The following is a 56,227-nucleotide window of genomic DNA, read 5'->3' on the forward strand; positions in this document are numbered from 1 at the left end:
TTTGCCGAAATGGGCCCCTACCAGGGTGGCCAGGCTGAAATGCTGCGCGTACCCTTCGCCGACTTCAATTGCCTGGTGCTGCCCGAAGATGCCGCCGAGAAGGAAGACGACTACGTAATGCTCTCGGATATCTTCCCCACCGGTTGGCATGCCACCGAGTTGGCCGGCCTGGTTCCCGGAGAGAGCATCGCCATATACGGCGCAGGGCCTGTCGGGCTGATGGCGGCCCACTCGGCGATCATTCGTGGCGCCGCGCAAGTTTTCGTGGTCGATAACCACCCCGACCGCTTGGCGCTCGCCCGGCGCATGGGCGCTACCGCCATCAGCTCGGTCGAGGGGGATGCGGTCGACCAGATTCTCAACCACACCGATGGCCGGGGCACCGACCGCGGCTGTGAATGCGTGGGTTATCAATGCTGTGACCGCCATGGCCACGAGCATAACCACCTGACCATGAACAACCTGGTGGCGTCGACCAAGGCCACGGGTGGCATTGGGGTGGTCGGGGTGTTCGTGCCGCAAGACCCAGGTGCACAGTCGGAGCTGGCTAAAGAAGGGAAGATGGCCTTCGACTTCGGTGCCTTCTGGTTCAAGGGGCAGACCATCCGCACCGGCCAGGCCAACGTCAAGGCCTATAACCGCCAGTTGGCCCAGTTGATTCACCATGGTCGGGCGAACCCGTCGCAGATCGTTTCCCATCGGTTGGCCCTGGCCAAGGGGCCGGAGGCCTACCAGCACTTCGATGCACGAGACGAGGGCTGGACGAAGGTGCTGCTCAAGCCCGCGGCGTGAACACGCGCTGCGCGTTGAACGCCGCGAGCCGCCAGCGAGCCAGCAGGTTCCACTGGCGGCTCGCCGCTTGAAGCGGCTTATCGATTGACCGTCTTGGCCGGCAGCCCCAGCACCAACAAGCAACTGAGCAACAGGCAGCCGGCGAAGATCCACAGCGCGATTTGCGGGCTGTGGAAGTGGTCCATGACCACCCCCATCAATGAATTGCTCACCAGCCCCGCAATGTTTGCCACCGAACACGCCAAGGCGAAGCCGGTCGCGGCCGCCGTGCCTTTGAGGAAGGTCGCCGGCAGGCTGAAAAACACCGGCACCGCGCCAATGATGGCCAGCGAGGCCAGGGAAAACAACAGCACGGTCATGGCCACGTTGTGGGTCACGAAGGTGCTTAAAAACATGGCCGCCGCCCCCACCAGGAACGGCACCACGATGTGCCAACGGCGTTCGCGGTGTTTGTCGGAGCTGGCACCGATGGCGAGCATGCCTACCAGCCCGGCGAGGCTCGGCAACGCCACCAGCAACCCAATTTGCTGCGGGTCGTTCACGCCCGCGTTGCGGATAAACGTGGGTAGCCAAAAGCCCATGGCATAAGCGCTGAGCAAGATCGAGAAATCGATACCGCCGAGCATCCACACCCGGATGTCGAAAAAACCGTCGCGAAACGAATGGCCGCCGGGGTTTTGCTGTTCGTCATCGGCCAGAATGCCTTGCAGGCGCTGTTTTTCATCCGCGCTCAGCCAGGGCGCCTTGCCGATGTTGTCTGGCAGCACCGCAATGCACACAAAGCCCAAAACCACCGTAGGCACCGCTTCGAGTAAAAACAGCCACTGCCAACCGGCCAAGCCTGACGCCCCGTTGAAGTGCCCCATGATCCAGCCGGAAATCGGGCTGCCGACCAGGCTCGACAACGGCAGGCCGATCATGAACAGGGCGATGATGCGGCTGCGCCGCCAGGAAGGGAACCACTGGGACAGGTAGTAGAGCACGCCGGGCAGGAAGCCCGCTTCGGCGGCCCCGAGCAAGAACCGCAGGGTGTGGAACTGCCATTGCTGGGTCACGAACATCGTTAGCCCTGACAGTAGCCCCCAACTGATCATGATCCGCGCGATCCACAGGCGCGCGCCGACTTTTTCCAGCACCAGGTTGCTCGGCACTTCAAACAGAATGTACCCCACGAAGAACAGCCCGGCCCCCAGGCCGTAAGCGGTTTCGGACAGGTGCAAGTGGTCGAGCATTTGCAATTTGGCAAAGCCTACGTTGATGCGATCGAGGTAAGAGGCCAGGTAGCAAAAGCATAAAAAAGGAATCAGCCGCCAGATCACCTTGCGGTAGGCGGCGTCGATCGAATCGGCAGCCGGTAGCACGGCGGCCTGCACGTTAGACAGGGGCATGTTGATTCTCCACGAACGGCCGAGCACGTGGCGCGGCGCAAGGCGTTAAAAAGGCAGGGGGAACGGTGCTTTTTTTTGTGTGCGGGCCACCTAGGGCGGCCCGGTGTTCAACGGCTGGCGAACCACGCCAGGGCCTCCTGCTTGCTCACCACGTCACCGTATTTACTGTCGATGTCGAACAGGTTCGCCTCGTGAGGTTCGGGGTGGCGGTCACCGACGCATTCGCGTACTACCATGCAGCGAAAACCATGCTGCACCGCGTCCACGGCGGTGGCGCGTACGCAACCGCTGGTGGAGCAACCAGCCAGCACCAGCGTATCCACGCCAAGGCCCACCAGCATCGGCGCCAGGCTGGTGCCGAAGAACGCGCTGGCATATTGCTTGCTGATCACCACCTCACCCGATTCTGGCAATACGGCCTCGCAGAACGCCGCCAGCGGGTTACCTTCGACCATGTCCTTCATCACCGGGGCTTTCTTTACCCACATGCCGCCGTCGGCAAAGTGCCCAGGGGTATAACGAATATTGGTGTGGATCACCGGCACACCGGCGGCGCGGGCCGCCGCCAGCAACGCCGGGCTTTCTGCGACGGCGCTGACCACCCCGGGGGCGTACAGCGGTGCGCCGGGCTGGGTGTAACCTTGCATGAAGTCGATCATCAACAGGGCGCCGCGCTGGCCGAAGCCGATACGGTTGCCCCATACACCTTGGTAGTTGCTGTGTGCGCTGCTCATGGCAGGGCCCTCGTTCAGTACGCTCCGGAGAGCAGGGCGCCGGCACCCGGCACGATAGGCTCCAGGCCCAGTGCCTTGAGCATGGCGTAGGTCGTCGCGATGGCGGCGGTGAGCACCGGCTTGCCGGTTTGTGCCTCGACCTTGGCGACCGCGCCCAGTGACGGCATTTGCACGCAGGCTGAGAGCACGATGGCATCCACGCCTTCCAGGTCTAGCTCGGCGACGATGCCCGGCAGGTTCGCTGGGTCGTGGCGTGCCACGGCGAGGTTGTCGGGGATCTCCAGTGCGTGCCACACCTTCACCTCGATACCCTCGTGCTCGATGTAGTCCACTACCAGTTCCGTCAGCGGCTTCATGTACGGTGCCACCAGGGCAATGCGCCGCGCCCCGAGCACCTTGAGCCCATCGACCAAGGCGCCGGCACTGGTGATCACCGGGGCGGGGCCATCGTTGTCGCGGGTAACCTGGGCCAGCCGCGCCTGGGATTCGCGGTGGTAACCCCGGCCCATGGCCATGATCGCCACCAAGCAGGCATAGCCCAACACATCGACGCGGGCGTCGGACAGTTCCGCGGCACAGCGGTCGGACTCGGCGTCCATCGCCGCCAGTTCTTCTTTTTTCACGTGTTTCATGCGCATGCGCGCCGAGTGGAAGGTGAAGCGCTCTGGGCGAATCAACTGCCGCGCGGTGAGCATGGCCGGGATTTCGGTTTCCATGGTGGTGTTGGAACTGGGCACGATCTGGCCGATGCGATAGAGGGTGTTCATGCATAGCTCCCTTCAAGGGGTGTCGAGAAAATCGCCCAGGGCGGTGAAGAAACCATCGAAGTCGTCCCAGGGGATCATGTGCCCGGCCGCGGCCACCCGGCGGATGTCGATGCCCGGCTTGAGCGCGGCGAGCTCAGCTTCGTCTTCGGCGCCGATCACGCCGCCTTTGCCCGCTACCATCAGCAGCGCCGGTTGCGGCAAGCGGGGGAAATCCTGGTGAATGTCCACCTCGTGGAAGTCGTCATAGGCTTTACGGATCGCCGGGGCGTAGCAGGTGGGCAGCCACTCGGCCCGCAATTGGCGTTGCTCGAGGGTCCAGGTGGCGCAGTATTGGCGCATGGCTTCGGCATCCATGCCGTTGAGCGATTCGGCGATCGAATCCATGTACCATGGCAGTTTGCCGGGGTATTCACGCCGCCCCGGGCCAGATACCGGCGGGTCGACCAGCACCAGTTTGCCGATCGGTGCCTCAGGGTGGCGGGTGGCCGCGCGCACGGCGAAGCGGGCGCCCATCGAATGGCCGAGCAGGTGGTACGGGCTAAGCCCCAGGGCGGCGGCGAAGGCAGGGATGTCGTCGGCGCAGGCGTCGGTGCCGTAATCCAGCTGCGGCCCAGTGCTGGACAACCCCCGGCCGCGGGCGTCGAGCACGTAAACGTCATAGCGTTCGCCGAGGCGTTCGGCGACGAAGCCCCAGGTGATGGCCGGGCTGGTAATGCCGGGGATCAGCAGCAGCACCGGGCCTCGGCCGCCGTAGCGCAGGTAATGTTGGCGAATGCCGTTGGCATTCACTTGGCCACCATACAAGTAGGTGCTCATGCTGCGCTCTCCGTTTTCAAGTCCTGGCCATAAAGGTCGTAACCGAACACCCACGCCGGGTCTTCCTGGGTGCGCAGCCAGGTGTTGGCATTGGACACCGCCTGCACTTGCGAAGCGCGCTCGCGGCGGTTGGCTTCATACAGGCCGAAGGCGGTGGGGTAATCGCCCAACCCGGTTGCTTCGAGGCAGCGTGCCAGCATGGCGCCGTCTTCGATCGCCATGGCCGCGCCTTGGGCCATGTGCGGTTTCATCGGGTGGCAGGCATCGCCCAGCAATACCATGCGCCCACGGCTCCACAGCGGCAGCGGCTGGCGGTTGAGCAGTGGCCACTTGGTGATCGTTTCGGCACTGGCCACCAGTGCCTGTACGGTGGGGTGGTAGCCTTTGAAGGCCTCGTACATTTCGGCTTGGCTGCTGTCGATAAAACTGGCGGCGCCGCCTTCCCATTCGGCTTGTGGCACGCCGCTGACGAAGTAATACTCATCGCGCTTGCCGGTGGTGTAGTAGACCATCAGGTGGCGGTCGGCCGACCACCATTTCACGCAGGCCTCGAAGTCCAGGTCGAAGGCCTTGAGCTTGTGCCCGGGGATCAGTGCGCGGTGCCCGACCCAGCCGCTGTAGGTGGGGGCTTCGAAGCCGAGCAGGTGCTCGCGTACCTGGGAGTTGATGCCGTCGGCGCCAACGATGATATCGGCGCTGGCCACGCTGCCATCGGTGAAGGTCATGCGCACTTCATCGCCGGTGTCTTCAAGGCTGGCCAGTTGCTTGCTGAACTGCACCGAGCCAGGGGCGATGGCCTGCATCTGCAGTGCGTGTAAATCGCCGCGATGCACGGTGATGTAGGCGGCGCCGTACTCCTGGCGGGCGTGTGCGCCCAGCGCAATGCGCGAAAGGTACTCACCGTCTTGGTCGCGGCTGAACCAGTAATCCGGGTGTGAGCCCATCGCTTCGAGCGGCTGCTCGATGCCGATCTGGCGGAAGATTTTCATGGCATTGGGGCCCATATGGATGCCCGCGCCCAGCCGCGAGAACCCGGGCGCCTGCTCATACACGTCGACGGTGAAGCCACTTTTTTGCAGTAGGGCAGCGGCGGCCGCGCCGCCAAGGCCGGCGCCGATCACGGCGATTCGGGGTTGCTTGCTCATCTATTTGTTCTCCCATAGGTGGGCGGGGTGCCTTTATAAATAGCGTATGCACTATTTATTCCCGTTTGCGATGTTGATCTTAGAAAAGCCCGAATCGCGAGTGGTTTTTCGGAAACCAAGCGGCGTAAAGCAGCGGGACCATGGCGTTTCTAAATGAAACATATACAGTGTATACGCTACTAAAGTGCACCATTTAGGCGCTTTGGGCGGTTGGTTTGTGCCAACGCGGTGCGCCATTACAACTGCTCACGCGGCACACCGTTGGCCACCCGCACGATGTCGGCCAGCACCGCGAGGGCGATGTGCGCCGGGGTTTTGCTGCCCAGCTTTAGGCCGATGGGGGCATGCACCCGCGCCAGCGCCGCGGCATCCAAGCCGCCGCTGCGGCGCAGGCGCTCGAAACGTCTTTCACTGGTGCGCGTAGAGCCCATGGCACCGATATAAAAGGCTGGCGAGCGTACCGCTTCCATTAGGGTGAGGTCATCGAGCCGAGGGTCGTGAGTGAGCGCGACGATGGCGGTGTGTGCATGGCAATGGCCGGCGGCGATATAGCGGGCCGGCAATTGCGCCAGGCAGGTGACGCCGGCAGGGGCGAAGCGTTCGAACGCGCCTTCGCGCGGGTCACACACCACCACGTCAAAATCCAGCGCCTGGGCGAATTCGGCGCAGTACTGCGCCACCGGCGAAAGCCCGGCGACCAGCAAACGTTGCACCGGGCCCAGGCGAATCAGTATCTCCTGGCCGCGTCGCTCGACCGTAGGCCCTGGCTGGTCGCAGGGCTCCAGCGCCGCCCCATGGGGCAGTATGCTGCGCAGTACGCGCTCACGCCCGCCCAGGGCCGCGGCGATCTGCCGCAGTTGCGACAGGTGGGCAGGCCCCAGGCTTTCCACCAACACATCCAGGCTGCCGCCACACGGCAATTCGACCCCAGTGGCGATGCCCCCGGCGCCATAGCGCAGCGTACTCACCTCAGGCAGCGGATGGTTCGCCAAGCGTTGCAGCAGGTCTTCTTCCACACAGCCGCCAGACAACGAGCCCGTGCAGGGCAGGCCGGGGCTGAAGGCAAGCATCGAGCCTGGGCCGCGCGGCGCCGAGCCGTAGGTGCTGAGCACGGTGCACAGCCATGTGGCGCGGCCCTCGCCGAGCCATTGCAGGGCGCTGTTGATTACCCGTTGGTCCAGCGGCTGCATGGCGCCTCCTGGGAGTATTAATAGGGTATACGTGGAAAAAAACACGCAATGAGCGTGCCTTGTTGTCGATGGCCCGATGGTTGCAAGGTATTTCGCAGTGTTAGCGCAGTAACAAAGAGCGTATACGTGATTTATATGCACCATTCGCACGCACATTGCCCTCTGGCCGTGCGTTGCCTCAAAGGAGCCTTGCGATGCCTGTCAGTGATAGCGAATTAACCCAAATGTTCGAGCACGTCTTGGGTTTGTCGAAGGTCGATGGCACCCAGAGCGTGGCCATTCTCAAAAGCCACTACTCCAACCCGCGCACGGTAAAAGCGGCCATGGACGCGGCGCAGCGGCTAAAGGCCAAGGTGTACGCGGTGGAGCTGCCCTCGTTCAATGCGCCCATGGCCATGGGTAATGACCTGACCGCCTACTGTGGTGACACCGCCCTGACCGGTAACCTTGCCGCGCAGCGGGCGCTGGAAGCGGCGGACTTGGTGGTCGACACCATGATGTTGCTGCACTCGCCTGAGCAGGAGCAGATCCTCAAGACCGGCACGCGGATACTCCTGGCGGTAGAGCCGCCGGAGGTGCTGGCGCGCATGCTGCCTACCGAGGCCGACAAACAGCGCGTGCAGGCGGCTGAGGCACGCCTGAAGCAGGCGCGCTCGATGCAGGTGCGTTCCACTGCCGGCAGCGACTTCCGGGCGTTGCTGGGCGAATACCCGGTGGTGACCGAGTACGGTTACGCCGATGAGCCGGGGCGTTGGGACCACTGGCCCAGCGGTTTCTTGTTTTCCTGGCCGAACGAGCAAAGCGCCGAGGGTGTGTTGGTGGTGGATGTGGGCGACATCTTGCTGCCGTTCAAGAACTACTGCCGCGAGCGTATCACCCTGGAAATCGAGAAGGGCTATATCACCGGCATCCACGGCGGTTTCGAGGCTGAATACCTGCGCGACTACATGAAGTACTTCAACGACCCGGAAGTCTATGGCATCTCGCACATCGGCTGGGGCCTGCAACCGCGCGCGCAATGGACGGCCATGGGCCTGTACGACCGCAATGACGGCATGTGCATGGACGCCCGCGCGTTCGAAGGTAGCTTCTTGTTCTCCACCGGCCCCAACACCGAAGTGGGCGGCACCCGCAAAACGGCGTGCCACATGGACATCCCCCTGCGCAATTGCAGCGTGTACCTGGACGAGGAGCCGGTGGTGCTGGAAGGTAAAGTGGTGGCGCCGACAGGCTCGGTGGCCTCGTGATACCATCGGCGCACTCCGTGGTAAAGGGACCCCATAGGCATGAGTTCGACGCCGTACGATTTCACTGAACAGGTCGGCCACCTGTTGCGCAAGGCTTACCAGCGGCACCTGGCGATTTTCCAGCAGCAGGTGGGCGATGCGCAGCTCACCGCGGTGCAGTTCATCACCCTGTGTGCCGTGCGCGACCGTGGCCCCAGTTCGTTGACCGAACTGGTGACCGCCACCGCAGTGGACCAAGCAACCATTCGCGGCATCATCGAGCGGTTGAAAGCGCGCGAGCTGATCACTCTTGGCCACGATAAGCAAGACAAGCGCAAGGTGATCGTACACCTGAGCGATACCGGCCGCGAAGTGGTCGAGCGCACCGTGCCGCTGGCCCTGGACATCAGCGAGGCGACCCTGGCCAACCTCAACCCGGCCGAGCGGGTGGCGATGTCTTACCTGTTGCGCAAGATGATTGGCTAGCGGGCTGAGCCACCATCGCCAATAGGGCGCCCGGCATGTATCCCCCCATACACCAGCATCACCCCACCATAGGCCCATAAACCCAAGCCAAAACGCTCGATGAACAGCAGCGGCGGGACCACAATGAACGTGAAGTGCACACCGAACGCCAATGCCGCCCTCGCAGCCCCGGAAGCGAACCGGGTACGGTCGAGGCTGCCGCGTTCGGTGCTGGCTGTGGTAGCTGGGTGTGCGGCGGCAGCGCCCACGGCACATAGCCGGCGACACCCAGCGCCAACGCGGCGTACGGCCAAAAGCTCGCCTGCCAATGCCCTGAGGCCTGCAGTACCACGCCCAGTAAGGGCGACACTGAAATGAACACGCCACCCAGCGTGGTGAGCCAAATCCGCAGTGCCGCGCGCCGGGTAATGCGCCTGCACCAGCGCACGCAACAGGCTAAAAACGGCGCAGCCTATGGCCTGCGATAACTGCCAGGCGTTGAACGCACCATAGCTGGCCGCCCACGCCGCGCCGAGGCTGGTGCAGCCACTGGCGGCGACCCTCAACACCAGCACCCGGCGCAGGCCGTAGCGGTCGGCAACGCTACCCACCGGCCATTGGGCCACTGCGTACACCATGGGGAATAGCGCGATGTTCGCCGTGATCGCTTCGGGGGTGACGGCGAAGTGGGCGGCCAGGGCCGGGACCGAAGGCAGCACCACGTCTAACGGAAACACACCGGGGAAAGAGACCGGGGTGAGCAAGGCGAAAAGTCGGTCCGTTTTGTTAAAGGCGGCCATGAGGGTTCGTAGGGTTGAACCACGGCGAGTGGTGCGCAAGAGTTGCTCTGATATCACGGCTTGCAAGGGTATTAAAAGGGAAAATACTGTAGGAAAACACTGCAATGCCCCGCCGCTATAGCACCAGGCCGTCCCGCGCGATGATGACACGGTCCGGCAACGGCCGCGGCTCCTGCATCAACCACGCATCCAGGGTATGCCCGACATGGGTCAGCACGGCTTGGCGCGGGGATAACGCTTCGACGATCTGCAATGCCAGGTTCAGGTCGTTGTGGTTGCGTGGCGGCTGCGCTTGCGGCGGCATTGAGCAGTCCAGAATCAACAGCTCCAGCGGCTGGCGCTGCAGGTACACGGCCGTATCGGTTGGCAGGCCGACCGTGTCGGTCAGGTAGGCGGCGCGGCGCCCACCGCCTTCCAGCAGGTACCCCAGGGTCGGCTTCGAATGCAGCAGTGGCAACGCCGTGACGCTCAAGGCGCCCAGCGCTCGTGTTTCGAATGGTGCAAACGGTTGGCTGAAGTCGAGGATGCCAGGGTGCTTGTACAGGTCGGCCAGGCCTTCGGCGTCGGCCGGGCCGTGCACAGGGATCACCAGCCCCTGCCCCCAGCGCAGGTGCAACAGGCCCTGCGCGTGGTCGGCGTGGTAATGCGTCTGGAGGATACCGCTGAGGCTGCGCGGCGGAAAACGCTCGGTGAGGTCAGGCAGACCGCTGTCGATCAACCAGCGCTGGTCGCCTACTTCTACCACCGCGCAACACGGCCGTCGGCGCCGGCGAGGGTCTAGCCGCGCCGCTTGGCAGGCCCGGCACTCACAGCCATACACTGGCACCTGGCGGGCGTCACCGGTGCCGAGCAGGGTCAGGCGCATGCGCGCGCGCGGTCGATACATTGCAGCAGGCGCGCCAGGGTCTGCTGCAGCGCGCCAGAGTTGTCCAGCAGGAACAGTGCGGGGTCCGCCGCCTGAAACGCCGTGGCGAACTGTGCGTTGCGCCGCAGCCGCTGCTCGATCTCCTCGGCAGGTTCCCGCCCCCTCGCCAACAGGCGTTGGCGCAGCACCGCCTGGTCGACCGTCAGCACCACCGCCAGCATCGTCGGATAACGCGCCCGCGCCTGCGGCTGGTGGCCACGAGAGCCGTTGACCAGCACGTCGTAGCCGCTGGCCAGCCACGCGTCGATCTCCTTGGGGATGCCGTAATGCAAGCCATTGGCGTGCCAGCTCAGAGCAAAGGCGCCCTGGGCCTGCATCGCCAGAAACCGCTCGGCGCTGACCGCTTGCGCGGCCTCGCCCTTGGCCTCTGCCGAGCGGGTGATGACCCTCCGCGCGATCCGACAACCGCGCGCGGCCATGGGTTCGCGCGCGGCATCCAGCAGCGTGTCTTTGCCCGAACCGGACGGGCCGATGAGGTAGATCAACCTGCCTGCCATCAGAACACCCGCTTGGCTTGGCGCCAGACCTGTTGGATCACTGGCAGCGTGCCGAAGGTCCGGGCCTGGACCAGGTCGGCGCGCAGGCCGACACGGATGGCCCCGCGATCATCCAAGCCCGCCGCACGGGCCGGCGTGTCGCTGACCATCGCCACCGCTTTGGCCAACCCCGCGCCCGAAGGCTGCTCGCGTTCGTCCAACTGCGTGGCCAGCGTGAACGCCGCCTGCAGCAGGCTGGCGGGGTAATAGTCGCTGGACAGGATATCCAGTAGCCCTTCTGTGGCCAAACGGGCGGCCGCGACGTTACCGGAGTGCGAACCCCCGCGAACGATGTTCGGCGCGCCCATCAACACGCTCATGCCCATGCGCCGGCAGCCCGTGGCCGCTTCCAGTGTGGTGGGGAACTCGGCGATGGTCATGCCATAGGCCGCCGATTCCTCCACATGGGCCAATGTCGCGTCGTCATGGCTGGCGACGCTAAGGCCGCGCGCCAGGCAGATGCCGACGATGGCCTGGCGGTGGCGGTCGCTGTAGGTTTTGGCGTTGGCGACCTGCTCGACGACAAAGGCATCCATCTGCGCCGGGCTCAGGTGGTACTTGCCCATGTAGTACTCGCGGTACTTGGCCTCCAGCGCGAACTGGCGCTGGCCCGGCGAATGGTCCATCACCGACACCAGCTGCACCAGCGGTTGCTCCACCAGGTCGCGGAACACGCTCAGGGTGGCCGGGTGGCTGACCTCGCAGCGCAGGTGCAGGCGGTGCTCGGCGCGAGTCATGTCGCGGGCGTTGGCGTGGGCGATGGCCTCGACCATCCCTGGCAACTGCTGCATGCGTTTGCCTTTGGGGTTGACATCGCCGATGGACAACGCGTCGAACACCGTAGTGATGCCCGCGGCGATGATCTGTGCATCGTGGCTCATCACCGCCGGCGCGGATGGCCAATCCACGCCGGGGCGCGGGCCCAGGTGCTTTTCCAGGTTATCGGTGTGCAGTTCCACCAGGCCCGGCAGCAAGTAATCGCCGTTCAGGTTCTGCGCTTGCGGCAGGTGGCTGTTACCGGTTTCCACCTCGCTGATCACCCCTTCGCGCAGTACCACGGTACCGAGCAACACGCGGTCGGCGGTGACAATGCGGGCGTTGGTCAGAATCTGTTCGTTCAACATTGCAATGATTCCTTGGCCGTCGAGGGCGTGGGGGTCATATCCAAATGGCGATCGGCAACGGCCTCGCGGGCCAGCCGGTCATGAAAAATGCCGATCACGGCGGCGCCGGCAGCCTTGGTTTCGTTGATCAGCTCCAGCACCACCTGGCGGTTGGCGTCATCCAGGGACGCGGTGGGCTCATCCAGCAGCATCACCGGCCACGGCACCATGAAGCCACGGGCGATATTGACCCGCTGTTGCTCCCCGCCAGAAAACGTGCCGGGCGCCAGTTGCCATAGAGGCTTTGCAATATTCAGGCGGGCCAGCAGCGCTTCTGCCCGGGCCTTGGCCCGGGGCTGCTCCCAGCCTCGGGACAGTGCGGGCTCCATGACGATGTCCAGCGTGGCTACGCGGGGGATAACCCGCAGGAACTGGCTGACGTAGCCCAATGTGTGTTGGCGCACGGCCATGATCTGGCGCGGCTCGGCGCCCCTCAGTTCCAGCCATTGCCCCCGGTGTAGAACGCGGATGCTGCCCGCCGTGGGTAAGTAGTTGCCATACAGCGTGCGCAGCAGCGTGCTTTTCCCCGCGCCCGACTGGCCATGCAGCACCAGGCATTCTCCACTGAGCACCGAGAAATCCAGGCCCCGCAGCACGTTCAGCGCCACGCTGTTTTGCGGGTGCAAGGTGAAGGTTTTCGAGAGGTCGCGGACCTCGATCAACGTGTTCATCAACGGTACCTCAAGGGTCGGCTCACGGCTGCAACACCGACGACACCAGCAGTTGCGAGTAGGGATGTTGCGGGTCGTCGAGGATCTGGTCGGTCAGGCCGGCCTCTACCACCTGTGAACGGCGCATGACCATCAAGCGGTCGGCCAGCAGGCGCGCCACCGCCAGGTCATGGGTGACCAGCACCACGGCCAGGTCGAGCTCACGTACCAGGCCGCGCATCAGGTCCAACAGCCGCGCCTGCACGGAAACGTCCAGGCCTCCGGTGGGCTCGTCCATGAACACCAGCCGTGGGCCAGACACCAGATTGCGAGCGATCTGCAGGCGCTGTTGCATACCGCCGGAAAACGTTCGTGGCAGGTCATCGATGCGCTGGGGGTCTATTTCCACCTGTGCCAGCCAGTCGAGGCCGGCGGCGCGCAGTGCCTGGTAATTGCGCACCCCTTGGGCCATCAGGCGCTCGCCGATGTTGGCGCCCGCCGACACCGACATGCGCAGGCCGTCACGCGGGTTCTGCTCGACGAAAGCCCATTCGGTGCGCAGCAAGGTGCGGCGTTCTGCTTCGCTGGCGCTGTACACATCCAGCCAACGGCCGTCGCGACGGCGGTAGTCAATCACGCCAGCGTCCGGCGGGCAGCGGCCGCTGAGCAACGACAGCAAGGTCGATTTACCCGAGCCCGACTCGCCGACGATACCCAGTACTTCGCCCGGATACAGCGTGAAGTCGACGCCCTGGCAGCCCTTCTGCGGGCCATACAGCTTGCCCAGCCCGCGCACCTGAAGCAGCGGCTGCGCGCGATCGGCCTGGCGGGCCGCCTGGGTGGCGTCGTTCATTGCGTGGGCGCTGTTCATTGACCGTCCCTCCCTTGCGCGACGCGTTGCGCGCAGTAGTCGGTGTCTGAGCACACAAAGCTCTGGGTGCCCTGGTCGTCGACGATCAACTCGTCAAGGAACGTGTCCTCGCTGCCACAGATGGCGCAGTGCTGCTCCCACCGCTGTGGGGCAAAGGGATGGTCCTCGAAGTCCAGGCTGCTGACCTGGGTATAGGGCGGCACGGCGTACAGGCGTTTCTCGCGGCCGGCACCGAATAGCATTAGCGCAGGGCTCATGTGCAGTTTCGGGTTATCGAATTTGGGGATCGGCGAGGGGTCCATGACGTAGCGCCCGGCGACCGTCACCGGATAGGCATACGCTGTGGCGATGTGACCGAAGGTGGCGATGTCTTCGTACAGCTTGACGTGCATGACCCCGTAATCTTTGAGCGCGTGCAGGGTCCGGGTTTCGCTTTCCAAGGGTTCGATAAAGCGCAGCGGGTCGGGGTTGGGCACCTGGAAGACCATGATCTGGTCGGCGGTGAGGGGCGTTTCCGGAATCCGATGGCGGGTTTGGATGATGCTCGCCTGCGCTGTCTGCTCGGTAGTGGCCACGCCCGCCGTACGGGCGAAGAACCGCCGAATAGACACCGCGTTGGTGGTGTCGTCGGCACTCTGGTCGATCACCTTGAGCACGTCATCGGCACCGAGGATGGCGGCCGTCAGTTGCATGCCCCCGGTGCCCCAGCCATAAGGCAACGGCATTTCGCGGCCACCGAACGGCACTTGATAGCCGGGGATCGCCACCGCCTTGAGCAAGCCGCGGCGGATCATGCGTTTGGTCTGTTCATCCAGGTAGGCGAAGTTGTACGCGTCGTCCCGTCGCGGGCGGGGTTGCGTGGCGGCATTCATTGGGCCTGCTCCGTAGAGGGTTTACGCAGCTTGCGGATCAGTTCCAATTCCGACTGGAAATCCACGTAGTGCGGTAGTTTCAGGTGCGAGACAAAACCGGCGGCTTCGACGTTGTCGCAATGGGCCAACACGAACTCTTGCTGCTGCGCCGGGGACTGGATTTCTTCGCCGTACTCCTCGGCACGCAGCGAGCGGTCCACCAAAGCCATGGCCATGGCCTTGCGCTCGGCATGGCCGAAGGCCAAGCCATAACCGCGGGTGAACTGCGCGGGCTCGGCAGTGGAACCGACGAACTGGTTGACCATCTCGCATTCGGTGATTTCGATGGCGCCGATGGCGATGGGAAAGCCCAGCTCTTCCGGCTCGAGCCAGACGTCCACTTCACCAATGCGGATTTCCCCGGCGAACGGGTGGTTGCGGCCATACCCGCGCTGGCTCGAGTAGCCCAGCGCCAGGAGGAAACCTTCGTCGCCACGGGCCAGCGCCTGCAGGCGTTGGGCACGACTGGCCGGGTATTCCAACGGCGTGCGGGTGATGTCATCGGCGGCCTCGCCCAGGTCGGTTTCTTCCTTGATCAGGCCTTCCTTGGCCAACAGGCCGAGCACGTGCGGGCAAGGCTCGAGCTGGGCGTGGCCGTGGACGTCAGGGCCGGGGTAGTCACCTTCGGCGAGCAGGCTGAAGTCCAGCAAACGGTGGGTGTAATCGAAGGTGGGGCCCAGCAATTGGCCGCCAGGCACGTCCTTGAAGGTGGCCGACAGGCGCCGGCTCAGCAGCATGCGCGAGGTGTCGATCGGTAGGCTTGCACAGAAGCGTGGCAAGGTGGTGCGGTAAGCGCGCAGCAGGAAGATCGCTTCTACCAGGTCGCCAGCTGCTTGCTTGATCGCCAGCGCGGCCAGTTGCTCGTCGTACAGCGAGCCTTCGCTCATCACCCGGGCGACGGCCAACGGCAGTTGTTGGCGGATTTGCTCGACCCCCAGCTCTGCCACCGCAGTGTCGCCACGGCGCTTCTTCGCCAGCAGCCGGTGGGCGTTATCGATGGCCCGTTCGCCACCTTTGACCGCAACGTACATCAGGCACCTCCGTGGAACGCGACTTGGGTGCTGCGCGGCAGCCCAATCAAGTGGTGGCCGGCGAGAAAGAACACGTCCAGGCCACGGGGAAAGTCATTGCGTGATTCGCGTTCCTGCCAGAAATGCTCGGCCAGCGGCACTGCAACCAGGTGTTCACGCTGGATCCCGGGGCCACGCCAGGCCAGCCGCCGACCGCCCTCCAGGCTCGGCAGCTGAACCAGCAGCGTGCAGGACTGGTCCGGGTAACGGTCGTTGCCCAGGTCGAAACCGCTGAGGTCATGCAGTTGGCTACTATCGAGCAGCGCGAAACGGGCGTTTTGCCGGGCGCTGACGATCGGGCAACCGCAGTGGAACGCCAGGTTGGCGCGGATCGCCTGGGTGTCGAATGCCGGCGCCAGCCACAGCGGCGTGTCGATGTCCAGCAACGCCAGGCATAAGGCGTGGCTGGCCTCGGCCAGCCCGGCCAGCGGCGATGGCGCATGTGCCGGCCGCAAGCCTTGTACCACACCGGGTTCTGCCAGTGCCTTGAGTGCGGCGCGAAAGCTGCGCTGGGCGTCTAGCACGGGGTCGGGAAAGGCGGGTTGTAAAAGCGTGTGTAACAGGGGGGCAGCCATCAGTGTTCTCCTCTGACCAGCGTGAAGAACTCCACTTTGGTCGCTGCGGTTTCGGCTTCTTGCCGGGCCCGGCGGTCGGCCTGCGCCTGCGCCAGGGGTTCGATCAGCTCACTCATCCAGCGCGCCTGTTGTGCGCCTTGCAGGTGTGCGTCGGCCAGTGCGGCCAGTTCAGCACGGGCCTTGTCGCGCCCGGCCAGGTAGCTGTACCCAGTACGGCCATCGGCCAGGCGCACCACGCAGCGGGTCACGCTCATTTCGCCAACGTTGAACGGCGCGCCATTGCCGCCCATGCGCCCACGCACCAGGGCCATGCCGATTTCCGGGGCGCGGATCAGTTGGTAGTCGGTGTCGCGCAGGGCCGCCTCATGGCAGTCGAAATCGTCGCGGTGGGCGCGGGCCAACACGCCGATCCAATGCTGGCGCGCCCTGTCGTATTCAGGGTTGCGGACCGGCCCGGCCGCAGGGGGAACAGGGGTGGCAGTCATCGTAGGCATCTCCATCATGTGACGACTTGGTACGGGAACGCGTGGCGAGGCAACGGCATGGTTAAACAGGGCCAATGCCCTCTACGGTGGGGTGAAGCGCTAGATGAACTGCTTGCGCAGGCGTTGCGAGAGGATGTCGATGACGCTCACCACCACGATGATCACCAATAACACCGCGCAGGTTTGGGTGAACTGAAAGGCACGGATGTTTTCCCACAGGATCACGCCGATGCCGCCCGCACCGACCATGCCCACCACCGTCGCCGAGCGCACGTTGGATTCGAAGCGGTACAACGCGTAGGAAATCCACAGCGGCAGCACCTGCGGAATCACGCCGTAGATCACTTCTTGCAAGGCACTGGCGCCGGTCGCCCGCACCCCTTCGACCGGCCCTGGGTCGATGGCCTCCACGGCTTCGGCGAACAGCTTGGCGAGCACGCCGGTGGTGCTGATCCACAACGCCAGGACGCCGGCGAAGGGCCCCAGGCCGACGGCGACTACGAATAGCATCGCGAAGACCATCTCGTTGATGGAGCGGAACGCATCCATGACCCGGCGCAGCGGCTGGTAAATCCACCACGGCGCGATGTTGTCGGCACAGAGCACGCCGAGCGGCACCGAACAGACAATCGCCAGCAAGGTGCCCCACAGGGCGATGTGCACGGTGACGACCATTTCCTTGAGGTACGCGCGCCATTCGTGGAAGTCCGGCGGAAAAAAATCGGCCGCGAAGCTCCCCATGTTGCCGGCATCGCGGTACAGCGTCAGCGGGTTCATCTCGGCGCCATGCCAGGCCCAGGCCATCATCGCCAGGAACACGCCCCAGCCCAGGTATCGGCCCCAGGGGCGTTTGCCGGCGACGTCGGCGTATACAGCGTGAGTGGTCATAAACCGTCCCGTTTACAGGGTTAAGAACGACAGGCGAGGCAGCACCCGGCGCGGGGCCGGTGTACCGCGTCGCGGCCATCAGCCGGCCTTGGCGTTGCCTTGTTTTTCCAGCTCCGAAAGGCGTTCTTGAAGCTTGGCCAGGCCGGCGTCGATCTCGTTGAGGCGGCTGGTTTTTTCGCTGGCGTCGAGGGTGGTACTGGCGGTGATTTCGGTTTTTTGCTTGAACAGTTCCAACTGGCGGATGGTCAGCAACTGGTCATTGGAGGACTTGAGGAACTTGCCCATCTGCATGTTTTTGAGCACGGCCTTCTCCGCGTCGGTGTCGCCGTAGCTGGCGAAGAATTCACGGATCTTGGTCTTCTCGTCGTCTGGCAGCGAGGCGCGCCAGACCATCGGGTCGGCTGGAATGACCGGCGACTTCCAGATCACCTTGAGCAGGGCTACTTTGTCTGGCTGAGTGACTGCCAGGCGGTCCCAACTTTCGGTGTTGAAGGTGGCGACATCCAGTTGCCCCTTGGCGACGCTCAAGGCGTTGACTTCGTGGCTGGAGTTCAGCGTGCGCTTGAAGGCCGTGGCCGCGTCGACGTGGTTCTGGGCGAATACGTAGTAGCCCGGCACCAGATAACCGGAGGTGGAGTTCGGGTCGCCGTTACCGAAGGTCAGCTCTTTGGCGTGCTTGAGCATGTCGGCAACCGAATTGATCGGGCTGTCTTTACGCGCGATGATCAAGCTCCAGTAGCCCGGCGCGCCGTTGGCGGCGGCGGTCTGGGCGAAGATTTCGCCGCCGGAACGGTCCACCGCCTCCATGGCGGCCTTGTTGCCCAGCCACGCCACGTCGACCTTATTGAAGCGCATGCCCTGGATCAATCCAGCGTAATCGGAGGCGAAGGTGGCCTTGACGGTGAGGCCGGTCTTTTTCGACAGGTCGTCGAGGAAGGGCTGCCAGATGCTTTTGAGGTTCTGCGAGGACTCGGTGGACATGATGCCGAAGTTGATCACCTTGTCGTCAGCCTGGGCGTTACCCAGGCAGCAACTGGCGAGCAAGGCGGCAGACGCGAACACGCGACCGATGCGGTTCAACATGGTGGGCTCCTGAATCGTAGTGTTAGGGCGGGGGCGTTCGAGTTGGGCGGTCAGGCCTGGGCCAGCGCCAGCTGTGGCGGCCTGCCGGCAGCCTTATCGGAAAACATCAGGCGGGTGCCGCTGTCGGCGCCGTACAGGTCATTGAGGAACTGGCTGCTGAGGGCTTCGCCCTTGCCGTCGTAATGGATGCGGCCAGCCTTCAGGGCTACGGCGCGCGGGCAATAACGCACGGCGTAATCGACTTGATGCAGGGTCACGACCACGGTCTTGCCGTCACGGCGGTTGATGTCGGCGAGGATTTCCATAACGTTGCAGGCGGATTCAGGGTCGAGCGAGGCGATGGGTTCGTCGGCCAGAATGACGTCGGCGCGCTGGGTCAGCGCCCTGGCGATCGCCACGCGCTGTTGTTGGCCACCGGAAAGGGTGGAGGCGCGTTGCTGAGCCAGCGCGGCCAAGCCCACACGGTCCAGGGCTTCCAAGGCGCGGCGTTTTTCTTCGGCGTTGAACAGGCCCAGGCTGCCACGCCAACGTGGCACGCGGCCCAGGCAGCCAAGCAAGGTGTTGTCCAGCACGCTGAGGCGGTTGACCAGGTTGAATTGCTGGAAGATGTAACCGATGTCGGCACGCAAGTGCCGCACGCTGTTGCTCAAGCGCCCGGCCGCCTGCACTTCGCGGCCCAATACATGAACCTGGCCACCGTTGCCGCGATCACAACAGGCCAGCCCCGCCAGATGGCGCAACAGGGTGGATTTGCCCGACCCTGAAGCGCCGATCAGCGCAACCATTTCTCCGGGTTGTATCGACAGCGCCACGTCAACCAGCGCGGTTTTGCGGGCGAATGTCTTGTTCAGGCGGTCGACGTGGATAGCTGCGTTCATGGCCTTCTCTGTCTGCTGAGCGAGCATCCTGCCTGTGGGTTCAAGGGCCGTATCCCGTCCGTGGGTGGCTTGCGGTGGAGATGACAGTAGGGCCGGCGTATGACGCCCCGATGAACCGTAGGTGAAGGTGGGGTAACCGTTCGTTGACGGTTTTGCGTCGGGTGGGCGTGGCAGAGGTGGCCAACATCAGCGGCAACGCACATGGCGCTGCTGCGTTGCGGGCTAGGCACGTGAAGGGTGGTTCGTAGCCGCCTTCAGTCAGCCGGAATGGGTAGCCAATTGTTTAGCGGCATTGAGGCATGGCTTCAGACCACCGCTGACAGCGCCACCGAAGTCGCCGCTGCGCGGGTTTCCACGCCCAGTTTCACGTAGATGTGCTCCAGGTGTTTGTTCACCGTGCGCGGGCTCAGGCCGAGAATGTCCCCCACGTCTTTGTTGGTTTTGCCACAGGCCACCCAGCGCAGTACCTGCAATTCGCGTTCGGTCAGGGCGAAGCGGCGGGCCAGCCGCTGGTGGCTGGCGCTGCCGTCCAAGGCCAGGTACGCCGGGCGGCTGGCTGTGCGCGCGGCCAACAGGTTGCGCGCGGTGCGCAGATGGGCACCAACCCGCGCCAGCAGTTCGTTGCACTCGATCGGCTTGGTCACGTAATCCACCGCCCCGGCGGCAAAGCCTTCGACCACGTGGTTGCTTTCAGTGAGCGCGGTCATGAACAGCACCGGGATGTCGGCCGTCGCCGGTTGCGCCTTGATCTGCCGGCAGGTTTGGAAGCCATCGAGCCCCGGCATCAGGGCGTCGAGCAATATCAGGTCGGGGCGGCGCCGCTCCAGGCGCTGCAGGGCACTGTGGCCGTCGAGCGCCACCAGCACCCGGTAGCCGGCATCATCCAGCGCACCATGCAGCAAGGCCAGGTTGTGCGGTTCGTCGTCCACGATCAGCACTGTCCCGGCCTCTAGGGCCTCAGGCAGGGTCAGGGTGTTCATCAATGGCCTCCTTGAGCCGTAGGGCCAATTGTTCGAGTTGAAAGCCCCGGGCTAGGCCCCGCCAGTCGGCGATCAGCCCAGCGCTGGCGGGGTGCTCCCGCTCCAGGGTGTCCAACGCCTGGTGGATACCGCGCACGTAGCCCTGCCCGCACAGGTCCAGCAGCGGCGTCAGCGCCTCGGCCGCGGGGTGTTCACGGGCGCTGGGCGGTGCGCTGGGCGCGTGTTGCCGCCAGCTGAGGTGCAGGTGCCGCTGCAGGCAGTCGAGCAGCAGCGGCAGGTCGATTGGTTTGGCCAGGTGTTCGTCGCACAGTGGTGCACCGTGCCGGTCAAGGTCGTCGGCAAAGGGCGTTACGTTGGCCGACAGCACCACGATCGGCGCCTGCGACAGCGCGTTGCGGCGGATCAGCCGTGCGCACTCCAGCCCCCCCATGCCGGGCATCGACAGGTCGAGCAGGATCAAGTCGGGTTGTTCCAGGGCCACCTGGCGGATCGCGTCCTGCCCGTTGGCCGCTTCGCAAAGCACGAACCCCAACGGCTCGAGCATGCGCACGATCACCCGGCGGTGTTCCAGGTGGTCGTCGACCACCAGCAGCTTACGCAAAGGGCCCTGGTAACCGATCACGTCGTGCTCGCGGTGGATCACCGCTTGCGGCACGCGCACCTCGGACAGAAACAAACGCAACTGAAATTGAGTGCCCACACCCTGTTCACTGTCGACGCGCAATTCGCCGCCCATCAAGGCGGTCAGCAGCCGGGCGATGGTCAGCCCCAACCCTACGCCGTCATCCTTGCGCAGCGGGGCGCCGCGCTCGAAGGGCTGGAAAATCCGTTCCAGTTGCGCCGCAGGGATGCCGATGCCCGTGTCGGCCACCTCGAAGGTGGCGGTTTCGCGCAGGTAACTGACGTGCAGCCGCACCTGGCCGCGATCGGTGAAATTCACCGCGTTACCCAGCAGGTTGATAAGAATTTGGCGCATGCGCTTTTCGTCGGCGCGCACCACCGCGGGCATGCGCCCCTGGCAATCGAGCACAAAGCTCAGGCCCTTTTCGCGGGCCAATGGGGCGATCATCTGGCCCAGGTCGCTGACAAATTGCGGGAACGGCACCTCGGTAGGCTCCAGGCGCAGCTTGCCCGCTTCGATCCGCGCCACGTCGAGCAGCCCTTCGATCAACGACAACAAGTGCGAACTGCTGCGGCGGATGATCGCCAGCGCTTCCTGATGCTGTACCGGCAAGCCGGTGTCGCGCTGCAATACCTGGGTGAAGCCCATGATGCTGTTGAGCGGCGTGCGCAGTTCGTGGGAAAGCCCTGTGACGTAACGGCTCTTGGCGGCATTGGCCGCTTCGGAGGCTTCCTTGGCCTGTTGCAGGGCCTGGTCGGTTTTGTGGTGGGCTTCGATTTCTTGCATCAACAGGGTGGTCTGCCGGTTCGATTCTTCCTGAGCCACTTGGCGGCTTTCGCGGGTGAGTACTACCCACCAGGCAAGGATCCCGGCAAACAGCGACAGGGTTAAAAAGGCCTTGAGAAAAGCCAGTTGCAAGGTGTGCTGCAACGCAGGCGCGGCGGCCAGCCCGGGCGCCACTTGGCTGTACACCAGCACCAGCGCCCCGCAAAGCATCAGCATCAACACCGCCAGCAGCGCCAGGTAATGGGCCAGGCGGGTATGCAGGTAGGCTTGGCGCAGCCCCGGCATCAATCGCAGCAGCACCGCTTCGAATTGCTCCGACAGCCGTGCGCGCGGTTTGCATTGGTCCAGGCAGCGCGCTTCCAGGGAACAGCACAAGGAACAAATGGCGCAGCCGTAGGCCGGGCAACTGGCCATGTCGGGCGCTTCGAAATGGTTATGGCACAGGCCACATAGAATCGAACCCTGCGCCTGGGCCGGGTAGATCAACGTGGTGTCGCTGTCGCGCGCCAAGTAATAGCGGCTGCGGGTAAGCCAGGCCAGCAAGGGCGCCAGCAGCAGCGCGGCACCCAGCGCCACCAGCGGCGGGGCGGCCTGGGCGTAGATGCCGAACAGGCCGCACCAGGCCAGCAGCGATAACAGCGAGGCCAGCAGCATGGCGCCAACCCCCACCGGGTTGATGTCATACAGGTGCGCGCGCTTGAACTCGATGTGCCGAGGGGACCACCCCAATGGCTTGTTGATGACCAAATCGGCCACCAGCGCGCCAATCCAGGCGATGGCCACGTTGGCGTACAGCCCCAGCACCCGTTCGATGGCATGGAACACCCCCAACTCCATCAGGGTGAGGGCGATGACCACGTTGAACACCAGCCACACGACACGCCCAGGGTGGCTGTGGGTGACCCGGGCGAAAAAGTTCGACCAGGCCAGCGACCCTGCATAGGCGTTGGTGAGGTTGATCTTGATCTGCGAGATGATCACGAACAGCACCATCATTGCCAGCGCCCACTGCGGCGAGGCGAACACATAGTTGAAGGCCACCAGGTACATCTGAGTGGGCTCGCTGGCCCGCTCCAGCGGCACCTCATGCTGCAGGGCCAGAAAGGCCAAAAAGGCACCGCCCAGGATCTTCAGCGCGCCCGGCACGATCCAGCCGGGCCCGGCCAGCAGCACGGCGGCCCACCAGCGGCGGCGGTTGGCGGCGGTTTTGGCCGGTAAAAAGCGCAGGTAGTCGACCTGCTCACCAATCTGGGTCACTAACGCCAGCACCACGCTGGCCGCTGCCCCGAAATACAGCAAATTGAAGTCACGGCCATCGCCCAGCCGCCCGCTGAAGGTCACCAGGTCGCCGAGGGCGTCGGGCTTTTTCACGATCACGAACACGTAGGGCACCAGCAGCAGCGCCAGCCAAAGCGGTTGGCTCCACATCTGCAAGCGGTTGATCAGGCTGATGCCATAGGCTGCCAGCGGGATGATCAACACCGAACACAATACGTAAGCCAAGCCCAGCGGGATGTGCAGGTACATTTCCAGGGCCAGCGCCATGATCGCCGCCTCCAGGGCGAAGAACAAGAACGTGAACGAGGCGTAAATCAATGAGGTGATGGTCGAGCCAATGTAGCCAAAGCCCGCGCCCCGGGTGAGCAGGTCCATGTCTACGCCATAGCGCGCCGAGTAATAGCTGATCGGCAAACCGGTGAGGAAGATCAACAGCGCCACGGCCAATACCGCCCAGAGCGTATTGGTGAAGCCATAACTCAGCACCAACGTGCCGCCAACCGCTTCGAGTACCAGGAACGACACCGTAGACAACGCCGTGTTGGCGATGCGCAGCTCCGACCATTTACGCGCGCTCAGCGGCGTGAAGCGCAGGGCGTAGTCCTCCATGGTTTCGTCGGCCACCCAGCGGTTGTAGTCGCGGCGGATCTTAACGATGCGTTGGGTTCCCAAGGGTGGCACGGCGGCGGTCCTGCGGTTGGGCGGTGGTGGCTTATGGCAGCAAGTTCTGTGCCCCGGGCGCAGAGTGTGCCGGCCAGGCAGGCAGCCGGCTGTACGTCATTTAACGTATCGGTGGGCTACGTCAGATGACGTAGCGCTTACGTCATGCGCCGTATAACGCCCCCGCCGCCGTTACCGCCATCCTCTGCCGCAGACGCCGCGAGCCCTTTCGCGGCACTTGGCGAGCACAGGAGCGGGGAACATGCATTCAACCAGCAGGGGGATCACGCGGCGGTGGGCCTTGGGGGCCGTGGCGCTGTCGCTGCTTACGGCGAGCGTCATGGCGCCGCGGGCATGGGCCGATGATGCCAATACCACCGGCTTGGCGGTCACGCCCAGCGAAGTGACCGTCGGCCAATTGCATTCGGCCACCGGTACCATGGCGATTTCCGAAACCGGCTCGATCCAGGCCGAGCGCCTGGCCATCGAGCAGATCAACGCCCAGGGCGGGGTGCTCGGCCGGCAGATCAAGATCATCCAGGAAGACGGCGCATCGGATTGGCCCACCTTCGCCGAAAAAGCCCGCAAGCTGTTGGTCAACGATAAGGTGGCCACGGTATTCGGTTGCTGGACCAGCGCTTCGCGCAAGGCCGTGTTGCCGGTGTTCGAACAGCAAAACGGGCTGCTCTATTACCCCACGTTCTACGAGGGCCTGGAGCAATCGAAGAACGTGATCTACACCGGCCAAGAGGCCACCCAGCAGATCCTCGCCAGCCTCGATTGGATCGCCAAGACCAAGGGCGCGAAAAGCTTTTACCTGATTGGCTCGGATTATATCTGGCCACGTACCTCGATGAAGATCGCGCGCAAGCACATCGAAAACGTGCTGCACGGCGAAGTGGTGGGCGAAGACTACTACCCATTGGGCAACACCCAGTTCGGCTCGTTGATCAACAAGGTCAAGCTGAAAAAACCTGACGTAGTCTTCGCCGCAGTGGTCGGTGGCTCGAACGTGGCCTTTTACAAACAGCTCAAAGCCGCCGGCGTGACCTCTGCCAAACAGACCCTGTTGACCTTGTCGGTAACCGAGGACGAGCTGCTGGGCATCGGCGGCGAAAACATGGCCGGCTTCTATGCCTCGATGAAGTACTTCCAGAGCCTGGACAACCCCAACAACCAGGCGTTCGTCGCCGCCTTCAAGGCTAAATACGGGCCCAACGCGGTGATCGGCGACGTCACCCAAGCGGCATACCTGGGCCCATGGCTGTGGAAGGCCGCCGTGGAAAAAGCCGGCAGCTTCGATGTCGACAAAGTGGTCGCCGCCTCCCCCGGTATCGAGCTTAAAACCGCGCCGGAAGGCTACGTGAAAATTCACGAAAACCACCACCTGTGGAGCAAAACCCGCATCGGCGAAGTGCAGCCCGACGGGCAGTTCAAGGTGGTGTACGAATCCGACCTGATCGAACCGAACCCCTTTCCCAAGGGTTACCAGTAGCCGCGCCGCTTAGGCGCAAGCCGCACGTTGCTAGCCCTACGGTGGCCCCGGTTAGGCCGTTATCGGCGTGCAGCTTGCCCGTTTTACGCGGCGGCCAGCGCCGCCCGCCCATACGAAAAAAGGAGGCCCCCGATGGCTTGGTTGACCGAATTCGGCGCAATCGCCGCCATGCAGGCATTCAACGGCTTATCCGTGTTTTGCGTGCTGTTGCTCATGGCCCTGGGGCTGGCGATCATCTTCGGCCAGATGGGCGTGATCAACATGGCCCATGGCGAATTCCTGACCGTGGGCGCCTATACCACCTATGTATTGTCGGGGTTGACCCTGCACTACGCCCCTTCGCTGCAACCGTACTATTTTTTCCTGGCCATCGTGGTGGCCTTCGTGATCGCCGGGGCGCTGGGCTGGCTGGTGGAGTGGGCGATGATCAGCCGCCTTTACCATCGCCCACTCGATACCCTGCTGGCCACCTGGGGCCTGTCGCTGGTGATGCAGCAGGCACTGCGCTCGATCTTCGGCGCGCGTGAGGTCAGCGCGGAGCTGCCGGAATGGTTGATGGGGTCGTTCAGCCTTACCGACGCCATCGACATCCCCCGCAATGGGCTGTTCACCGTGGCGGTCACCCTGCTGCTGACCGGCGGCCTGTTCCTGTTGTTGTTTCGCTCGCGCTGGGGGTTGCACGTGCGCGCCACCATGCAGAACCGGGTGATGAGCCGGGCGGTGGGCATCGACACCCGACGCGTAGACCGCATGACCTTCGCCCTGGGCTGCGGCGTGGCCGGTGTGGCCGGGGCGGTATTCACCACCATCGGCTCCACGGGCCCCACCGCAGGCTCGCTGTACATCGTCGATACCTTCCTGACCGTGGTGTTCGGCGGCGCCGCCAGCCTGCTCGGCACCATTGCCTCGGCCTTTGCCATTGCCCAGACGCAGTCGATTTCAGAGTTCTTCATGAGCGGTTCGATGGCGAAGGTGCTGACGCTGTCGGCGGTGATTTTGATCTTGCTGCTGAGGCCACAGGGGCTGTTCGCCAGCAAAGTGCGCAAATGAGGGCATGATGATGACTGTATTGGACAAATACCTCGGTGGGCGCCAAGGCACCCTGGGGCTGCTGGTGCTGGCCTTGCTGGTGCTGGTGGTGTTCCCGCTGGTGCTCGACGCCTTCCGCCTGAACATGGTCGGCAAGTACCTGACCTACGCCTTCGTCGCGGTGGGCCTGGTGCTGTGCTGGGGCTACGGCGGCATCCTCAGCCTGGGGCAGGGCGTGTTTTTCGGCCTGGGCGGCTATTGCATGGCGATGTTCCTCAAGCTGGAGGCCTCCGACCCGCTGAGCACCAAGATCCAAACCACCCCGGGCATCCCGGACTTCATGGATTGGAACCAGATCACCGAATTGCCGGCAATGTGGCAGCCGTTTCACAGCTTCGGTTTTACCGTGGCGGCGGTGGTGGGGGTGCCGGTGGTACTGGCCTGGGTAATCGGTTTGGCGTTGTTCAAGCGGCGGGTGGGGGATGTGTACTTTTCCATCGTGACCCAAGCCATTGCGTTGATCCTCACCGTGCTGATCGTGGGCCAGCAGGGCTTGACCGGCGGGGTGAACGGCATCACCGACCTGAAAACCCTGCTGGGCTGGGACATTCGCACCGACCAGGCCAAGTACCTGTTGTACTTCGCCAACGCCGGCCTACTGCTGGGCTGCATCGTGCTGGGCAAATTCATCCTCGCCTCCAAGCTCGGCCGCTTGCTGCTGGCCATGCGCGACAAAGAAGAACGCGTGCGGTTTTCCGGCTATGACGTGTCGAGCTTCAAGGTATTCGTGTTTTGCTTGGCAGCGGCGTTTTCGGCCATCGGCGGGGCCATGTTCACCTTGCAAGTGGGGTTCATGTCGCCGTCGTTCGTGGGCATCGTGCCGTCGATCGAGATGGTCATTTTCGCGGCCGTCGGCGGGCGTTTGTCGCTACTGGGCGCCGTTTACGGCACGTTGCTGGTGAATTTCGGCAAAACCTATTTCTCCGAGTCGTTCCCCGAGCTGTGGCTGTACCTGATGGGTGGGTTATTCATCGTGGTGGTGATGTATCTACCCAACGGCCTGGCCGGGGTGTGGGCCAAGCACGGCCCGCGCTTATGGGCCTGGCGCCGCGCCCGCGCAGCCAAGGCCGCCGCGCTGGAGGTGCAACCATGAACGCCAAGGCCGTGGGCTTCGAAATGAACAAACCGGTGCTGGCGGTCGAAGGGCTGACCGTGTCGTTCGACGGCTTCAAGGCGGTGGACAACCTCAACCTGTACCTGGACCGCAACGAAGTGAGGGTGGTGATCGGCCCCAACGGTGCCGGCAAAACCACGGTGCTCGACCTGATCTGCGGCAAAACCCGCGCCACGGCCGGCAGCATCCGTTTCAAGGACCAAGAACTGACCCGCCTGCCCGAATACAAGATCGTGCGCGCTGGGGTCGGGCGCAAGTTCCAGAACCCGTCCATTTACGAGAACCTTTCGGTGTTTGAAAACCTGGAAATGTCCTACCCGGGCGGGCGCAAGGTGCTGGGGGCGCTGCTGTTCAAACGCAGCGCGGCGGTGGTGCAGCGGGTGGAGCAGGTGGCCGAGGAGATTTTCCTCGCCCAGTGGTTGCACACCGAGGCCGGGCTGCTTTCTCACGGGCAAAAGCAATGGCTGGAAATCGGCATGTTGCTGATGCAAGACCCAGAACTGCTGATGCTCGATGAGCCAGTGGCCGGCATGAGCGTGAACGAACGGGCGCAAACCGCCGAATTGCTCGGGCGGATCAGCCAGAACCGCTCGGTGCTGGTGATCGAGCACGACATGGAATTCGTCAAGAGCATCGCCCATAAGGTCACGGTGCTGCACCAGGGCAAGGTATTGGCCGAGGGCAGCATGGAGGCGGTGCAGAGCAACCCCAAAGTTATCGAAGTGTACCTGGGCCACTGAAGGAGCCAGCCATGTTCAGCCTCAACCAATGGGCGTCTGGCTATGGCCAGAGCCAGATCCTGCACGACCTGGACCTCACCGTGGCCAAGCGTGAGATCGTTGCGGTGATGGGCCGCAACGGCATGGGCAAGACCACCCTGTTCAAGAGCTTGATGGGCATCCTGCCGCAGTGGCACGGCCAGGTGACGGTCGATGGGGTAGACGTTTCGGCCTTGCACACCCATCAGCGGGTGGCTAAGGGCCTGGCCTACGTGCCCCAGGGGCGGATGATTTTCTCGCACATGAGCGTGCTGGAGAACATCCAGACCGGCTTGCCGGCCTCGGCCCGGGGGCACGTGCCCGAAGACCTCTACGCGCTGTTTCCGGTGCTCTACGACATGCGTGGGCGCAAGGGGGGCAACCTCTCTGGCGGCCAGCAGCAACAGTTGGCCATCGCCCGGGCGCTGGCCACCCAGCCCAAGGTACTGCTGCTCGACGAACCCACCGAAGGCATCCAGCCGTCGATCATTAAAGACATCGCCCGCACGCTGAAAGACATTCGCACCCTGCGCGACCTGACCATCGTGGTCTCCGAGCAGGTGCTGTCGTTCACCCTGGATATCGCCGATCGCTTTTTGGTGATCGAAAAAGGCCGTTTCGTCGTCGAGGACACCCGCGCCAACGTCGACGAAGCCAGCATCGCCCGCTACCTCTCTGTTTAACCTAGGAGCCTTTGCCATGACCGATACCTTGATCAACGTCGACCTCAGCCAGCCGGCCACCGAAAACGAGCAGGTGCACAACCGCTGGCACCCGGACATTCCCATGGCCTGCTGGGTCAAGCCGGGTGATGACTTTATCCTCGAAACTTACGACTGGACCGCCGGGGCGATCAAGAACAACGACGACGCCAGCGACGTGCGCGATGTCGACCTGTCCACTGTGCACTACCTCTCAGGCCCGGTGGGCGTGCACGGTGCCGAGCCGGGTGACCTGCTGGTGGTCGACCTGCTCGACATCGGCACGCGCAGCGATTCGTTATGGGGCTTTAACGGGTTCTTTTCCAAGAACAACGGCGGGGGGTTTCTCACCGATCATTTCCCCTCGGCGCAAAAGGCGATCTGGGACTTCAACGGCCTGTTCACCCGCTCGCGGCATATTCCCGGTGTGGAGTTTGCCGGGCTTATCCACCCCGGGCTGATCGGCTGCCTGCCAGATGCGCCGATGCTCGAGGCGTGGAACCGCCGCGAGCAGCAACTGATCGACAGCGACCCGGCACGGGTACCGCCGCTGGCCAACCCCCCGTTCGCTGCCACTGCCCACTTGGGCAAGCTTAAGGGCGAGGCCCGCGACCGCGCCGCGGCCACCGGGGCGCGCACCGTACCGCCGCGCGAACACGGCGGCAACTGCGATATCAAAGACCTTTCACGGGGCTCGAAGGTGTACTTCCCGGTGTACGTCGCCGGCGCAGGGCTGTCGGTGGGCGACCTGCACTTCAGCCAGGGCGACGGCGAGATCACCTTTTGCGGTGCTATCGAAATGGCCGGCTGGGTGCACATGCGCGTGGCCTTGATCAAGGGCGGCATGGCCAAGTACGGCATCAAGAACCCGGTGTTCAAGCCCAGCCCGATCGTGCCGAACTACAACAATTTCCTGATCTTCGAAGGCATCTCGGTCGATGAGCACGGCCAGCAACACTACCTTGACGTGAACGTGGCCTACCGCCAGGCCTGCCTGAATGCCATTGAGTACCTGACCAAGTTCGGCTACAGCCGGGCCCAAGGCTATGCGCTGCTGGGTTCGGCGCCGGTGCAGGGGCACATCAGCGGCGTGGTCGACATCCCCAACGCCTGCGCCACGCTGTGGCTACCCACCGACATCTTCGCCTTCGACATCAACCCCAGCGCCAGCGGGCCCACCCGGCACCTGGATGGCAGCATCGACCTGCCCATCGCCCCAGACCTGTAAGGAGCCACCATGCCTATCTACGATTACCAATGCGCACACTGCGGGCCGTTCAGCGAACTGCGTGGCCTGGCCGACAGCGCCACGCCCTGCGCCTGCCCCGCCTGTGCCGCACCCAGCCCGCGGGTGATAGTGAGCGCACCGCGCCTGGCGTTACTGGCCGGCAACACCCGCCAGGCGCTGGACATCAACGAACGCAGCCGCCACGAACCTAAGCAAAGCCGCCACCATGGCAGTGGCTGTGGCTGTTGTGGGCCACGCAAGCCGGTGCCAGCGCAGGCGGGTGCATTGAAAGGTAACAGCGCGGGGCGGCCATGGATGATCAGCCATTGAAGCAAGGGCGCGCCTGGCCAGGCTGGGGGCTGTAGCGACGCGGGATCAGCGCGGCAGGGCCATAAAACATACCCCTAGGCCCCCCTAGGCCAACCCCCCTTGCTTGGCCGCCGCCAGGTACGTCCCCATCGGCGGGTTGCTGCTGAAGTAACCGTCGATGCCAGAGAAAATCGCCTGCGCCACCTTTTTGCGGTGGCGGTCGTCCATCAGCAGCGAGCAGTCGCGGCTGTTGGAGATAAAACCGGTCTCCACCAGGATCGAAGGGATATCCGGCGACTTCAGCACGGCAAAACCTGCCTGCTCCACGCGCTTGACCCCATGCACCCCCGACACCAGCCCAACGCTGTCGAGCACGTTGCCGCCCAGCGACAGGCTGCTGGAAATGGTCGCGTTCATCGACATGTCGAGGATCACATTGGCCAGCATCGGGTCTTTGTCGCTGAGGTTGAGCAATTGCTGCGCGCCGAGCAGGTCCGACGCGTTCTCTTGGTCGGCCATCCAGCGGGCGAGGGTAGAGGTGGCGCCGTGCTCGGACAGGGCGAACACCGAGGCGCCCTTGGCCGTGCGGATGGGGGCGGCGTCGGCGTGCACCGAGACGAACATGTCGGCGTTGTATTTGCGCGCCACGTCCACGCGCTTGCGCAGCGGCACGAAAAAGTCGTCGTTGCGCACCAGCCGCGCCCTGTACCCCTTGGTTTGGTTGACCTTGCGCGCGAGCATCTGGGCAATGGCCAGGGCCACGTGTTTCTCTTTTTGCCCGCCGGGCCCGATGGCGCCCGGGTCTTTGCCGCCGTGGCCGGCGTCGATCACCACGACCACGTCTCTGTGGCCTTTGCCGGGGCTCGGTGGCGGGTCGGCCTTGGCCGGTTGGGCCTGCGCAAGCGGTGTTTGCTCCGGCGCGGCGGCCTTGGCACTGGCCAGGGCAGGCGCGCCGCTGTGCAGGTCGATCACCAGGCGATCACCTTTGCCCGAACCCGGTGGTAAGGTGAAGGCGCTGCTTTTTACCGCTTGGTCGAATTCGAACACCAGGCGTGTGTCGCCATTGGCGCGCAGGCTGCTGCGCACGCGCTTGACCGGGCCCTGGCGCAGCACGGCTTCGTTCAAGGCGCTGGCCAGCCGGGTGCCGTGCAAGTCCAGAATCAAACGCGGCGGTGTATCGAGTTCGAAGGCTTGGTATTTCACCGGGCCGGATAGGTCCAGCACCAGACGCGAGGTGCCGTTCTGGCGCCAAGCACGAGCCGCCAGCACCGTTTGCCCGGCGTGGGCGGCCAGTGACAATGGTAAGGTGAAACCTGCCAGTAGCAGGGTCAGTATCTGACGTCTGTGCATGGTAGGGGCCCGCATAGCGTGTTAATCAACATTCTTAGAGTTATAGAGTAACGGGCTGATTTTGGTGTGAATTTACCGTTTCTTTACAGTTTCACGATAATAGAGAAAACTTTTGCTTCTAATCTGCTACTAAATTGCTTCATTCGGTAGGCTCCCACGCGCGATGGACCATTACACCCCACATGCTTGGCAACCCCACGAGCGGCCCTCGCTGCCGGGTTCGCCGTCCACGCCGCTGCATTCGACACCCAAGCGGGTGGCTTACTTGTTGGTGGGCCTGTTGGTGGGCATTACCGGTGGCCTGGGCAATGCGCTGGTGGCCGCCAACCTCGTTTATTTGCAAGGGGCACTGGGTGCGACCACGGCGGAAATGGCATGGCTGCCGGCGGCCTATGTAATGACCAACGTCAGCATGAACCTGCTGCTGGTCAAGTTCCGCCAGCAGTTCGGCCTGCGGGCATTCACCGAGGTGTTCTTGGCGTTGTATGCGGTGGTGACCTTCGCCCACTTGTTCGTCAACGACCTGAACTCGGCCATTGCCGTGCGCGCGGCCCATGGCATGGTCGGCGCGGCGCTGAGTTCGCTGGGCCTTTATTACATGATCCAGGCGTTTCCGGCGAAGTGGCGACTCAAGGCGCTGGTGTTGGGCCTGGGCACGGCGCAGTTGGCCCTGCCGCTGGCGCGGCTGTTTTCCGAAGACCTGCTGCAAGTGGCCGAATGGCGCGGGCTTTACTTGTTCGAACTGGGCTTGTGTTTAACGGCGTTGGCCAGCGTGCTGTGGCTGAAACTGCCGCCCGGCGATCGCTTTCGCACGTTCGAGCCGCTGGATTTTTTGACGTTTGCCTTGCTCGCGCCGGGTATTGGGCTGCTGGTGGCGGTGCTGTCGCTCGGGCGCATCGACTGGTGGCTGGAGGCGCCGTGGATCGGTTATGCCTTGGTGGGCGCTACGGTGTTGATCTTGAGCGGGCTGGGTATCGAACACAACCGCAACAACCCGCTACTGATGACCCGTTGGCTGGGCAGCGGGCCTATCCTGCGCCTGGGCCTGGCGGTGATATTGATCCGCATGGTCACCTCCGAGCAATCCACCGGCGCGGTGGGGTTCATGCAATACCTGAATTTGGGCAGCCAGCAGTTGTTCGCGCTTTACCTGGTGATGCTGGTGGGCAGCGTGGCGGGGCTGGCCACCAGCGCCCTGACCATACACCCCGAGCACTTGTTCATGCCGCTGTTAATGTCCCTGGGGTTGATGGGAACCGGCGCGGTGATGGACACGTTTTCCAGCAACATTACCCGCCCTGAGCAGATGTACCTGTCGCAGTTTTTGCTGGCGTTTGGTTCCACGTTCTTTCTCGGCCCCACCATGGTGCTGGGCACCCGCAATGTGATCGCCAACCCGCGCAACCTGGTGAGTTTTTCGGTAATGTTCGGCATCGCGCAAAACCTCGGCAGCTTGATCGGTTCGGCGGTGCTCGGCACGTGGCAGATCGTGCGGGAGAAATACCATTCCAGCCTGATCACCGACCACCTGCCGTTTTATGACCCACTGGTGGCGGCGCGGGTGCAAAGCGGCGCCTCCAGCTACAGCGGGGTGTTGCCCGGCAGCGCCGAACGCAACGCCCAGGGCCTGCGTGCCCTGGCGACCGCAGCCACCCGCGAAGCCAACGTGATGGCCTACAACGACACCTTCATGTTGATAGCCATCATCGCCGTGCTCACCCTGATCTGGATCTCGGTGCGTGTGCTGTGGCTCAGAAGTACCACCCGCGCCGTGCCTACGGCCCCTGCCTCCGGTTCCACTGCCCCATGACCGACCAGCCCCAAAGCACTACCACCACTGCCATTGCGGCCACACCCGAGGGCCAGACCCCGCCGCCGCAGATGGCGGCCACCGAGCCACGCTCGCGGCGCGCACGGATTCTTTCAGCGTTGCTATTCGGCTCGCTGGCGCTGATAGGCGTGTTGGTGGTGCTCTATGCCTGGCAACTGCCGCCGTTTTCCAGCCCCATCGAAAGCACTGAAAACGCATTAGTGCAAGGCCAGGTCACGGTGATCAGCCCACAGCTCTCCGGATACGTGTTCGAGGTGCCCGTGCAAGACTTTGAATTCGTGAAGGCTGGCGATCTGCTGGTGCGGCTGGACGATCGCATTTACCAGCAGCGGTTGGCCCAGGCGTTGGCGCAGCTCGAAACCCAAAAGGCGGCACTGGCCAACAATGCGCAGCAGCAACGCAGCGCCCAGGCCACCATTGCCCAGCGCCAGGCGGCGATTGGCGACAGCAAGGCCCAGGCGCAAAAAGCCGCCGCAGACCTGCGCCGCAACCAAGCACTGATCAGCGACGGCTCGATTTCACAGAGCGACCTGGACGTGGCCCGCGCCGCCAATGCGCAGGCGATAGCGGCGGTAGCCGAGGCCGAGGCCGAGTTGGACATTGCGCGGCAAGACCTACGTACCGTGGTGGTCAATCGCGACTCGCTCATCGCCTCGGTGAACGATGCCGAGGCCGCGGTGCAACTGGCGCGCATCGACCTTTCCAATACCCGCATCACCGCGCCGCGGGACGGCCAGTTGGGGCAGATCGGCGTGAAGCTTGGCGCCTGGGTCAACTCCGGAGCTCAGTTGATGGGGCTGGTGCCCAGCACCCTATGGGTGATCGCCAACATGAAGGAAACCCAGATGGCCAAGGTACGTATAGGCCAGCCAGTGCGCTTCACGGTAGACGCCCTCGACCACGCCCGGCTTACCGGGCACGTACAGCGCATTTCGCCGGCCACCGGCTCTGAGTTTGCGTTGCTGCAGTCGGACAACGCCACCGGCAATTTCGTCAAGATCGCCCAGCGCATTCCGGTACGCATCAGCATCGACCCCGACCAGCCGCAAGCCCAGCGGCTGCGGCCAGGGATGAGCGTGGTGGTCAGCATCGATACCGCCTATGTGGTGGAGGAGCAACGCGGGGAGCCGCAAGCGGTGGAATAGGCAATGCGCCCCGACGGTAACGAGGTGCCGCTAAACGTGTGTAGCCAGATCACTAGCCATGGGGCTGCTTCACGAACCCATACGCCTGTGTTTGATAAGGGAACGCTACGGTTTCGCGCCCGCGAAGCGCCGGGTGTGTGGCGACCAGCTCACGCAGTTGCGCGGCCACGGCGTTTTTCTCAGCCTGTGGCAACGCCGCAATGAAGCTCACCGACAGGCAACGGCCGAGGATGACGTCTTCGGGGCTGCCTTCATGGGTATGTTCGAACGTGGCCACGCGGGGCTCGCTAAAGTAGTGGCCGTCGAACGCCTGGCGCCATAGGCCGGTGTGAAAACGCGGGGCATCGCCCTCGTAAGGGGTGAGTATCGCCGTGATTGCCGCGACCCAATCCACCGACTCATCGCGCACGTTCCACACCAGCCCCAGGCGCCCACCGGGGGCCAGTACACGGTGGATTTCGGCCAGGGCTGCGGCGGTAGCGAACCAATGAAACGCCTGGGCACAGGTGACGACCTGCACCGTTTGGTCACCCAGCGGTATCCCTTGGGCGGTGCCATCCAGCACCGGTACCTTGGGCAGGCCCAGGGAGAGTTCATCGCGCATGGCCGCCACCGGTTCCACGGCGGTCACGTTGGCCTGCAGCCCGGCGAGCAGGCGGGTGAACTTGCCGGTGCCGGCGCCCAGGTCGAGCACCGGCAGTGCCGGTACGATCCCGAGGGTGCCGCGCAGCCAACCCTCCAGGGCGGCCGGATAGTCGGGGCGGCCACTGGTATAGGTACTGGCTTCGGCGGAAAACCCGCGTTGGGCGGCATCGTGAACGGGGGGCATGGGGTGGCATTCCTCTGGGGCAGTTACCCGCTTCGGCGACCTCGGTCGCAGGAAGGGCTGGGGCGGTTCAATGCATCATCTTGACGCCGATCAGCGCCAGCATCAATGCAAGGGGGGGCCGTGCGCAGCAAGGCCTGCGGCACCCGGCCGGCCAGGTGGTTGCCGGGTGGAGTGTTTCAGACGTTCACACAAAAGGCTGCAGGCAATGGCTGAAGCACCACGCTGGGTTGCGGCCGGCTGAACTCCAGGCAGCCCGCCTTGGTCTGTTGCTGACACCTTGGAGGCCTTGTGATGAAACCCTATGTGATTTGCCACATGATGTCGTCGCTCGACGGCCATGCCCTTACCGACGGCTGGGAACGCCCATTCAAGCAGCAGGCCGGCGAACTCTACGAGCGCCTGGCCGAGGGCTTCGACTTCGACGCATGGATTTGTGGGCGGGTGACCATGCAGGAAATCGCCCACGATGAAGGCTACCCACAAGGGCTGGCCACGGCGCCGATCCCTCGAAAAAACCACTGGGCGGTGCGCGATGCCAAGCCTTACGCGGTGAGCATCGACCCCCATGGCAAGGTCGGTTGGAAGCAAAACACCGCCCTGGGCGCGGCTATCGTCGAAGTGCTCAGCGAGCAGGTGAGCGACGACTACCTGGCGCACCTGCAACAACTGGGTATTTCTTATTTGTTCGCTGGGCAGCGCGAACTTGACCTTGCCCAGGTGCTGGAAACCTTGCACAGCGAGTTGGGGGTGCAGCGGGCGGTGGTCGAAGGCGGCCCCCGGGTAAGCGGCGCGTTCGTACAGGCCGGCTTGGTTGACGAACTCAGTGTACTGGTGCTGCCGTTGGTGGATGGCCGCGGGGAACACCCGGCGTCCTTCGAAATACCCGCCGAACGTTGGCAGGCCCCGGCTTACCTGAAGTTGGCCAGCGCCGAGGTGCAACAGGGCGGGGCGGTGTGGTTGCGCTATACGCCGCGATAACCAGTGCCCAGCGCCTGGAAAACGTGCTGCTCCATTGTGGGGTGGCGCGGCCAGTGCGTAAAATGCCCCTTTCGATGCCGTACCCCCTTTCCCATACCCATAATAAATCCGCTGCTTTCACGATAGGCCAGGCTTCTGGCAGGTCATGCGCGTGCGCCGATGGGTGGGTCGGTCTTTTCATACCTTTTTCAGGATGAGCGACCCGTGGATGCTACCGCCCCGCAACCCGCTACTGGCAGTTGGTTGTGCGTTATCGCACTGGCCTTGGCGGCCTTCATTTTCAATACCACCGAATTCGTACCGGTCGGCTTGCTCAGCGGCATCGCCCTGAGTTTCGACATGACCGTGGCCCAGGTGGGGCTGATGTTGACCGTGTACGCCTGGGTCGTCACCCTCATGTCGCTGCCGCTGATGTTGATCACCCGTAACATCGAGCGGCGCAAGTTGCTGCTCGGGGTGTTCGTGCTGTTCATTGCCGGGCATGGGTTGGCCAGCGTGGCCTGGAACTTCCCCGTGCTGCTGCTCAGCCGGTTGTGCATCGCGCTCAGCCATGCGGTGTTCTGGTCGATTACCGCTTCGCTGGCGGTGCGGGTCGCACCGCCAGGGCGGGCGGTCCAGGCGCTGGGCCTGCTGGCCACCGGCACGTCGTTGGCCATGGTGCTGGGCATCCCGTTGGGGCGAGTCGTCGGGCAATGGTTGGGCTGGCGGATCACCTTCCTCGGCATCGGGTTCGTCGCCGCGGCCGTGGTGGTGTGGCTGTACCGTTCGCTGCCGTTGCTGCCCAGCCAGAATTCCGGTTCGCTGCGCAGCTTGCCGATGTTGCTCAAGCGCCCGCCCTTGGTGGTCAGCTATGTATTGACGGCCCTGGTGGTCACTGGGCAATTCACCGCCTACAGCTATATCGAACCGTTCGTGGCGGGTGTGGCCCACATGAGCGAGCAGGTCACCACCTTGTTATTGCTGGTTTTCGGTGGGGCGGGCTTGTTGGGCTCGCTGATTTTCAGCCGCCTGAACGACCGTTACCCGCGCGGCTTGATGATCGCGGCGATTGCCACCTTGGGCCTGTGCCTGGCCTTGTTGCTGCCGTTTGCCGCCCATGCCTGGGCGTTGGGCACGTTATGCGTGTTCTGGGGCATCTCGATCATGGTCTTCAGCCTGGTGATGCAGGCGCGGGTGCTGGCGCTGGCCGCTGATGCCACGGATGTGGCCATGTCGCTGCACTCGGGTATCTACAACATAGGTATTGGTGGGGGCGCCTTGTTGGGCAGTGTGGTTATCAGCCAATTGAGCGTGTCCGGGATCGGTGTGGTCGGTGCGTTGCTGGCATTCGCCGCATTAGGTTTGTGCGTGGGGGTGACCTTGCGCTTTGGCCATGGGGTGTACCTGCCGGCGAAGTAATCCCATAGGCGCGAGGCTTTACGCGCCATGGCTTAACGCCCTGGCGCCGTTTAGCGCCGGGTTTCCTTCGACGGCGGATGGCCGAAATAGGCGGTATAGCGTTTACTGAAATGGCTTGCCGAGACAAACCCGCAAGCGATGGCCACGTCCAGAATCGACAGGTCCGAGTGCTGCAACAGGCGGCGCCCTTCGGTGATGCGTAGCTCCAGGTAGTGGCGCTGTGGGGTGGTGCCCAGTTGTTCCTTGAACAGCCGCTCGATCTGCCGGCGTGAGCGGCCCACGTACTGCGCCAGTTGGTCCAGGTCCAGGGGTTCTTCGAGGTTGGCGTCCATCAAGTTGACGACCTCGCGCAACGGCGCGGTCATTTTTACGTTCAAGGTGGGGTTTACCCGCCGGTAGCGTGACTCTTCGAAGGCGAGGATGTCTTCTATGCCTTCGACCAAGGCCCTGCCATGCAGCTTGCCGATCCACTCCAAGGCCAGGTAGAAAGCCCCGCTGGGGCTGGCGGCGGTGAGGCGGTCACGGTCGATCATGTAGCTTTCGCTAGTTACCTGGCTGGCTTTGGCGGTTTCGGCCAATGCGGCGCGATGCTCGGGGTGGATCGCGCAGCGGTAGCCGGCCAGTAGCCCGGCCTGGCCGAGAAACCATGCGCCGTTCCACAAGCCGGCGAGGTCCAGGCCATGGCGCGCGGCGTCTTGCAGCAGGCGGGTGAGTTCGCTGTTCGGTCGCAGCGGCGTGCGTAGGCCGCCGCATACCACCAGCAAGTCGAAAGAGGCCAGCGAGAGCGTAGCGAGGTCGGCATCGGGGCGGATCACCAAGCCCAAATCGCTGGTGACCTCCTCACCGTCGAGGCTGAAGGTGCATGTGCTGAACGCCTGGGGCTCCAGCAGGTTGGCGGTGACCAGGGTATCGAGCGCTTGGGTGAAGGCCGGCAATGAAAAATGCGTGAGCAGAATGAAGCCGGCCCGGGCCCCCGGCGGGTGTGGGGTGTGCTGTTCGCCCAGGTAGCGCAGGTTCTTGCCTTTCATGCCGCTACTGAATTGCCTGCGTTCGATCAATCTGCGCCTCGCTTGGGTGCTTTCTTATTCGGCGCATTCTAGGGGGCGGGTGCAAGGCCGGCCAGTAGGGCGGCGGCGGATGGCGCAAACGGCAATGGCGATGCCGTTTGCGCCTTGGTTACGTCACGCGGGCTGGTCGAGCAGGTGCAGGTCGTCGGTGGTCAACGCCAGTTGGGCCGCGCGAGCAAAGTGCTCCACTTGCTCAACGCCGGTAGCGCTGGCAATGGGCGCGGTTATGCCTTCTCGGGCCATCAGCCAGGCCAGTGCGACTTCTGCCGGGGTGGCGCCATGGCCTTCGGCAACCTGGTCGAGCGCGTCGAGTAACTGCAGCCCGCGTGGGTTGAGGTAGCCGGCGACTTTTTCGCCACGGGCGCTTTGCCCAAGGTCGGCTTGGCTGCGGTATTTGCCGGTCAAAAAACCTGACGCCAGGCTGTAGTAGGTGACCACACCCACCTGTTCACGCAGGCAGAGCTCGCGCAAAGGGCCTTCGAAGCTTTCGCGGTCGTACAGGTTGTATTCCGGTTGCAGCACCTGGTAGGCCGGCAGGTGTTCGTGGGCAGCGACCTTCAGTGCTTCGCCCAGTTGCGCTGCGTCGAGGTTCGAGGCGCCCACTGCGCGGACCTTGCCGGCCTCGAGCAATTGCCCGAAGGCGCCGAGGGTTTCGCTGTAGGGGGTTTGCGGGTCTGGCCAATGGGAGAAATACAGGTCGATGTGATCGGTTTGCAGGCGCTGCAGCGAGGCCTCCACCGCTTGGGTGATCCAGCGCTTTGACAGGCCCTTGTGCCCGGGTTGGCCCATGTCGGCGCCCACTTTGGTGAACAGCTTGACCCTATCGCGTACACCTGGGCGCGCCTTGAACCAGCGGCCGAGGATGGTTTCCGACTCACCGCCGCGGTTACCCGGTGCCCAGGCCGAATACACGTCGGCAGTGTCGATGGCGTCGAAACCATGGTCAATGAAAGCGTCGAGCACGGCGAAGCTTTGTTTCTCGTCGAGGGTCCAGCCAAACACATTGCCGCCGAACACCAGCGGGGCGATGGACTGGCCGGTACGGCCAAGGGCGCGTTTTTCCATGGTAGTGCTCCTTCAAACCAAGCAAAAGGGGGTGCACGGCAGACCACCCCGGGGCAGGGCGGTTCGATGAAACCTGCCCGGCAGCATTAAAATAGCCGCCCGGCGGCACGAATGTAAAAGTACTGGTCAAGCATACAGTTGTTCGGTAAGAATCCGCCCATGAACCTTTACACCTTAACCTTATTTGTCCACTTGGCGGGTGCCCTGGCATGAGCCTGGCCCTGGTCAGCCTCGATGGCCTGCTCGACCAGCGCCGGGTGTGGCGTGGGCGTGCCAGCGAGCCGGCAGGCCCAGCCGCGGCCCAGCCCACCGGCCATGAAGCGCTCGACGCCTGCCTACCCGCTGGCGGTTGGCCGCCGGCGGCGTTGTCCGAGATCTTGTTGGCGGCGCCCGGCAGCGGTGAATTGCAACTGCTGTGGCCGAGCCTGGCGCGGCTTACCCGTGCAGGTGAGCGGGTGGTGCTGGTGGCACCGCCGTGGGTGCCGTACCCGCAGGCCTGGGAAGCCGCGGGGGTGATGCTCGAGCACCTGAGTTGGGTGCGCGCCAACCCTGCCGAGGCGTTGTGGGCCACCGAGCAATGCCTGCGTTCCGGCAGTTGCGGGGCGGTGCTGTGCTGGCCGGGCCAGGTGGCCGACCGTGCCCTTCGGCGGTTGCAGGTGGCCGCTGAAACCGGGCAAACCCTGGCCTTCGCCCTGCGTGGCCAGCAGGCCGCGCTCAACCCCTCGCCCGCGGCATTGCGCCTGGCCGTAGACCCTGCGCAGTGGCGGGTACTGAAGTGCCGTGGTGGGCTTGCGCCGGCGCACCCCATCGCCCGGCCGGCCGCCTGAAGCATCATGCTCTGGGCCTGCATTCTGTTACCTCAATTGGCGCTCGACGGTGTGCTGCGTGGGCGCGCCGACCCTGCACGGCCGCTGGTGCTGCTCGGCGGGCCCACGCAGCGGCGCGTGCTCAAGGCTGCCAATGCCTCGGCAAGGGCCTTGGGCCTACGCCCCGGGCTGCCCCTGAGCACCGCCCAAGCCTTGGCCCTGGGCTTCGACAGCGCCGAGTACGACCTGGCGCAGGTCGCCCAGGCAGAGCGTTTGCTGGCGGCCTGGGCCTATGGCTTCAGTGCCCAAGTCAGCCTGCACTACCCACGGGCTTTGTTGCTGGAGGTGGGGTCAAGCTTGGGCCTGTTTGGGCCCTGGCCGCACTTCCAAGCCACCTTGCACCAGGGGCTTGCGGCCATGGGCTTCAGTCGGCGCATCACCCTGGCGCCTAACCCGGTGGCGGCGCGTGTGCTGGCTAACCTGCACGATGGCTTGGCGGTCACCGACCCTGCGGCGTTGGAAGCGGTGCTGTGCGAACTGCCCATCGCCTGTGCGGGCTTGGCCCGCGAGCACGCGGCCAGTTGCCAGCGCATGGGCCTGCGCCGGTTGGGCCAGTTGCTCGGCTTGCCGCGCCAAGCGGTTGCCAGGCGCTTCCCAGCCGAGCTGCTGCAGCACCTTGACCGCTTGCGCGGGTTGGCCCCTATGGCGTTGGAGTTCTACCAGCCACCGGACCGCTTCGAGGCGCGCATCGAACTGAACTACGACGTTGAAAGCACTCAGGCGCTGTTGTTTCCATTGCGCCGGCTAGTAGCAGACCTGGCCGCCTACGTGTTGGCCCGCGACGGGGGCGTGCAGCGCTTCGTGGTGCAGCTCGAACACGCCCTGGGGCCACCCACCGAAGTGCCCGTGGGCCTGCTGGGCGCCGAGCGAGACCCTGGGCGCTTGTTCGAGTTGGCGCGCGGCCGCCTGGAACCTGTGCAGGTAGCGCGCCCGGTGCGCAGCCTAAGGTTGCTCGCCGAACAGTTGCCCGCATTCGTGCCTGGGCGCCGCGAGCTGTTCGATGCCCGGCCGCAACAATTGCAACCCTGGGAGCAATTGCGTGAGCGGCTGCGGGCACGGCTGGGCGACGACGCGGTGTTGGGCTTGGGCTACGCCGCCGACCACCGCCCCGAACAGGCTTGGCGGGCCGCGCCGGGGCCACCGGCGCAGGCGGGTGGTACGCGCCCCGGTTGGCTGTTGCCCCAGGTGCAGCCCTTTGCCGTTGATGCGGGGGCCCTGCAGGCTGGGCCCGAGCGGGTAGAAAGCGGTTGGTGGGACGGTGGCGATGTGCGCCGTGATTATTACCGTGTGCAATTGCCCGATGGCCGCCTGGCTTGGGTCTATCGGGCCCTGGGCGAGCCCGAGGGGTTGTGGCTGCAGGGGTGGTTCGGGTGAGCCCTGAGTATGCCGAGTTGCATTGCCTGTCGGCGTTCAGCTTCCAACGCGGTGCCTCCACGGCGCGCGAGCTGTTCGCCCGCGCCGCGCAATTGGGTTACCGGGCCCTGGCAATCACCGACGAATGCACCCTGGCGGGTATTGTGCGGGCCTGGGAGGCGGCCCAGGCCGAGGCAGTGGCCTTGATCGTGGGCAGCGAAATGGCGGTGGAGCAGGGCCCGCGCTGTGTGTTGCTGGCCGAGAATCTGGCCGGCTACCAGGCCTTGTGCGGGCTGATCACTGCTGCCCGCCGCCGCGCGCCGAAGGGCGAATACCGCCTGTTGCGCGAGGATTTCTCAGGCGTAGAGGGCTTACTCGCCTTATGGCTGCCCGGCCCTGATATCGACCTGGCCCACGGCCATTGGCTCAAGGGCGTGTTCGGCGAGCGCCTGTGGCTGGCCGTGGAGCTGCACCGAGGGCCAGACGACGCCCACTGCCTGGCACGCTGGGAATGGGCCGCGCAGGCGCTGGGCGTGCGTTGCGTGGCCAGCGCCGATGCCCACATGCATGCCCGCGGCCGCCGTGCCCTGCAAGACACCCTCACCGCCATCCGCCACCACACCACCGTGGCCGAGGCCGGCCAGCGTTTGTTTGCCAATGGTGAACGGCATTTGCGCCCGCGCGAGCAACTGGCGCAGCTTTACCCACCCGCGCTGTTGGCCGAAACCCTGGCCATCGCCGCGCGTTGCCAGTTCGACCTCTCTCAGTTGCAGTATCACTACCCCCGCGAACTGGTGCCCGAAGGCCATACCCCGGCCAGTTGGTTGCGCACCCTTACCGACGAAGGCGCCGAACGCCGCTGGCGCAAGGGCAGGGGCAAGCCCTGCGAGCAACTCGACAAGGAGCTGGCGATCATCACCGACAAGGGCTATGAGGCGTACTTTCTCACGGTGCACGACATCGTGCGTTTTGCCCGTGAACGCAACATCCTTTGCCAAGGTCGCGGCTCGGCGGCCAACTCGGCGGTGTGCTTTGCCCTGGGTATCACTGCCATCGACCCCAGCAACAGCGGGCTGCTGTTCGAGCGGTTCATCAGCCGCGAGCGCAACGAGCCACCGGATATCGACGTCGATTTCGAGCACGAGCGCCGCGAAGAAGTCATCCAGTATGTGTTCCAGCGCTACGGCCGCCAGCGTGCCGCATTGACCGCGGTGGCCAGCAGTTACCGCAGCGCCGGCGCGGTGCGCGATGTGGCCAAGGCGTTGGGCATGGGGCCGGATGCCGTCAACGCCCTGGCCGGTTGCGTGAGCCGCCACGGTGACGAACTGCCCACTCCCGAGCGCCTGCGCGAAGCCGGTTTCGACCCCGCCAACCCCGCCTTGCGCCGGGTGCTGGTACTGGCCGGCGAATTACAGGGCTTTCCCCGTCACTTGTCGCAGCACCCCGGTGGCTTCGTGATCAGCGAACACCCCTTGCACACCCTGGTGCCGGTGGAAAACGCCGCCATGGCTGAGCGCACGGTGATCCAGTGGGACAAAGACGACCTCGACAAAGTGGGTTTGCTCAAGGTCGATGTGCTCGCCTTGGGCATGCTCAGTTGCCTGCGCCGCTGCTTCGACCTGCTGCGCCAGTGGCGTGGCCGCGCGTGGGGGTTGGTGAATATCCCCTCCGATTGCCCGGCCACCTATGCCATGCTCGGGCGGGCCGACACGGTGGGGGTGTTCCAGATCGAATCGCGGGCACAGATGGCCATGCTGCCACGGCTCAAACCCAAGGAGTTCTACGACCTGGTGATCCAAGTGGCGATCGTGCGCCCCGGGCCGATCCAGGGCGACATGGTCCACCCGTACCTGCGAAGGCGTAACGGCGATGAGGAACCGGATTATCCCAGTGATGAACTCAAGGCCGTGCTCAAACGAACCCTCGGCGTGCCGCTGTTCCAGGAGCAAGTGATGCAACTGGCGATTGTGGCCGCCGGTTACACCCCTGGTGAGGCTGACCAACTGCGCCGCTCCATGGCCGCATGGAAGCGCCACGGCGGCCTGGAGCCGCACCAAGCCAAGTTGCGCGAAGGCATGCTGCGCAACCACTACAGCGAGGCATTTGCCGCGCGCATCTTCGAGCAGATCAAAGGCTTTGGTAGCTATGGCTTTCCTGAATCCCACGCGGCCAGCTTCGCCTTGCTCTGTTATGCCAGCGCCTGGCTTAAATGCCATGAGCCAGCGATTTTCGCCACTGCCCTGATCAACAGTTGGCCGATGGGCTTCTACAGCCCCGACCAAATCCTCCAGGATGCCCGCCGCCACGGCATCCAAACCCACCCGGTGGACGTGCGCTACAGCACCTGGGACTGCTCACTGGAGGCCACGGATGCCGAGCAGCCGGCCATTCGCATGGGGTTGCGGTTGATTCGCGGTTTTAGCCAGGGGGCGGCCGAAGCCATCGAACAGGCGCGCCGCGCCGGCCCTTTCACGGATGTGGCCGACCTGGCACAGCGCGCCCACCTCGATGCCCGTGCCCGTGAGCAGTTGGCCGATGCCGGCGCCCTCAAGGGTTTGGCCGGGCACCGCTTTCGCGCCCGCTGGGAAGTGGCTAGCGTGCAACCGCAGTTGCCCTTGTTCGCCGGCGTGCAGGCGCCGGCAGAAGCCCCCGTGGCGCTGCCGCGGCCCAGCGTGGGCGAAGACTTGCACGCGGACTACGCGACCCTGGGCACCACCCTGGGCCCGCACCCGCTCAGCTTACTGCGCCGCCGTTTAAGTAAATGGCGCTGTCGCAGCTCGCGGGAATTGCCCTTGATCGAGCACGGGCGGCCGGTGAACGTGTGCGGGCTGGTCACCGGCCGGCAACGCCCCGGCACCGCCAGCGGGGTCACCTTCGTGACCCTCGAAGACGAATTCGGCATGGTCAATGTGGTGGTATGGCTCGACTTGGCCGAACGCCAGCGCCAGGCCCTGGTGGGCTCGCGCCTGATGCAGGTACAGGGCCGCCTGGAGCGCAACGGCGAGGTGATCCACGTGGTCGCCCGCAACCTGCTGGACATGAGCGGGCTGCTCGATGGGCTGGCTGTGCGCAGCCGGGATTTTCGTTGATGGCTCTACTGATCTCACGAGAATTCACGCGTGCAGTTTTTTGCCGGGCGAGGCCGGCCCCGCCGCAAAAGGCGCTGCCAAAATGGCACAGCCAATAACAACTAAAACACTACACTGTGGCGTTATCAAAATGGCTGCGCTGGGGCAGTGCCGGACAACGTCCGGCCACAACGTATTACCCCCCCTTTTTTACAGGGTGCTGAACTTGAACACCGTGTCCTGCGTATACGTTTGCCCGGGGTTCAGCCGGGTGCTCGGGAAGTTGGGCTGGTTGGGCGAGTCCGGGTAGTGCTGGGTTTCCAGGGTGAACCCGCCCCAGTGCGGGTACGCTTGGCCCCCCTTGCCGGTGATCGAGCCGGTGAGGAAGTTGCCGGTGTACAGTTGCACCCCCGGTTCGCTGGTGAACAGTTGCAGGCGCCGGCCAGAGCCGGGGTCGGTCACCTCGGCGGCGAGCTTATGTACGTCGCCGGCGGTGTCGAGCACCCAATTGAAGTCAAAGCCGCCTTGTTTGGGCTCGGCGAACTTAAGCTGGGGGTGGTCATCGCGAATGTGCTTGCCGAAGGCCGTGGGTTTGAGGAAGTCCAGGGGCGTGCCGGCCACCGGCGCGAGCTCCCCGGTGGGGATCAGCGTGCCGTCGATGGGGGTGTAGCGCGAGGCGTGCACCACTGCCACCTGGTTGAGGATATCGCCGGTGCCGGCACCGGCCAGGTTGAAGTAGCTATGGTTGGTAAGGTTCACCACCGTGGGTTTGTCCGTGTGGGCTTTGTATTGGATACGCAGTTCGTTCTGCTCGTTGAGGCTGTAGGTGACTTCAACGTTCAAGTTACCGGGAAAGCCCATTTCGCCATCTTTGGCCCGGTAACTCAACGTTACCCCGACCCACCCTGGGCCCTGGGCCGGCTTTGCTTGCCACACCTGGTGGTCGAAGCCCAGGGGGCCGCCATGCAGGGCGTTGGGCCCATCGTTGAGGGGTACTTGGTAGGCCTTGCCGTCGAGGCTGAACTTGCCACCGGCCAGGCGGTTGCCGAAGCGGCCAATGGTGGCGCCGAAGTGCACGTCGCCATGGTCCTGGTAGCCCTGCGGGTCATCGAAGCCCAGCACCACATCGGCCGCCTCGCCATTACGACCGGGCACTTTTAGCGCTTGCAGCACCGCCCCGTAGGTGATGACCGTGGCTTGCATGCCATGGCTGTTGGCAAGCACGTAGCGTTCGATGGCGGTGCCATCCTTGAGCGTGCCGAAGCTTGAGTGTTCGCGGGTCACGGCGGCATGGGCGGATGCGGCAAAGCCGCTCAGCGCAGTGGCCATGATCAGCCCGCCGAGGCGTGAGGTTTTAGGCATTGGGGTATCTCCTTAGCTGTTTTTATTGTGTGGAAGGGCCGTGCAGCGGCACCTTCCTGTACCAATATAGTCATACCAATACGAACGGTTTAACGTTTTTACACCCTTTTAAATTCAGGTTGCGCTGCAAAAGGTAATACTTTTTAATCGAAGCACGCGATTCATAACAACAACGGAGGCGCCATGCACTGGCAGCCCATTTCGCCGCAGCGCTATACCCTGGCCGAGGGCCCCTTATGGGACACCCCCAGCCAAACGCTGTATTGGGTCGACATCGCTGGCCGCCTGGCTTGCCGGCTGGGCCCGAAAGGCCTTGAGCAATGGCCGATGCCGGAACCTGTGTCGGCGTTCATCCCTACCACCGCCGGCGATGCGCTGGTCACACTGGCCAGCGGTGTTTATCGGCTGCGCCTTGACCAGCCCGAGCCACAACACGTCTTGTTCGCCCAGCCCGACCCTACCCCTGGCAACCGCGCCAACGAAGCCCGCTGCGACCAGCAGGGGCGGCTGTGGCTGGGTACTATGCAGAACAACCTGGCGGCCGATGGCAGCGATATCCCCGTCACCCGGCGCAGCGGCGGTTTGTTTCGTATTCACTCCAGCGGCGAAGCCACGCGCCTGCTTGAGGGCCAGGGCATCGTCAACACCCTGTTGTGGAGCCCAGATGGCCAGTGGCTGTACAGCGCCGATAGCCACGATGGCGAGCTGCGGCGCTACCGCCTGTTGGCCGGCGGCGGGCTCGGTGCCGCCGAGCCTTGGGCTGAAGCCGGCCCCGGCAGCCCAGATGGTTCGGCCATGGACGAACAAGGCTATGTATGGAACGCCCGCTGGGGGGGCGGTTGTTTGCTGCGTTTCGCCCCAGACGGGCGCATCGACCGGCGCATCGAGTTACCGCTGAGCCACCCCACCAGTTGTGTGTTTGGCGGGCCGGCCAGGGAACACTTATACGTAACGACTGCTCGCCCGGCCGGTGCCGTGGGCGAGTGGAGCGGGGCGGTACTGTGCGCCGACGTCGGTATTGCTGGGCTGCCGTGCGAACGCTTCGCAGGCTAACGATCGGTGACAATTCGTTACCTTGGTCGGCAGAGCACTCTGCTATCAATCCACCTGCGACAACAGGCTTCGAACAAAAACAAGGAGTGAGCCATGTTTTCAACCCAAGGGATCCGCACCTTCTGTGCGGCCGCCGCAACTGCTGTGATGCTGTCTGCTTCCCATCTGGCCCTGGCCGCCGAGCCGGTAAAAATCGGTTTTTTGGTCAAACAACCCGAAGAACCGTGGTTCCAGACTGAATGGGCATTCGCCGAAAAAGCCGCCAAAGACAAGGGCTTCACCCTGCTGAAGATTGCCGTACCCGATGGCGAAAAAACCCTGTCGGCCATCGATAGCTTGGCCGCCAATGGTGCCAAAGGCTTCGTTATCTGCCCGCCAGACGTGTCGTTGGGCCCGAGCATCGTCGCCAAGGCCAAGGCTGCCGACATGAAGGTCATGGCCGTGGATGATCGTTTCGTCGACGCCAACGGCAAATTCATGGAAGACGTACCCTACCTGGGGATGGCCGCCTTCGAGGTGGGCCAGAAACAGGGCAGTGCCATGGCTACCGAAGCGCAGAAGCGCGGTTGGACGTGGGACGAAACTTTTGCCGTGATCAACACCTACGATGAACTCGACACCGGCAAGAAACGCACCGACGGCTCGATCGATGCGCTGAAGAAGGCCGGGCTGCCAGCGGATCACATCATGTTCGCGCCGCAGAAAACCCTCGACGTGCCCGGCGGTATGGACGCAGCCAATGCCGCGCTGGTGAAACTGCCTGGTACGGCCAAGCACTTGATCATCGGCGGCATGAACGACAACACCGTGTTGGGCGGTGTACGCGCCACCGAAACCGCCGGGTTCAAAGCTGCTGACGTGATTGGCATTGGCATCAACGGCACCGATGCCAAAGAAGAGCTGAAAAAGCCAAACAGCGGTTTCTACGGTTCGCTGCTGCCCAGCCCGAACATCGAGGGCTACAAAACCGCCGAGATGGTGTACGACTGGGTGACCACCGGTAAGGAACCGCCCAAATACACCGCGATGGACGAAGTGACGCTGATCACCCGGGATAATTTCCAGCAGGAGCTTGAAAAAATCGGGCTGTGGAAATGACCCCGGGGGGCAATGCCATGAACACGCCGCACGCGACTGCCTCGGCACTGCGCTTTACGGGTATCGGCAAGCAGTTCCCCGGGGTACGGGCGCTGTCGGGCATCACCTTCGAGGTGCGCCCGGGCCAGGTGCATGCCCTGATGGGTGAGAACGGCGCGGGTAAATCGACCCTGCTGAAGATTCTCGGCGGTGCCTACACGCCCAGCGACGGTGAACTGCGCCTGGGCGAGCAGGTGCTCAGCTTCAAAAGCGCGGCCGACAGCATCGCCAGCGGTATTGCGGTCATCCACCAGGAACTGCACCTGGTGCCTGACATGAGCGTGGCGGAGAACCTACTGTTGGGGCATTTGCCCAACCGCTTCGGCATCGTCGACCGGCGAGCCTTGCACCGCCGCGCCCGCGCGCTGCTCAAGGGGTTGGCCGAAGAAATCGACCCCAGCATGCGCTTGGGCGAACTGTCGCTGGGGCAGCGCCAATTGGTGGAGATCGCCAAGGCGTTGTCGCGAGACGCCCGGGTGATTGCCTTCGACGAGCCCACCAGCAGTTTGTCGACCCGGGAAATCGACCGCTTGATGGGCATCATCGGGCGCCTGCGCGATGAGGGCCGGGTGGTGCTGTACGTGTCCCATCGCATGGAAGAGATCTTTCGTATCTGCGACGCGGTCACCGTCTTCAAGGACGGCCGGTTCGTGTGCACCTTCGACGACATGAGCCAGCTCAGCCACGACCAGTTGGTGACCAGCATGGTTGGGCGCGACATCGAAGACATCTACGATTACCGGGAACGGCCCCAAGGCGAGGTGGCGCTAAACGTGCAGGGCCTACTGGGGCCCGGCCTGGCCAAACCTGCCAGCTTCAATGTACGCCATGGCGAGGTACTGGGCTTTTTCGGACTGGTCGGGGCCGGGCGCACCGAATTGCTGCGCCTGCTCAGCGGTTTGGCCAATCACCAGGCCGGGCAGGTCAGCCTCGACGGCCAGCCGTTGAAGCTGCACAGCCCGCGCGATGCCATCGACGCTGGGATCCTGCTGTGCCCGGAAGATCGCAAGAAAGAAGGCATCGTGCCGCAGGCCAGTGTTGCGGAGAACATCAATATCGGCGCGCGCCCGGCCCACGCGCGTTTCGGCTGCCTGCTGCGGCGGTTGTGGGAGCGTAACAATGCCGAAAAGCAGATCCGCGCACTGAACGTGAAAACCCCCTCGGCCGACCAGGCGATCCTGTATTTATCCGGTGGTAACCAGCAAAAGGCCATCCTGGGTCGCTGGTTGTCGCTGCCCATGAAAGTGTTGTTGCTCGACGAACCGACCCGGGGCATCGATATCGGCGCCAAATCGGAGATCTACCAGATCATCCACCGCCTGGCCGCCGACGGTGTGGCGGTGATCGTGGTGTCTAGCGACTTGATGGAAGTGATCGGCATCAGCGACCGTATCGTGGTGATGTGCGAGGGCGCGATCACCGGCGAAGTCCCCCGTGCCCACGCAGAAGAATCGCGCCTGCTGCAATTGGCGCTGCCCTAACATGCCGAACAAAAACAAGAGGTGAACATGGCTACCCTTCCACACAACAAGCGCCTCGCCATCGGCGGCCATTCGCTGAACCTGCGCCGCTTTCTCGACGACTGGGCCATGCTACTGGTGGCGGTCTTGGTGTTCGCAGGTTCCGCGCTGCTGATCGACAATTTTCTTTCGCCGCTGAACATGCGCGGGCTGGGCCTGGCGATTTCCACCGTGGGCATCGCCGCCTGCACCATGCTGTTCTGCTTGGCCTCGGGGCACTTCGACCTTTCGGTGGGCTCGGTGATTGCCTGTGCCGGGGTGATCGCCGCCGTGGTGATGCGCGATACCAGCAGTGTAGCGCTGGGGGTGGCGGCGGCATTGGCCATGGGCCTGCTGGTGGGGCTGATCAACGGCATTGTGATCGCCAAGCTACGCATCAACGCGTTGATCACCACCCTGGCGACCATGCAGATCGTCCGCGGGCTGGCCTATATCTTTTCCAACGGTAAAGCGGTAGGTGTGGCTCAAGAAGGCTTTTTCGTATTCGGCAACGGCCAGTTGTGGGGTGTGCCCGTGCCGATTGTGATCACCGTGTTGTGCTTCGCGTTCTTTGGTTGGCTGCTTAATTACACCACCTATGGGCGCAATACCATGGCCATCGGTGGTAACCAGGAAGCGGCACGCCTGGCCGGGGTACGGGTAGACCGCACCAAGATCGTGATCTTCGCCGTGCACGGCGTGGTCGGCGCCCTGGCCGGCGTGGTGTTGGCCTCGCGCATGACCAGCGGCCAGCCGATGGTGGGGCAGGGCTTCGAACTGACGGTGATCAGTGCCTGCGTGCTGGGTGGCGTATCGCTGGCGGGCGGCATCGGCATGATGCGCCATGTAATCGCCGGTGTACTGATTTTGGCGATCATCGAGAACGCCATGAACCTGAAGAACATCGACACGTTTTACCAATATGTGATCCGGGGCACTATTTTGCTGTTGGCGGTGATCATCGACCGGCTGAAGCAGCGCTAGGCGCTCGCCCGCCGTGGCCAAGACCTCTTCAACCGTTGCACCCGAGGGCTCGAAGCCTGAAGCTAGGCATTCTGCCGCTTTGGAGTACGCCTGGTGAAGGATCAAAACGCCTCCGGTTTCGTCCGCGTACGGGGTGCCCGTGAGCACAACTTGAAAAACGTTGACGTGGACATCCCCCGTGACGCCCTGGTGGCGTTCAGCGGGGTGTCTGGTTCGGGTAAGTCGTCGCTGGCTTTTGGTACCGTGTATGCCGAGGCGCAGCGGCGCTATTTCGAATCGGTGGCGCCCTACGCGCGGCGGCTGATCGACCAGGTAGGGGTGCCGGATGTCGACGCCATCGACGGCCTGCCGCCGGCGGTGGCATTGCAGCAACAGCGCGGCACGCCCAGCACCCGTTCCAGCTTGGCCAGCGTCACCGGCCTGGGCAGCCTGGTGCGCATGCTCTATTCCCGCGCCGGGCATTTTCCCGACGGCGCCGCCATGCTCTACGCCGAGGACTTTTCCGCCAATACCCCCCAGGGCGCTTGCCCCCACTGCCATGGGCTGGGCCGGGTATACGAAGTCACTGAAGATTCGATGGTTCCCGACCCGAGCCTGAGCATTCGCCAACGTGCTGTGGCGGCGTGGCCCACGGCCTGGCAAGGCCAGAACTACCGCGACATCCTGGTGACGCTGGGCTATGACGTGGACCAGCCGTGGCGTGAGCTGCCGCAAGCGCAACGTGACTGGATTCTGTTCACCGACGACACCCCGACCGTACCGGTGTACGCGGGGTTGAGCCCGGCGCAAACGCAGCGGGCGCTGAAGGAAAAACGCGAGCCCAGCTACATGGGCACCTTCAGTGGCGCGCGGCGCTACGTGCTGCACACCTTCAGCCATTCGCAAAGCGCCCTGATGAAAAAACGCGTGGCGCAGTTCATGGTGGGCAGCCTATGCCCGGCTTGCCAAGGTAAGCGGCTCAAGCCCGAGGCGCTGGCGGTCACCTTCGCGGGCCTGGACATCGGCGAGTTCCAGCGCCTACCGCTCACGCGTTTGGCTGAGTTGCTCGCCGACGTGGCCGAAGGGCATCCCGCCGAACCGCTGAGCGTTGAAAAAGCCTTGGCCGCGCGGCACATGGCGGCCAACCTGTGCGAGCGAATTCGCACCTTGACCGGCCTGGGCTTGGGCTACCTGACCCTCGAACGTGGCACGACCACATTGTCGGCCGGTGAGCTGCAGCGGTTGCGCCTGGCCACGCAATTGGCCTCGCAGTTATTCGGTGTGGTGTATGTACTCGACGAACCTTCCGCCGGGCTGCACCCGGCCGACAGCGAGGCGCTGTTCGCCGCGCTGGATGAACTCAAGCGCGCCGGCAACTCGCTGTTCGTGGTCGAGCACGACCTGCGCACCCTGCGCCGGGCCGATTGGATCGTCGACGTAGGCCCGGCGGCGGGCGAGCAAGGCGGCCAGGTGCTGTACAGCGGCCCCTTGGCCGGGCTGGCGCAGGTGAAGGCCTCGATCACGGCGCGTTATTTGTTCGGCCAGGCACAGCCTGTGGCGCGCCTGCCACGGCCAGCGCGGGGCTGGTTGCGCTTGGCCGGGGTCACGCGCAATAACCTGCATGAACTCACGGTGGCCTTCCCGCTCGGCTGCCTGACCGCGGTGACCGGCGTCTCTGGCTCGGGCAAGTCGAGCCTGGTCAGCCAGGCGCTGTTGGAGCTGGTCGGCGAAGCCCTGGGGCGTGCGCCACGTAGCGATGAAGACAGCCCCACGCTTGAAGACTTACGCTTCGACACCACTGGTGGGCGTATCGTCGAGGGCCTGGAGTCCATCCAGCGCTTGGTTCAGGTCGACCAAAAGCCCATCGGCCGTACCCCTCGCTCGAACTTGGCAACCTACACCGGGTTGTTCGATCAGGTGCGCAAGTTGTTTGCCGCAACGCCACAAGCACGCGCGTTAGGCTTCGATGCTGGGCAGTTCTCGTTCAATGTGGCCAAGGGGCGTTGCCCGCAGTGCGAGGGCGAGGGGTTCGTCAGCGTCGAGCTGCTATTCATGCCCAGCGTGTACGCGCCATGCCCAGCCTGCCAAGGCGCACGTTATGCCCCCGCGACCTTGCAAGTGCAATGGCAGGGCCACAGCATCGCCGACGTGCTGGCACTCACCGTAGAGCAAGCGTGCGAGCTGTTCTCGGAGCAAGCGGCGGTGCAACGGCCGCTGGCGGTGCTGCGCGAACTCGGCCTGGGCTATTTGCGCCTGGGCCAGCCGGCCACCGAGCTTTCCGGTGGCGAGGCGCAACGCATCAAGCTGGCCACCGAGCTGCAACGCGCGCACCGTGGTGGCACGCTGTATGTGTTAGACGAACCCACCACCGGCCTTCACCCCAGTGATGTCGACCGGCTGCTGGCGCAATTGCATGGGTTGGTCGAGCAAGGCAGCACCGTGGTGCTGGTGGAACACAACATGAGGGTGGTGGCCCAGGCCGACTGGCTGCTGGACATCGGCCCCGGTGCCGGCGATGCCGGGGGGCAGGTGGTCTACGCCGGGGTGCCCGATGGCATTGAAGGCTGTGCGCAAAGCCGCACCGCGCCCTATTTAATGGCCGAGGGCTGATGTGCCCCGCAACTGAATGCAAAACCCTGGTCGCGCAGCTATTAGATCTACTGGTTACCTCGGCCGGAACGTTGGCTTAGGGTGAGGCGGTCAACTCAAATGAGGACCACGTCATGACCCGATTGAACCGTTCAGGCGCGCTCGCCCCAGCGTTTGGCCACAACGGCGAAGTGCCAATCCCGGCAACGCCCCCCTTCGATGACACGGACGTCTACACCCTTCAGGTGTTGCCATCGGCAGCCGACCCCGACGGCGCCGTGGCGTTGTTCGGTATTTCGCTCTCGGAATACGAGTGGGGCGCCTCGGTATTCCTTCGGGTGGCGGCTGATGGTCGATCGTGCTTAGCGCACGTTCCAGTCACTTTGCCGTCCTCCGCGGCATTGGATGTCAGGCCCTTCACCGCCAGGGTGTATGCGGGCTGCGGTTATTTCACCGCTGGCGTGACGTTATGGCTGTTCGAAAACGGCGAGGCGGTTCAACACGTGGCGGTGGGCCGTTATGGAATGGACTTAGAAACTGGTCAAGCTCGTGCCCTAGTGCGGTGGTTTGTAGGTTCGCACAAGCATTGGCGTGTGCGTTTTACTGTCAGGCAAGGCGCTGTGACGAGCCATAGCGGGGCTACGGCAAGGGGGCGCAACGCAGGTCGGCAGTAAAAGGCACCGTCAACATTGTGCAGTCAACTTCTGAAACACCACGCCCGCCAGTACCGAGTAAGCTCATGGCGCCGCCACGGTCTGCCCGGCAGGCGCTTGCTCAAGCGCTGCGCGTAGGCTGGCGGCATCGGCGAATGTGCGCGCCTCGGCTAACCTACCGGCGTCCACACGCAGCCATTGCACAGTGTCGCGGTCGCCCTCATAGCGGCTGGCCACGCGGCCTTGTGGGTCGAGCATGATGCGGTATTTGGCCGAGCGCATGGCGGGGATGGCGAATACCTTGGCCACCATCGCCGGCATGTGTTCGATATCGGCCACGTAGGCGGCATGGCGGGCTTCCAGGTACCCACCGGGCTGGTCTTTAAGGGCAGCGTCTACCAGCCTGGCGGCGGCCATGCTGCGGGCCACCAACAACACGTGGGTATCGGCATTGAACGTATAGGGCTGGTCAAACTGATCGAGCAGCGTCCACGGGGCCATCGGCTGGCCCATGCCTTGTGCGTGGCCGAACAATGGCAAGCACAACAGGCACGTCGTAAGGGCGTGTCGCAGTGTCATCGTGGGAATTCCGGAGCCGGCCGGGGGAAACAAACCTGCGGTCGTTTATTCTGCTTTTTCAGGTGCCGGTGTGCCGGCCTGGATACGTTTGAAAATTTCTTCACGGTGTACTTGCACGTGCTTTGGCGCTTCGATACCAATGCGTACCTGCATGCCCTTCACGCCGAGAATGGTTATCTTGATATCGTCGTTTACGACGATGCTTTCGCCGCATTTGCGGGTGAGAATCAGCATGTAAGGCTCCTTGTTCCTTGCTGGGGGCGGTCTGAGTGACGGCTGGTCATTCCACAACAGACGCGCTTATGCACAATTAATTCCGCCTCTACCTGTTTCCATTTGAGAAATTTCGTACAGGAGTAGGGGAAATGGCTGGCACAAGTATCGCTTGGATCGGCCACTTCCGCCTAGCACCGCATGGATGAAATGTTTCGATGCTGATTATTGCAACGATTTGGCAGCGTCCACGCCCGCGGCGCTGAGCTTGATGGGGTAGTGCAGCGGCGTTTTGCTTGCCTGCACCCAGCCGCGTTGCTGCAGGCTCTCGACACAAGCCGCGACCTGTTCTTCGCCCCGGTAGTTGTCCAGGATTTCCTTGCCTAGCCCGGCCGGGTGGGCGTGCAGCAAGCGGGTCAAGATGGCCTGTTCGAGCGGGTTATCTACAGTAGCCATAGGGTGTACCTCCGTTCAGGGTTGCCAATAGGTACGCTCGCCACCAAGCTTGCGGTCGAGGAAGCTGGCCGCGCTGATCATGGCGAGGTGGCTCAAGGCCTGGGGCGTATTGCCCAGGTGGTGGCCGTTACGATCGAACTCCTCAGCGTAAAGGCCCAAGGGGCTGGCGTAGCGTAACAGCTGTTCGAATTCCAAATGGGCTTGGTCGAGCCGCCCGGCCCGGGCCAGGCACTCGATGTACCAGAACGAGCACGCGGTGAATGCACCTTCGCCCCCGGCCAAGCCGTCGCCGCCGGTCTCGCAGTGATACCGATAGACCATGCCGTCGCGTACCAACGTGCGCTCGATGGCGTCAAGGGTGGCTAGCCACTGCGGGTCGGTCGCACCCACGAAGC

The 56,227-nt window shown here is 63.9% G+C and carries 53 protein-coding genes (2 of these 53 running past the window's edge); 23 read left to right on the forward strand and 30 right to left on the reverse strand.

All coding sequences use genetic code 11. From position 1 onward, the window contains the following. Window positions 1-792, forward strand: partial view of a glutathione-independent formaldehyde dehydrogenase gene (locus HAQ05_RS09215; RefSeq protein ID WP_190419662.1) — the 3' portion only. Its footprint begins 348 nt before the window's first position; the window shows 792 of its 1,140 coding nt (coding positions 349-1,140); the start codon falls outside the window, past its left edge; its stop codon occupies window positions 790-792. A gap of 77 nt (window positions 793-869) precedes the next feature. On the opposite strand, the gene HAQ05_RS09220 is transcribed toward HAQ05_RS09215, so the two are convergent. The 6 genes from HAQ05_RS09220 to HAQ05_RS09245 form a co-directional block, all read right to left on the reverse strand. Beyond that, on the reverse strand, window positions 870-2,180 hold the full coding sequence (locus tag HAQ05_RS09220) for an MFS transporter (protein WP_190419664.1): 1,311 nt from the start codon (window positions 2,178-2,180) through the stop codon (window positions 870-872). A gap of 107 nt (window positions 2,181-2,287) precedes the next feature. After that, complete coding sequence (locus tag HAQ05_RS09225; protein WP_190419666.1) at window positions 2,288-2,914, reverse strand: N-carbamoylsarcosine amidohydrolase; 627 nt, start codon at window positions 2,912-2,914, stop codon at window positions 2,288-2,290. 14 nt (window positions 2,915-2,928) lie between these two features. Further along, complete coding sequence (locus tag HAQ05_RS09230) at window positions 2,929-3,681, reverse strand: maleate cis-trans isomerase family protein (RefSeq protein ID WP_202988053.1); 753 nt, start codon at window positions 3,679-3,681, stop codon at window positions 2,929-2,931. A gap of 12 nt (window positions 3,682-3,693) precedes the next feature. Then, window positions 3,694-4,497 carry an alpha/beta fold hydrolase gene (locus HAQ05_RS09235; RefSeq protein ID WP_190419668.1) on the reverse strand — a complete coding sequence of 268 codons (804 nt, stop codon included), beginning with the start codon at window positions 4,495-4,497 and terminating at the stop codon, window positions 3,694-3,696. Next, the gene (locus tag HAQ05_RS09240) at window positions 4,494-5,642 is read right to left on the reverse strand and encodes an FAD-dependent monooxygenase (RefSeq protein WP_190419670.1); all 1,149 of its coding nucleotides are present in this window, start codon (window positions 5,640-5,642) and stop codon (window positions 4,494-4,496) included. Before HAQ05_RS09240 ends, HAQ05_RS09235 begins: the two co-directional genes overlap by 4 nt. A gap of 236 nt (window positions 5,643-5,878) precedes the next feature. After that, window positions 5,879-6,832, reverse strand: a complete 954-nt coding sequence (locus tag HAQ05_RS09245; RefSeq protein WP_190419672.1) for an XdhC family protein — start codon at window positions 6,830-6,832, stop codon at window positions 5,879-5,881. 194 nt (window positions 6,833-7,026) lie between these two features. Here HAQ05_RS09245 and HAQ05_RS09250 point away from each other — a divergent pair, with 194 nt between their 5' ends. Both HAQ05_RS09250 and HAQ05_RS09255 read left to right on the forward strand, forming a co-directional pair. Then, complete coding sequence (locus HAQ05_RS09250) at window positions 7,027-8,079, forward strand: 2,5-dihydroxypyridine 5,6-dioxygenase (protein WP_190419674.1); 1,053 nt, start codon at window positions 7,027-7,029, stop codon at window positions 8,077-8,079. Window positions 8,080-8,118: 39 nt separating this feature from the next. Beyond that, the gene (locus HAQ05_RS09255; protein ID WP_190419676.1) at window positions 8,119-8,544 is read left to right on the forward strand and encodes a MarR family winged helix-turn-helix transcriptional regulator; all 426 of its coding nucleotides are present in this window, start codon (window positions 8,119-8,121) and stop codon (window positions 8,542-8,544) included. Here HAQ05_RS09255 and HAQ05_RS09260 read toward each other — a convergent pair. From HAQ05_RS09260 to HAQ05_RS09330, 15 genes are all read right to left on the reverse strand, one after another. After that, a complete protein-coding gene (locus tag HAQ05_RS09260) occupies window positions 8,541-9,323 on the reverse strand; it encodes an MFS transporter (RefSeq protein ID WP_190419678.1) in 783 nt (260 codons plus the stop codon). The two genes, HAQ05_RS09255 and HAQ05_RS09260, sit on opposite strands and share 4 nt — an antisense overlap. A 115-nt stretch (window positions 9,324-9,438) precedes the next feature. Then, complete coding sequence (phnP, locus tag HAQ05_RS09265; protein WP_190419679.1) at window positions 9,439-10,188, reverse strand: phosphonate metabolism protein PhnP; 750 nt, start codon at window positions 10,186-10,188, stop codon at window positions 9,439-9,441. Then, window positions 10,179-10,745 (reverse strand): phosphonate metabolism protein/1,5-bisphosphokinase (PRPP-forming) PhnN, encoded by a 567-nt coding sequence (gene phnN, locus HAQ05_RS09270; RefSeq protein ID WP_190419681.1) that lies wholly within the window; start codon window positions 10,743-10,745, stop codon window positions 10,179-10,181. Before phnN ends, phnP begins: the two co-directional genes overlap by 10 nt. Further along, the gene (locus HAQ05_RS09275) at window positions 10,745-11,908 is read right to left on the reverse strand and encodes an alpha-D-ribose 1-methylphosphonate 5-triphosphate diphosphatase (RefSeq protein ID WP_190419683.1); all 1,164 of its coding nucleotides are present in this window, start codon (window positions 11,906-11,908) and stop codon (window positions 10,745-10,747) included. The genes phnN and HAQ05_RS09275 overlap by 1 nt, the downstream gene beginning before the upstream one ends. Further along, window positions 11,902-12,618, reverse strand: coding sequence for a phosphonate C-P lyase system protein PhnL (phnL, locus tag HAQ05_RS09280; protein ID WP_190419685.1), 717 nt, complete (start codon window positions 12,616-12,618; stop codon window positions 11,902-11,904). The genes HAQ05_RS09275 and phnL overlap by 7 nt, the downstream gene beginning before the upstream one ends. 22 nt (window positions 12,619-12,640) lie before the next feature. Beyond that, complete coding sequence (gene phnK, locus HAQ05_RS09285; RefSeq protein WP_238935240.1) at window positions 12,641-13,450, reverse strand: phosphonate C-P lyase system protein PhnK; 810 nt, start codon at window positions 13,448-13,450, stop codon at window positions 12,641-12,643. 14 nt (window positions 13,451-13,464) lie between these two features. Beyond that, window positions 13,465-14,340 (reverse strand): alpha-D-ribose 1-methylphosphonate 5-phosphate C-P-lyase PhnJ, encoded by an 876-nt coding sequence (locus HAQ05_RS09290; RefSeq protein ID WP_190419689.1) that lies wholly within the window; start codon window positions 14,338-14,340, stop codon window positions 13,465-13,467. Next, complete coding sequence (locus HAQ05_RS09295) at window positions 14,337-15,410, reverse strand: carbon-phosphorus lyase complex subunit (RefSeq protein ID WP_190419691.1); 1,074 nt, start codon at window positions 15,408-15,410, stop codon at window positions 14,337-14,339. Before HAQ05_RS09295 ends, HAQ05_RS09290 begins: the two co-directional genes overlap by 4 nt. Continuing rightward, entirely contained in the window at window positions 15,410-16,024 is a 615-nt protein-coding gene (gene phnH / locus HAQ05_RS09300) for a phosphonate C-P lyase system protein PhnH (protein ID WP_420825760.1), read from the reverse strand. The genes HAQ05_RS09295 and phnH overlap by 1 nt, the downstream gene beginning before the upstream one ends. Continuing rightward, complete coding sequence (gene phnG / locus HAQ05_RS09305; protein WP_190419693.1) at window positions 16,024-16,509, reverse strand: phosphonate C-P lyase system protein PhnG; 486 nt, start codon at window positions 16,507-16,509, stop codon at window positions 16,024-16,026. Before phnG ends, phnH begins: the two co-directional genes overlap by 1 nt. A gap of 99 nt (window positions 16,510-16,608) precedes the next feature. After that, on the reverse strand, window positions 16,609-17,397 hold the full coding sequence (phnE, locus tag HAQ05_RS09310) for a phosphonate ABC transporter, permease protein PhnE (RefSeq protein WP_190419695.1): 789 nt from the start codon (window positions 17,395-17,397) through the stop codon (window positions 16,609-16,611). A gap of 78 nt (window positions 17,398-17,475) precedes the next feature. Then, window positions 17,476-18,480: a phosphonate ABC transporter substrate-binding protein gene (gene phnD / locus HAQ05_RS09315; protein ID WP_190419697.1), complete on the reverse strand. Its 1,005-nt coding sequence runs from the start codon at window positions 18,478-18,480 to the stop codon at window positions 17,476-17,478. A 50-nt stretch (window positions 18,481-18,530) separates the two neighbouring features. Next, a complete protein-coding gene (gene phnC, locus HAQ05_RS09320; RefSeq protein WP_190419699.1) occupies window positions 18,531-19,358 on the reverse strand; it encodes a phosphonate ABC transporter ATP-binding protein in 828 nt (275 codons plus the stop codon). A 305-nt stretch (window positions 19,359-19,663) separates the two neighbouring features. Continuing rightward, the gene (locus HAQ05_RS09325; RefSeq protein ID WP_190419700.1) at window positions 19,664-20,338 is read right to left on the reverse strand and encodes a response regulator; all 675 of its coding nucleotides are present in this window, start codon (window positions 20,336-20,338) and stop codon (window positions 19,664-19,666) included. Then, a complete protein-coding gene (locus tag HAQ05_RS09330) occupies window positions 20,316-23,705 on the reverse strand; it encodes an ATP-binding protein (protein WP_190419702.1) in 3,390 nt (1,129 codons plus the stop codon). The genes HAQ05_RS09325 and HAQ05_RS09330 overlap by 23 nt, the downstream gene beginning before the upstream one ends. Window positions 23,706-23,946: 241 nt before the next feature. Here HAQ05_RS09330 and urtA point away from each other — a divergent pair, with 241 nt between their 5' ends. The 7 genes from urtA (at window position 23,947) to HAQ05_RS09365 (ending at window position 30,399) form a co-directional block, all read left to right on the forward strand. Further along, entirely contained in the window at window positions 23,947-25,179 is a 1,233-nt protein-coding gene (urtA, locus tag HAQ05_RS09335; RefSeq protein WP_190419704.1) for an urea ABC transporter substrate-binding protein, read from the forward strand. A 132-nt stretch (window positions 25,180-25,311) separates the two neighbouring features. Continuing rightward, on the forward strand, window positions 25,312-26,229 hold the full coding sequence (urtB, locus tag HAQ05_RS09340) for an urea ABC transporter permease subunit UrtB (protein ID WP_190419706.1): 918 nt from the start codon (window positions 25,312-25,314) through the stop codon (window positions 26,227-26,229). 10 nt (window positions 26,230-26,239) lie between these two features. Next, window positions 26,240-27,361 (forward strand): urea ABC transporter permease subunit UrtC, encoded by a 1,122-nt coding sequence (gene urtC / locus HAQ05_RS09345; protein WP_190419801.1) that lies wholly within the window; start codon window positions 26,240-26,242, stop codon window positions 27,359-27,361. After that, the gene (urtD, locus tag HAQ05_RS09350; protein WP_190419708.1) at window positions 27,358-28,122 is read left to right on the forward strand and encodes an urea ABC transporter ATP-binding protein UrtD; all 765 of its coding nucleotides are present in this window, start codon (window positions 27,358-27,360) and stop codon (window positions 28,120-28,122) included. The genes urtC and urtD overlap by 4 nt, the downstream gene beginning before the upstream one ends. A gap of 11 nt (window positions 28,123-28,133) precedes the next feature. Further along, window positions 28,134-28,823, forward strand: coding sequence for an urea ABC transporter ATP-binding subunit UrtE (gene urtE, locus HAQ05_RS09355; protein WP_190419710.1), 690 nt, complete (start codon window positions 28,134-28,136; stop codon window positions 28,821-28,823). 16 nt (window positions 28,824-28,839) lie between these two features. Continuing rightward, complete coding sequence (gene fmdA, locus HAQ05_RS09360) at window positions 28,840-30,069, forward strand: formamidase (protein ID WP_190419712.1); 1,230 nt, start codon at window positions 28,840-28,842, stop codon at window positions 30,067-30,069. A 9-nt stretch (window positions 30,070-30,078) separates the two neighbouring features. After that, window positions 30,079-30,399, forward strand: a complete 321-nt coding sequence (locus HAQ05_RS09365) for an FmdB family zinc ribbon protein (RefSeq protein WP_190419715.1) — start codon at window positions 30,079-30,081, stop codon at window positions 30,397-30,399. Between the two features lie 84 nt (window positions 30,400-30,483). Here HAQ05_RS09365 and HAQ05_RS09370 read toward each other — a convergent pair whose 3' ends face one another. Then, window positions 30,484-31,728, reverse strand: coding sequence for an N-acetylmuramoyl-L-alanine amidase (locus tag HAQ05_RS09370; RefSeq protein WP_190419717.1), 1,245 nt, complete (start codon window positions 31,726-31,728; stop codon window positions 30,484-30,486). 163 nt (window positions 31,729-31,891) lie between these two features. Here HAQ05_RS09370 and HAQ05_RS09375 point away from each other — a divergent pair, with 163 nt between their 5' ends. Both HAQ05_RS09375 and HAQ05_RS09380 read left to right on the forward strand, forming a co-directional pair. Next, a complete protein-coding gene (locus HAQ05_RS09375) occupies window positions 31,892-33,538 on the forward strand; it encodes an MFS transporter (RefSeq protein ID WP_190419720.1) in 1,647 nt (548 codons plus the stop codon). Next, the gene (locus HAQ05_RS09380) at window positions 33,535-34,704 is read left to right on the forward strand and encodes an HlyD family secretion protein (protein ID WP_190419722.1); all 1,170 of its coding nucleotides are present in this window, start codon (window positions 33,535-33,537) and stop codon (window positions 34,702-34,704) included. The genes HAQ05_RS09375 and HAQ05_RS09380 overlap by 4 nt, the downstream gene beginning before the upstream one ends. Before the next feature lie 52 nt (window positions 34,705-34,756). Here HAQ05_RS09380 and HAQ05_RS09385 read toward each other — a convergent pair whose 3' ends face one another. Then, window positions 34,757-35,533 (reverse strand): class I SAM-dependent methyltransferase, encoded by a 777-nt coding sequence (locus HAQ05_RS09385; protein ID WP_190419724.1) that lies wholly within the window; start codon window positions 35,531-35,533, stop codon window positions 34,757-34,759. Between the two features lie 291 nt (window positions 35,534-35,824). On the opposite strand from HAQ05_RS09385, the gene HAQ05_RS09390 reads away from it, so the two are divergent. Both HAQ05_RS09390 and HAQ05_RS09395 read left to right on the forward strand, forming a co-directional pair. Continuing rightward, window positions 35,825-36,511, forward strand: coding sequence for a dihydrofolate reductase family protein (locus HAQ05_RS09390; protein ID WP_190419726.1), 687 nt, complete (start codon window positions 35,825-35,827; stop codon window positions 36,509-36,511). Between the two features lie 204 nt (window positions 36,512-36,715). Further along, window positions 36,716-37,909 (forward strand): sugar transporter, encoded by a 1,194-nt coding sequence (locus HAQ05_RS09395; protein WP_338050169.1) that lies wholly within the window; start codon window positions 36,716-36,718, stop codon window positions 37,907-37,909. Window positions 37,910-37,959: 50 nt separating this feature from the next. On the opposite strand, the gene HAQ05_RS09400 is transcribed toward HAQ05_RS09395, so the two are convergent. Next, window positions 37,960-38,937, reverse strand: a complete 978-nt coding sequence (locus HAQ05_RS09400; protein ID WP_190419730.1) for a GlxA family transcriptional regulator — start codon at window positions 38,935-38,937, stop codon at window positions 37,960-37,962. Between the two features lie 153 nt (window positions 38,938-39,090). After that, complete coding sequence (locus tag HAQ05_RS09405; RefSeq protein WP_190419732.1) at window positions 39,091-40,041, reverse strand: aldo/keto reductase; 951 nt, start codon at window positions 40,039-40,041, stop codon at window positions 39,091-39,093. Between the two features lie 209 nt (window positions 40,042-40,250). Here HAQ05_RS09405 and imuA point away from each other — a divergent pair, with 209 nt between their 5' ends. From imuA to HAQ05_RS09420, 3 genes are read left to right on the forward strand one after another with little or no spacing between them, the layout of a single operon-like run. Beyond that, window positions 40,251-40,868: a translesion DNA synthesis-associated protein ImuA gene (gene imuA / locus HAQ05_RS09410; RefSeq protein WP_190419734.1), complete on the forward strand. Its 618-nt coding sequence runs from the start codon at window positions 40,251-40,253 to the stop codon at window positions 40,866-40,868. Between the two features lie 6 nt (window positions 40,869-40,874). Beyond that, on the forward strand, window positions 40,875-42,281 hold the full coding sequence (locus HAQ05_RS09415) for a Y-family DNA polymerase (RefSeq protein ID WP_190419736.1): 1,407 nt from the start codon (window positions 40,875-40,877) through the stop codon (window positions 42,279-42,281). After that, on the forward strand, window positions 42,278-45,349 hold the full coding sequence (locus HAQ05_RS09420) for an error-prone DNA polymerase (protein WP_190419738.1): 3,072 nt from the start codon (window positions 42,278-42,280) through the stop codon (window positions 45,347-45,349). The genes HAQ05_RS09415 and HAQ05_RS09420 overlap by 4 nt, the downstream gene beginning before the upstream one ends. A 189-nt stretch (window positions 45,350-45,538) precedes the next feature. Here HAQ05_RS09420 and HAQ05_RS09425 read toward each other — a convergent pair whose 3' ends face one another. Further along, window positions 45,539-46,690, reverse strand: a complete 1,152-nt coding sequence (locus HAQ05_RS09425) for an aldose epimerase family protein (protein WP_190419740.1) — start codon at window positions 46,688-46,690, stop codon at window positions 45,539-45,541. 183 nt (window positions 46,691-46,873) lie between these two features. Between HAQ05_RS09425 and HAQ05_RS09430 the strand changes: the two genes are divergently transcribed. From HAQ05_RS09430 to HAQ05_RS09455, 6 genes are all read left to right on the forward strand, one after another. Further along, window positions 46,874-47,743: an SMP-30/gluconolactonase/LRE family protein gene (locus tag HAQ05_RS09430; protein ID WP_190419742.1), complete on the forward strand. Its 870-nt coding sequence runs from the start codon at window positions 46,874-46,876 to the stop codon at window positions 47,741-47,743. 93 nt (window positions 47,744-47,836) lie between these two features. Further along, window positions 47,837-48,841: a substrate-binding domain-containing protein gene (locus tag HAQ05_RS09435; protein WP_190419744.1), complete on the forward strand. Its 1,005-nt coding sequence runs from the start codon at window positions 47,837-47,839 to the stop codon at window positions 48,839-48,841. Between the two features lie 17 nt (window positions 48,842-48,858). After that, on the forward strand, window positions 48,859-50,361 hold the full coding sequence (gene araG / locus HAQ05_RS09440; protein WP_190419746.1) for an L-arabinose ABC transporter ATP-binding protein AraG: 1,503 nt from the start codon (window positions 48,859-48,861) through the stop codon (window positions 50,359-50,361). 27 nt (window positions 50,362-50,388) lie between these two features. Further along, the gene (araH, locus tag HAQ05_RS09445) at window positions 50,389-51,363 is read left to right on the forward strand and encodes an L-arabinose ABC transporter permease AraH (protein WP_190419748.1); all 975 of its coding nucleotides are present in this window, start codon (window positions 50,389-50,391) and stop codon (window positions 51,361-51,363) included. 93 nt (window positions 51,364-51,456) lie between these two features. Continuing rightward, a complete protein-coding gene (locus tag HAQ05_RS09450) occupies window positions 51,457-53,952 on the forward strand; it encodes an excinuclease ABC subunit UvrA (protein WP_338050170.1) in 2,496 nt (831 codons plus the stop codon). A 113-nt stretch (window positions 53,953-54,065) separates the two neighbouring features. Then, entirely contained in the window at window positions 54,066-54,605 is a 540-nt protein-coding gene (locus HAQ05_RS09455; protein ID WP_190419750.1) for a hypothetical protein, read from the forward strand. 63 nt (window positions 54,606-54,668) lie between these two features. On the opposite strand, the gene HAQ05_RS09460 is transcribed toward HAQ05_RS09455, so the two are convergent. From HAQ05_RS09460 to HAQ05_RS09475, 4 genes are all read right to left on the reverse strand, one after another. Then, on the reverse strand, window positions 54,669-55,157 hold the full coding sequence (locus HAQ05_RS09460) for an FAD/FMN-containing dehydrogenase (protein WP_420825762.1): 489 nt from the start codon (window positions 55,155-55,157) through the stop codon (window positions 54,669-54,671). Between the two features lie 51 nt (window positions 55,158-55,208). Then, window positions 55,209-55,397, reverse strand: coding sequence for a carbon storage regulator CsrA (csrA, locus tag HAQ05_RS09465; protein ID WP_190419753.1), 189 nt, complete (start codon window positions 55,395-55,397; stop codon window positions 55,209-55,211). A 204-nt stretch (window positions 55,398-55,601) separates the two neighbouring features. After that, window positions 55,602-55,832: a hypothetical protein gene (locus tag HAQ05_RS09470; protein ID WP_190419755.1), complete on the reverse strand. Its 231-nt coding sequence runs from the start codon at window positions 55,830-55,832 to the stop codon at window positions 55,602-55,604. Window positions 55,833-55,847: 15 nt separating this feature from the next. Next, window positions 55,848-56,227 carry the 3' end of a glycoside hydrolase family 15 protein gene (locus HAQ05_RS09475; protein WP_190419757.1) on the reverse strand. 1,438 nt of this gene lie beyond the right edge of the window, so only the last 380 of its 1,818 coding nucleotides appear in the window; the start codon falls outside the window, past its right edge; its stop codon occupies window positions 55,848-55,850.

This window comes from Pseudomonas typographi, from assembly GCF_014694385.1.
Lineage (GTDB): Bacteria > Pseudomonadota > Gammaproteobacteria > Pseudomonadales > Pseudomonadaceae > Aquipseudomonas > Aquipseudomonas typographi.

Bases quoted from the DNA above. Each gene is read 5' to 3' on its own strand.
- HAQ05_RS09220 (WP_190419664.1), bottom strand. From the start codon at position 2,180: ATGCCCCTGTCTAACGTGCAGGCCGCCGTGCTACCGGCTGCCGATTCG.
- HAQ05_RS09225 (WP_190419666.1), bottom strand. From the start codon at position 2,914: ATGAGCAGCGCACACAGCAACTACCAAGGTGTATGGGGCAACCGTATC.
- HAQ05_RS09230 (WP_202988053.1), bottom strand. From the start codon at position 3,681: ATGAACACCCTCTATCGCATCGGCCAGATCGTGCCCAGTTCCAACACC.
- HAQ05_RS09235 (WP_190419668.1), bottom strand. From the start codon at position 4,497: ATGAGCACCTACTTGTATGGTGGCCAAGTGAATGCCAACGGCATTCGC.
- HAQ05_RS09240 (WP_190419670.1), bottom strand. From the start codon at position 5,642: ATGAGCAAGCAACCCCGAATCGCCGTGATCGGCGCCGGCCTTGGCGGC.
- HAQ05_RS09245 (WP_190419672.1), bottom strand. From the start codon at position 6,832: ATGCAGCCGCTGGACCAACGGGTAATCAACAGCGCCCTGCAATGGCTC.
- HAQ05_RS09250 (WP_190419674.1), top strand. From the start codon at position 7,027: ATGCCTGTCAGTGATAGCGAATTAACCCAAATGTTCGAGCACGTCTTG.
- HAQ05_RS09255 (WP_190419676.1), top strand. From the start codon at position 8,119: ATGAGTTCGACGCCGTACGATTTCACTGAACAGGTCGGCCACCTGTTG.
- HAQ05_RS09260 (WP_190419678.1), bottom strand. From the start codon at position 9,323: ATGGCCGCCTTTAACAAAACGGACCGACTTTTCGCCTTGCTCACCCCG.
- phnP (WP_190419679.1), bottom strand. From the start codon at position 10,188: ATGCGCCTGACCCTGCTCGGCACCGGTGACGCCCGCCAGGTGCCAGTG.
- phnN (WP_190419681.1), bottom strand. From the start codon at position 10,745: ATGGCAGGCAGGTTGATCTACCTCATCGGCCCGTCCGGTTCGGGCAAA.
- HAQ05_RS09275 (WP_190419683.1), bottom strand. From the start codon at position 11,908: ATGTTGAACGAACAGATTCTGACCAACGCCCGCATTGTCACCGCCGAC.
- phnL (WP_190419685.1), bottom strand. From the start codon at position 12,618: ATGAACACGTTGATCGAGGTCCGCGACCTCTCGAAAACCTTCACCTTG.
- phnK (WP_238935240.1), bottom strand. From the start codon at position 13,450: ATGAACGACGCCACCCAGGCGGCCCGCCAGGCCGATCGCGCGCAGCCG.
- HAQ05_RS09290 (WP_190419689.1), bottom strand. From the start codon at position 14,340: ATGAATGCCGCCACGCAACCCCGCCCGCGACGGGACGACGCGTACAAC.
- HAQ05_RS09295 (WP_190419691.1), bottom strand. From the start codon at position 15,410: ATGTACGTTGCGGTCAAAGGTGGCGAACGGGCCATCGATAACGCCCAC.
- phnH (WP_420825760.1), bottom strand. From the start codon at position 16,024: ATGGCTGCCCCCCTGTTACACACGCTTTTACAACCCGCCTTTCCCGAC.
- phnG (WP_190419693.1), bottom strand. From the start codon at position 16,509: ATGACTGCCACCCCTGTTCCCCCTGCGGCCGGGCCGGTCCGCAACCCT.
- phnE (WP_190419695.1), bottom strand. From the start codon at position 17,397: ATGACCACTCACGCTGTATACGCCGACGTCGCCGGCAAACGCCCCTGG.
- phnD (WP_190419697.1), bottom strand. From the start codon at position 18,480: ATGTTGAACCGCATCGGTCGCGTGTTCGCGTCTGCCGCCTTGCTCGCC.
- phnC (WP_190419699.1), bottom strand. From the start codon at position 19,358: ATGAACGCAGCTATCCACGTCGACCGCCTGAACAAGACATTCGCCCGC.
- HAQ05_RS09325 (WP_190419700.1), bottom strand. From the start codon at position 20,338: ATGAACACCCTGACCCTGCCTGAGGCCCTAGAGGCCGGGACAGTGCTG.
- urtA (WP_190419704.1), top strand. From the start codon at position 23,947: ATGCATTCAACCAGCAGGGGGATCACGCGGCGGTGGGCCTTGGGGGCC.
- urtB (WP_190419706.1), top strand. From the start codon at position 25,312: ATGGCTTGGTTGACCGAATTCGGCGCAATCGCCGCCATGCAGGCATTC.
- urtC (WP_190419801.1), top strand. From the start codon at position 26,240: ATGACTGTATTGGACAAATACCTCGGTGGGCGCCAAGGCACCCTGGGG.
- urtD (WP_190419708.1), top strand. From the start codon at position 27,358: ATGAACGCCAAGGCCGTGGGCTTCGAAATGAACAAACCGGTGCTGGCG.
- urtE (WP_190419710.1), top strand. From the start codon at position 28,134: ATGTTCAGCCTCAACCAATGGGCGTCTGGCTATGGCCAGAGCCAGATC.
- fmdA (WP_190419712.1), top strand. From the start codon at position 28,840: ATGACCGATACCTTGATCAACGTCGACCTCAGCCAGCCGGCCACCGAA.
- HAQ05_RS09365 (WP_190419715.1), top strand. From the start codon at position 30,079: ATGCCTATCTACGATTACCAATGCGCACACTGCGGGCCGTTCAGCGAA.
- HAQ05_RS09370 (WP_190419717.1), bottom strand. From the start codon at position 31,728: ATGCACAGACGTCAGATACTGACCCTGCTACTGGCAGGTTTCACCTTA.
- HAQ05_RS09375 (WP_190419720.1), top strand. From the start codon at position 31,892: ATGGACCATTACACCCCACATGCTTGGCAACCCCACGAGCGGCCCTCG.
- HAQ05_RS09380 (WP_190419722.1), top strand. From the start codon at position 33,535: ATGACCGACCAGCCCCAAAGCACTACCACCACTGCCATTGCGGCCACA.
- HAQ05_RS09385 (WP_190419724.1), bottom strand. From the start codon at position 35,533: ATGCCCCCCGTTCACGATGCCGCCCAACGCGGGTTTTCCGCCGAAGCC.
- HAQ05_RS09390 (WP_190419726.1), top strand. From the start codon at position 35,825: ATGAAACCCTATGTGATTTGCCACATGATGTCGTCGCTCGACGGCCAT.
- HAQ05_RS09400 (WP_190419730.1), bottom strand. From the start codon at position 38,937: ATGAAAGGCAAGAACCTGCGCTACCTGGGCGAACAGCACACCCCACAC.
- HAQ05_RS09405 (WP_190419732.1), bottom strand. From the start codon at position 40,041: ATGGAAAAACGCGCCCTTGGCCGTACCGGCCAGTCCATCGCCCCGCTG.
- imuA (WP_190419734.1), top strand. From the start codon at position 40,251: ATGAGCCTGGCCCTGGTCAGCCTCGATGGCCTGCTCGACCAGCGCCGG.
- HAQ05_RS09415 (WP_190419736.1), top strand. From the start codon at position 40,875: ATGCTCTGGGCCTGCATTCTGTTACCTCAATTGGCGCTCGACGGTGTG.
- HAQ05_RS09425 (WP_190419740.1), bottom strand. From the start codon at position 46,690: ATGCCTAAAACCTCACGCCTCGGCGGGCTGATCATGGCCACTGCGCTG.
- HAQ05_RS09430 (WP_190419742.1), top strand. From the start codon at position 46,874: ATGCACTGGCAGCCCATTTCGCCGCAGCGCTATACCCTGGCCGAGGGC.
- HAQ05_RS09435 (WP_190419744.1), top strand. From the start codon at position 47,837: ATGTTTTCAACCCAAGGGATCCGCACCTTCTGTGCGGCCGCCGCAACT.
- araG (WP_190419746.1), top strand. From the start codon at position 48,859: ATGAACACGCCGCACGCGACTGCCTCGGCACTGCGCTTTACGGGTATC.
- araH (WP_190419748.1), top strand. From the start codon at position 50,389: ATGGCTACCCTTCCACACAACAAGCGCCTCGCCATCGGCGGCCATTCG.
- HAQ05_RS09455 (WP_190419750.1), top strand. From the start codon at position 54,066: ATGACCCGATTGAACCGTTCAGGCGCGCTCGCCCCAGCGTTTGGCCAC.
- csrA (WP_190419753.1), bottom strand. From the start codon at position 55,397: ATGCTGATTCTCACCCGCAAATGCGGCGAAAGCATCGTCGTAAACGAC.
- HAQ05_RS09470 (WP_190419755.1), bottom strand. From the start codon at position 55,832: ATGGCTACTGTAGATAACCCGCTCGAACAGGCCATCTTGACCCGCTTG.